We start from the raw sequence: 57671 nt of genomic DNA, 5'->3' as shown, positions 1-57671 counted from the left end.
CCGTATTTGGAACTGCGCCTGCGCGCTACGGGGGAGCGGGGGACGCCGCCGCCAGAGGCCGTGGACGAGCTGGTGGCTGGGCTGGCGGCCGCTGGTTTTGCGCCGGAGTTGCCCGGCCGGGCGGAGGCTTTGGCCCTGCGCATCGACTATCCGCAGCTGGCCATCAGCCGTGTGGACGCCGAGGTATTGCGCGGCCGGCTGCTGACTCTGTTCAGTGAAAATGAAGCGACGCGGCTGCGGGTGAATGACCGGGCGCTGCCCGTTTTGCTGGCCAGTGCAGACTCCCTTTCGGCCCAACGTTTGCTGGCGGCGACGGTGACGAACCGGGACGGCAACGAGATTCCGCTGGCCTACCTGCTGGAGCGCGAGCGGCGCAGCGATTACCGCGTGCTGACGGCCGACCGCGCTGGCGAATACCTGGCGCTGCCCTTCGCTGGCGCGCCCGGCGCGGAGGCGGTGGAGTTGATTTCTTCCGTGGCCGCCCGCTACCCGGCCTTGAACAGCCAACTGGCGGGCCGCTATCTGGAAGACCAGACCCGGCTTGGCGAATTGGCGGGTATTTTATTGGTCAGTTTATTGTTGCTTTACTTGATTTTGGCTGCACAATTTGAGGGCTTGCGCTTGCCGTTGGTGGTGCTGTTGATTGTGCCGGTGAGCCTGGTGGGTGCGCTGTTGGCGCTGTGGCTAACGGGCGGCAGTTTGAACCTGTTGAGCCTGATTGGGATGGTGGTTTCCGGCGGCATTGTGGTGAATGATGCCATAATTAAAGTGGATATGATCGAGAGAAGTCGGCGGGAGGGGCTGCCCCTGAATGCGGCGCTCCGGCGGGCGAACCAGCGTCGCCTGCGGGCCATTGTGATGACTTCTTTGACTACTATTCTCGCCCTGGCTCCGGTGTTGTTTACCAGCGGGCTGGGGGCGGAATTGCAACAACCGCTGGCCATTACGGTGATCGGGGGGTTGACGGTGGGGACTTTGGCGAGTTTGTATGTGGTGCCGTTTTTGTACCGGGTTTTGGGTGGGCCTGGTAGGCAGCGGTTTTTGAATCGCTAGGAAAACTTCGTTTTGGGGGGCTGCTGCGCAGCTTTTTTTGAACCACTAAGGGCACTGAGTACACTAAGTACACACTAAGTTTTTGACCCAGTGAGAATATCAATGGTGAAAGATTCTTAGTCCCTCTTCGTGTTCTTAGTGGTTTAAAAAAGAAAAGCGAAGCGCCACAAATTCTATTCACTGATTTAAAGCATTTTCAGCAAATAAAATGTTTCCCCTTTGAGATCATCCCGGTTTTGCCGCTGCTCAAAAAAAGATTTCACTACTGTTTCATCAATTGGGGTACCCGCTGCTTCGAGTGATTTGAAGAACTCAAGTTCCCAGGGCGAAGTCTTACTGAGCCAGTAGCCGTTCCAATAGCTGTAGGGTGCAATGCACGTAGCGTCCTCAATTTTGAGAAGACGGGAGTTTAACTGTACGCCCTTGGACTGATCGATGATCGAGAAAAAGCGGCTGAAGTTGTCGACATAGCTGGTAAAAAGCCGGTCTTTTTCAGGGATGGCTTGCGTGATCCATGGCATATTTTCGTCCATGACAAATTGCAGCTTTCCGGGAATTCTGCTGTCTTCCATCACACTTTGTGTAGAACCTCCTCTTTTAAGGGTAACTACTGAAAAGGGTTGAACCTGTGTCTCCTGAACTAAGAAAATGGTATCGTACAGGTCACTATGGTGCAAGATCTGATCTTTGTATTCGCTAAAATTGTCAAATCCTCCAATAGGCACTACTCCTTCTTGCCACAAGGGCATCGGAACAAGCGGTGTGAGGTTTTCTCCATCCGTTGTGCGTAGGTACTTGTACCTTTTCTCGTCCTTGATGAGGTGCGTATTATTGAAGTCGAAAATGTCATACACCATTACGCTAGGCGTGAGGTGCGCCCGATCCATAAAATCAATTTCGGAACTTTCCCGATGGTGGAAAGAGCCATCAGATGAAAAGTAATAAAAAGACCTCTCGGTATAATCACTTATTTCTATCAGTTTGGTAAATTTATTGTAATCAAATAGGCCAATCGTAGAAAATATATTGAAATCTTGAGCGTTTGCAATGAGCTGCCAATATATCTCTCCTTCGCTTGACAGGGCAGTGACAACACCCTTCCTTCTAGCACAAACTATCAGGGTATCTCCGATTAAAACAAACTTATCAATGGTGCCACCTAATTTTAACGAAGTCGCTGGATCAATGGTGATGCTGGTAAGCTCGAAGTAGTCATTCACATCGGCAACCGGTAGGGTTTGGGAGTTGTCTATTTCGTAAACCGAAAGATCTCTGGAATTGAGGGCGACTTCGTCTTGGGGCTCAGCAGTGCAGCTGAAGAGTAGCGCAAGGAAGAGCGGTAGTAAGGTGCAGGATTTCATGGTAAACTGTTTTGGTGTAGGATCAGCAATTCTCAGTTTAGTCATTTCGAGTCTACCACCTAGCTACAACCAAAAGAAAACCCTCCTCTACTGGTTGTAAAAGCTGTCCTGGCAAAATAAAATTTTGCTCTTTGCCAAAATTTAGCTTGAAAGGTCATCCCTCTCCCTTGGACGCGTTTTCTGGGGTAGGGGCCCCAGAAATAAGCCGAGGGAGAGGGATCAAGGGCTAAACTGAGAATTGCTGGTGTAGGATTGAATTACCAAAAATACGACTTTTGTTTACACTTTATTCCTATCACTGTCTCAATAGACTCCTGCGCCGGAAGGTCAACGCAATAAACCCTTATGCTGTTTCTCTATCGCCCGGAGAAAAATTTTCACAAACCGCTATTCTATCCACTCAAAACGACAGCACGGTAAAACTGAGACTGTCTTCCGAAGAAGCCATATTTGGCATCCATAAGCTATCGTTGAACAACATCATCCCGCTACCCGCAGTCCGTCGTGGAGCTTTGATGATGTCAGCATGGCCCGTTGTGAGGTCCGTTCGGCGTAAAAACAGTTGACTTCCAGGTTGGTCCGTATTAGGGATGAAGACTGCCTGTACAAAGTACTTTTCATTCTCGGAAACTACCCCGTGTTCATAGTGCACTACATTTCTTGAATGATCTAAGATTTCCATCGCACCCAAGGGAGGCGTATCGGCAAGATCATTAGCGCAGGGTAAATGTTCTACCCTTTCTGAAGCAAAATCATAAAGGTACAAATCTGGAAAGCCCGCAAAATAATATATTATCTTATCGTCTGAATAGGCGAATCTCGCTGAACTTGCAAACCCGTATAGTTCTTTTTGTAAGAATGTTGGATAGCGGATGGGTAGCACACCGAAGCTTTTTTCGGCAACATTTAGATAGCTTATTAAAGCAATATCTGGGCCTAGGGCATCAAGTTCAGTCAATGGATCGCTAGCATAATAATTTAAAGGCAGGTAAAGTAAGCCATTCCTATACCAAGTATTGACCCCCATTTCCTGCCTGACGTTAGGGTGGTAGAGCGAAAAATCAAGTCCGTCCACTTTGTTCCCGAATTCTGTAGAGACATTCAAGCGAAAAATTTCCTTATTTTTTTCATTTATTATCACTACGTGATTGCGCGCAACTAAAAAAATTGTATCCGCATTCACGTAGTGCAGCGCACGAATTTCGTCAATGCCTCTGGGGCCTTCAAAGGTGAGTTTAATCAGCTGCTCAAATACCACGGTACCGTTTTGCAAGCGAAAGAAATCCAAACTATGGTTTGGCTCATTGTACCCGACAAATGCCTCTTCACCGGGCACCGTAGACGTAGGTTGCGCGGTTTTGTACCACCCCTGCAACGGCGATTCGATCTGGCCTTTAATTGTGGTGGCAGCTTCCAGCGCCGAAGGGGCCTCCCTGCTATTACAGCCCAGCAGAACCAGTAGGCACAGTAGGGAGATTAGAAATTTTTCCATGGCAAGAATTTGGATTTTTTAGGCAGTCGGTTGTTGGGCGGTTGCCGGGCGTGGCGTAATATAAGAGGTTCGCTCGAGATACGTTGATTGTGGTTTTGATTTATTGGCCTAGGCAAACCACGTTCAAATAGGTGAACCGAGACAAGTCTTCCTGATCATTGGCGGTGTAGGTAAGTAAACCTTTGGGCGTTGGCGTCGCTCCGTAGTACTGGAAGTCCCATTGGAGATTTTCCTGGGCAAGAATACGAAAGTTAGTATCCAATACCGTAAGGTAAAGGTGGCCTCGCGAGCCCTCTTTTCCCGCCAATTCTAAGTGATAGGGAGCGTAGTGAAACCGGTAGTACTGCCCGAGGTAAGGATTGAACAAGACGCTCATCATCTCAGGGTTCTCCGATAAATAACGTTTCATAGCTTCCTCGTCGTAAAAGTCTCCAAGATAGGTTTCCATGCCCTTTTCGTAGCCATCCCCAACGAGATTGATCTCTCCAATCCGCCCCGTAGCTTCTTGGTAGTGGTACAAACGCATGGCACTCCCAAACGCAAAAGTGAGTCCATCTTGATCTCTACAGGCCAGCAAACTGCTAACCGGAAAATGAGCGGCGTGGAACGCTTCGGGAAATTGAATCCCTGTCTCTTCGATTGTTTTTGCCTGAGGGTCCAGCAATACCATTTTAGTACCCGTGTAGAAAGCAGGCATCTCCCGTGAGGCGTCAATGCGCCGGACGGCCACGGCCCAACGCCCTCCGGTTATGGGCATTATGGGGGAAGTGTTCATGGGGCTATTGTAGAGGTAATGTTGTTTAAAGTCCAAGCCTGTAAAGTCCGCGTTGCTACCATTGATCTTCATTCGATCCAGCACTTTGCCCTCGCTGTTCACAAAGAGGAAATCCGTATTGGTTAAAATGGCAATGGAGTCGCGGGAAATGGCGTAAAAACTGGAGATGTCCCCTACGGCCTCCGGTCCTTCCTGGGCAAGATTGATGGAGGGCTGCCGCTCCCCATTCTCCAGATTCAGCACATCGATCCTGCTGAATTTCGGGCTGTACGCGAACAGCAGCGCTTGGACATTTACCTCCAGGTATTGGGTGTGCCGATACCTGGCGTCAAAACCTACGTTTGGCACCTCAATGAAAACAGACTTATCAATTTCACAAGCTCCGCTGGCTACTTCCGCCGAACCGTTAGGACCACAAGCGAAGAAAAGCACCGCAGGCAATAAGAAGTAAAATTTCATCATCGCTTCAGGAGTTAACAGGATAAAAGAAAAGCATCACTTTCCCAAAAATAAGGCAATTGCTTGATGTTGCAGCCTCTCATCGACCCTGGAGATAAAATTTGGCTTTCGGCATTGCGATGTTTGGCTGAATCAGGATTCAGTAGATTTGAAAATGGAAAAGATTTGCCAATCCCATGTACCCGCATGAAGATGCGTTTGAGGGCTGCTGCGCAGCTTTTTTTGAACCACTAAGCGCACTAAGGCCACTAAGACACATTAAGTTTTGTCGCCGCACCTGGTTGAGCCGCTATGCGGCGAAGTGAGGTCAAGACGTTTTACGTCGCAGGGAACACCAGTCCACCCACGGTAAATTTTCGTAAAGAGGGGAGCAGTCGCCGCATAGCGGCTCTACCACTCGTCTGTGCCCCTCTTCGTGTCCTTAGTGGTTCAAAAACAAAGCGAAGCGCCAAAAATTCTTAGCCCCTCTTCGTGATCTTAGTGGTTCAAAAACAAAAGCGAAGCGCCATTCAGCAAATTAATTCACCGTATAACCCATCACCTGCCGTTGTTTTTCTTCCAACTGCACACCCGCCTGGGCGCGTAGCTTTTCGCTTAAGTTGGCCAAGGGTGCAAGGATATCGAGCTTAATGGACACTTTGCATGCAGCATCGGGCGCAGCCGTGAAAAGTTCTTCGCGGTACTTTTCGAGTAGTTCCTGGAGTTCTTCCAGAGATATCTCGTAGGCCGCGGCCTGTTCATTATGGACGCTCCATTTCGTGCCTTCCTCGTCACCCGGGATGTGTTCCGTAACGGGCAGTGCGCCGCAAGTCATGTGATAATAGGTTTGACTGACTTCGGCACTTTCCAGTTTTCCGCCCACGGCATCGCTGATGGCTTGGATCGCGATGGGGCGGGCTTCTTCTGTTGTCATATCGGGGAAGCGAAATTCGAAGTCGATCACCTTGTCTTTATCGTCAGCAACGGTGATGGGGCCAGCGCTGATGGTGCTGAGGACGTGGCTGGCCGTATAGCCGTTGTAGGTCCAGCGGTGGGGGCCGAAGGAAGTTCCTTTGTCAGCCGTCGGCGCGTCAATTACTACGACCAGGGGCACGCCGTCTTGGGAAACGGAGTCGGAAACTGGTTCGGGGGTGGCCATTTCCGGAGTAGAAGAACAGCCGCAAAGCGCGAGGGCGAGTAGGAGAAAAAAGATAGAATGGTTCATCATGAGGGTGTTGCGTTTGGGTTGTAGGGATAATAACGTGCAAATTGGTGAAATGTCTGCTGCGGAGATTTTTTAACGCCCCAGCACACTAGGCACCCTTATTTTTTATGGGCTGCTGCGCAGCTTTTTTTTGAACCACTAAGCGCACTAAGTTCACTAAGCCACACTAAGTGTTGGAGCCGCACCTGGTTGAGCCGCTATGCGGCGAAGTGAGGTCAATACGTTTTACCTCGCCGAGAGCACCCTTCCAATCACGGTGAATTTTCGCAAAAAGGGAAGCAGTCGCCGCACAGCGGCTCTACCACTCGTCTTAGCCCCTCTTCGTGTTCTTAGTGGTTCAAAAACCGAGCGAAGCGCCCAAAAATGGCAAAAAATTCGAAGCGCCAAAAATGAGTGGTTCACCAAGTACACTAAGCCCACTGAGATTTATTCCACCAACTCCATCTCTATTATAGGCTGGCCTTCCCAAGCTGTAGCCGCAATGATCTTTTTAGCCTTATCCGCTACCCCAAAAGTGTAGACTGGGGCATCAATAAAGAACCTACGTAGAAGTTCTCCATCCCAGCTGTACAAATGTATTTCTGGCCGGATTCCCTCGGGATCTTGGTTGAAAGAAAGGTCGTGTACATCAAAGTAAAGCACGTAGATACCTTCGGAAACAGCCTGTGGCTGTTGAAAATACACTTTTTGCTCATCCATGGATGCTGGGGCTTGGTAAGGCCCCACTTTTATTTCTTTGATTAGATCTCCAGCAAAATTGTAGAACCTTATCAAGTTGACCGATCCGTAAAAAACGGCTATCCGACCAGCTTGAGCATTACTTACTGCTTGGTAGATGTAGTGCATAGACTTTTCCATGGGGTCCTCGAAAAGCGTTCCGTCTTCCGGATACACGCCAAATTTTTCCAACACTTGAGAATGGTTGCTGGAAAAAAGCAGATGCTGGTATTCGTCTAACTCAGGCGTATAATTCATGGTCATGTATAGCGTGTCGTTTAGTGGGACAACGCGATTGACGTCTTGGTTGATATTTGAAAAATCAACAGCACTTAGCCGATCGAAGGTTTTATCTTGCTGGTTGATGTTTACTTTACGGTAGTAGGGGTAATCTAAGTAGTAAAACCGCCCATTCCAACTTTCCATGGAGTAGTGGTCGATAAACGAATGCATATCAGGCTCCTCGCCGTCCTTTGGGTAGGTAAATAAGTATTCATAATGAGGAAGCCCAAAGACTTTGAATCGCCCTTGATTACTACGATCAAAAATAACCAACTGCTCGTTTACGGTAGCTATTCTGCCGACATTATACACCTCGTGTGGCAAATTTAGTTGAACGAAAGCCAAAGTGTCCTCAATTGGTAAATCAAGCGATAGAGTGCCTGGCTTATCGGAATCCGCGCAGGTACTTAATAAAAGGAAGCAGAGACAACTGCCGATGACGGTTTGAAAATGCATTTGGTCGTTTAACTGGATTAGTGGATGAAAATTCAACAATTGTGTGAATCGGTTTGAACATATTAAGCGCCTGACTAAACCAAGTAACCATACAACTCGACACACTTATTATCATAAATAGTAACTTACTAAATGATTAACCGCCTAGATAGACAAAATTTGTTTACACCCAAAAATTCAACAATTTTTAAAAGCATTTTTTAGTCCTTGTTTACATTTTTGGATACCGCTAAGTGGATATTTAATTATAAAAAATCAAGCCATCCTTTTAATTCGATGAATATCTATGGTCTGTAAAAATAACGAATATTCCATTACTGCTTATATTGGTAGACACTTTTTAGGCATTTTAGGGTTAAGGCACCGCAGTAAAATCAATTACTGACTCTTTAAAACTAAAAAATTTTACATTGATTTTAATATTAAGTAAAATTCTATTTACTTAATAAATTAAAATTCGGTTTTTTTTGTAATGCCTTAAATTCGCTAATAGGGAAGCGGGGGCGTCAATAAATCCTATTTAACTATTTAATGGCGCAATTCAGATTGTCGGACCAGATTACAAGACCGTTACAAGAATCCTGATAAAATGGCGGAAAACACTACGGTCTGGGTCGAATTACAAAAATGCATCTACGACAATCTGAATTGCGCCCAATATTTAACGTAATTTAACAACGGCTTTCGTCTGACGCAGTTCCTGTAAATTGACGAGTGCATTTACCCCTTCCCTCACAAATAAGTCTGCTAACGCAATTGCCCATTCCACAATTGGAATATGAGGCATAACACGTAGCCTTATCCCCTTCAACACCACCGCCACCAACAACACCACCACCACCGCCACCAACAGCAGCCACTGGCGTTCCTCCAAAAAACAAAGCCAAAGACAGTACGCAAAAGCTTTTGAAAATAAAACGCTTCATAGTAAAACGAATTCAACCATCCTTAACCCACTCCGGCACCGGGCCACCAGCAAAAAGACCTGATGATGTCTGTTGTCACGGGCTAAATTAAGTGCTCAAAAAATACAAGTTCCCGAAAGTTCCCGAAAGTTCCCGAAAGTTCCCGAAAGTTCCCGAAAGTTCCCGAAAGTTCCCGAAAGTTCCCGAAAGTTCCCGAAAGTTCGATCCTCCAGGTGATACCCGCAAACTTTCATTCCTCTTTTTGCGATTCATCCCGTCTTTTATTTATCCAAAGTTCGGGCATCGGGACCTCTTCGTAATCCGCTGGCCTCACCCCGGGCGGGTAGGCAATCCACTCGTACACCCACTTCTGGTAGGGCGGGTAGATCGGGCCAGGAGGTAACACAATTCCGTAACCTAGCAATAGTGGTTTTAAACGTTTGAGGTCAATAGACAGCTCTTCAGCCAGTTGCGACCTCGTTTTCGTACTTTGGGTTCTAGACATGTGTTTGGGTTTAAGTTATTGCCACGGCTCCCGTCCTACTACCCACTAGCCCATTCCGCACCGGAGGGAAGGGCAGCAGTAGCGCTACGGGGAAACAAGGCTAGACGGTACAAACTGTTTCCAGCACCAGAAGCCGTAAAATTACTACCTAAATTTCACACCATTTGGTTCAAAAAACCAGTAGTTGTAAGCATGGTTTTTAGAGCAAAATCTTGTCAAAAAAATAAAGGTGCTTCGTTAACAGCAACTTATTCGTTTCACTTTATGAGCCCTTGGGGCTGCTGCGCAGCTTTTTTTGAACCACTAAGGGCACTGAGTCCACTAAGACACACTAAGTTTTTGACCCCGTGAGAATATCAATGGTGTAAGATCCTTAGCCCCTCTTCGTGTTCTTAGTGGTTAAAAAACAGAGCGAAGCTCTAAAATGGTGGTTCAAAAACAGAGCCCAGCGCCAAAAAAAACATTTACCTTGCTATCCCCATGCGCGCCTACCCCACCGTCCTTTTCCTCTCCGCTCTCGCCCTGATCGGCTACCTGCTCCTGCCGCAGCTCAGCATCCGCTGGCAGCCCAGCAACGGCACGGCCACACTCCGCATCAGCTACGCCTGGGCCGGCGCCAACCCCGAGGCCCTCGAACAGCAGGTAACCGCCCCACTCGAAGCCGCCTTCGCCCTGGTGACCGACGTAGAAAAGATCGCCTCCGTCAGCCGGCAAGGGCAGGGCAGCATCACGCTCGACGTCCGCCGGGATGCGGACGGCGACTTCGTCCGCTTCAACGTCGCCTCCCAAATCCGGCGCCTCTACCCCCAGTTGCCCCCGGGGCTGAGTTACCCCGTCATCGACTACGCCCCCGCCGATAACGAAGACCAGACGGAAAGCCCCGTACTCACCTACGCCCTGAGCGGACCGGCCGAAGCCACCGAACTCTACCGCTACGCCAGCGAAGACCTCGCCCCTCGCCTCAGCCTCGTCCCCGGACTCAACCGCCTGGCCGTCAGCGGCGGCAACCGCCTACACTGGCGCATCGCCCTGCGGCCCCAGGCCATGGCCGCCGCCGGCCTTTCGGCCGACGCACTCCAGGCCTTCCTACAAACTTACTTCGCCCGGCAGGGACTCGGTTTCCTTCACGAAGGCACCGAGCAACTCTACGCCTTCCTCGCCGAAAGCCAAAGTGCCGATTCGCTGACTGCGGCCGACTGGCGGGCCATCCCCATCCCCTCGCCGCGGGGCCGACAACTGCGGCTGGGCGACCTCGCCTCCGTGGCCGAGCTGCCCCTGCCCGCCACCTCCCACTACCGCATCAACGGCCAAAACAGCGTCCGGCTCCTCGCTTTTGCCAACAACAATGCCAATCGCCTCGCTCTTTCCAACGATCTTCGCACCTGCGTCCGCGCCCTCTCCAACACCCTGCGGCCCGGGTACACGCTGCGGCTGGAAGACGACGCGACGGGCTATTTACGCGCCGAACTGGCCAAAACCCGGCAGCGTACCGTGCTGAGCCTCGGCATTTTGCTGCTTTTCGTCTTGCTCGCCTACCGCAGCTGGCGGCGTTTGGGCGTCGTTTTATACAGCCTGGCGGTCAATCTCGGCCTCGCCTTCGGGCTCTATTGGCTGCTGGGCGTGGAGCTCAACCTCTACGCCTTCGCGGGCATCGCCGTCTCTTTCGGCATCATGATCGATAACGTCATCATCGCCATCGATGGCCTGCGCCGACCCGGTGGCGGACCCGTCGCACCCGCCATCATCGGCGCTACGCTCACCACGCTGGCCAGCCTTTCGGTCATCTGGTTCCTCAGCGAAGAGCTCCGCATCCAGCTTTTCGAGCTCGCCCGCGTCATGGCCATCAACCTCAGCACGTCGGTTTTGGTGGCGCTGACGCTGGTGCCGGGGCTGGAACGGAAGAGCAGTGGAAGTCAGGCCGCCGCACTGCCCGCGCCTCCGGATGCCGCCGCACCCGCGCGCTACGAACGCCTGCTCGGTTTCCTCCTCCGCTTCCGCAAAACCGTCCTTTTCCTCACCATCCTCGCCTTCGGGATCCCCATCTGGTGGCTCCCCCGCCAGGTCGAGGGCTGGACGCTGTACAACGACACGATTGGCTCCGATTTTTACCAGGACCAACTCCGCCCGCCCCTCAACAAAATCCTGGGCGGCAGCTTCCGCCTTTTCTCCTACTACGTCTACGAAGGCAGCGGCTACCGGCCGCCCGAAGAGACCCACCTCTACGTCAACGCCGCCCTGCCCGACGGCGCCACTCTGGAACAACTCAACGACGTGATGCTGCGCGTGGAAGCCTACCTGGGCCGCTTCAGCGACCGCATCGAGCAGTTCACCACCCAGGTCTACAGCGGCCAGAACGCCCGCCTGGAAATCAGCTTCCCCGACAATGGCCGCGACGGCTTCCCCTACACCCTCAAGAACCGCCTCACCGCCTACGCCGTCAACTTCGGCGGCGTGAAGTGGAACATCTACGGCGTCGGGCAGTCGTTCAGCAACGACAGCTACAACAGCCCCTCTTTTTCGGCCATCACCCTGCGCGGCTACAACCAGGCTGGCCTCGATGCCCAGGCCGCGAAGCTGGCCGAAATGCTGCTGGCCCACCCCCGCATCCAGGAAGTCAATACCGACGCCAACCTCAACTGGTGGGAAAAAGACCGCTACCAATACCTCCTCAGCGTCCAGCAGCCCGCCCTGGCCCGGCAGCGCCTGGCGATCAATGACCTGCGGAGCGCCCTGGCCTGGTTCGACCAAAACCAGCAGCCCGATTTCTACCTCCGCAGCGGCGTGCCCGTAGCCCTGGTCGCCGAAAACACCCAGGGCTACGACCGCTGGCGGCTGGAAAACTGGAGCGTCCCCCAAGACAGCGGGCAACTCCACTTCCCCACCCTGGCGAAGCTCGAAAAACGCATTGCCCCCCAGGCGCTGCACAAGGAAGACCAGCAGTACCTCCGCCTGGTCACCTACGAATACCTGGGCAGCGCCCGCTTCGGCGTCATACACCGCGACGCCTGCCTGGATACGCTGCGGGCCGCCATGCCCCTGGGCTTCACCGCCGAGGTCTCCCAGTACACTTACCACAGCGAGGCCAGGCAGCTGAGCGGACTCATGGGCCTGGCCATCGTCCTTATCTTCCTGATCTGCGCCATCCTTTTTGAGTCGCTGCGGCAGGCCTTCAACATCGTCTTGCTCATCCCCATTTCCTGCATCGGCATTTTCCTGACGTTCTACCTCTTCAACGTGCGGCTCGACCAGGGCGGCTACACCAGTTTCCTGCTGGTGACGGGTTTGGCCGTCAATGGCCTCATCCTAATCGTCAACGAATTCAACCACCTCCGCAAGCAATACCCCGCCTGGCCGGAAACGCGGCTTTACGCGCTGGCCGTCAGGCACAAAGCCACGCCGATTGTCCTGACGGTCCTGTCCACCTCCGCTGGCCTTTTCCCCTTTCTGCTGGGGGGGCGCAACGAAGTCTTCTGGCACGCGCTGGCGGCGGGAACGATCGGCGGGCTGTTCTTTTCCCTGCTGGTGATGGCGGTGATCAGTCCGGCGTTTTTCCTCCGCCGGAGTAGACCAGCCTTAAATCCGGACCTCGAGTCTGGCGCGACCTAAGCTTGCGGCACAAACCGGACCAGAGGCCAAGATCCAGTTTAGCCGAACTCCTTAAATTGCCATAAAAATCCGTTGCCGATGCTCCAGCTAAGACCGGCTTCCCTCGACGATCTTCCCTTGCTTGAATACTGGGATACCCAGCCCCACGTCGTTGACTCCGACCCCTCCGACGACTGGAACTGGGCCGAAGAACTCGCCCGCGAGCCCCCGTGGCGCGAACAGCTGGTGGCCGAGCTTGCGGGGGAGCCCATCGGCTTCTTGCAAATCATTGACCCTTACCACGAGGAGACGCACTACTGGGGAGATGTGGCCCCTAATCTGCGCGCCATCGACATCTGGATCGGCGAAGCCAACCACCTCGGCCAAGGCCACGGCACGCGGATGATGCAACTGGCCATCGAGCGCTGTTTCCGCCATCCCGAAGTTACCGGTATCCTGATTGATCCGCTGAAGACGAACACCCGGGCCCACCGCTTTTACGAACGACTGGGTTTCACTTTTATGGAAGAACGCAGTTTTGAAAACGATGTCTGTTACGTCTATCTCCTCCCACGGCTGGCGGCGCCAAAAGAGTAGTCTTCATTCCTACTGCCGCATCTCCCGGCCTCCGCAAAGCCACCACCTACTCCACCACCTCCAGCAGAAAAGTCCCAGCGTACGTCCCTACCCGGTCCAGCCTGGCCTGGGGAGCACTCAGGTCATGGCGGAAACGCACCCGCTGCCGTACGAAGTCCGGCACCGTCTCCGGGCGCGATGCCGCCGAGCGGAGTAAAATCCGCGTACCCGGCCGGCTATTGGTCAGGATCAATTGCCACTCCTGGGCCAACGCAGCCGGCGCATTCGCCGCCAGCCAATCCTGGTGGTCCAGCAGCACGAACTGGGAATATTTTGCCGGGTTGCGCACCAGAAATTCCGCTACCGTCGTCGTGTGCGGATGAATATCCCTGCACCGCTCCGCCAGTACAGCAAAATGCTTTTCTGCGAGGTACGCCGGGTGGCAGCGCGCACTGTATTGCCCCTTCAGATAAAGGTGATAAAAGTAATTTTCATGGATAGGTAATTCCGTAAAAATATGCCGGAATGCATTTTTCACGTAATGCCTCAATCCACCCGCTTCCTGCTCAATAAAATAGCGCTGCGAAGCGGGCACCCCCACCAAACTCAAACTGATTTTTTGCCGCCAGGGGCCACCCACCAGCCGATCCAGTAATTTATCCTCCAGCGCGTAATATTTATTGCGCTGCGTCTCCAAATCCGGAGCTTGCAGCAAATCATCGAGGCCCCGGCGTAAGGTGCCGTCCAGCGCAAGCAAACGACTTGCGCACCAGGCAAATAAACCACTGCTGCCGTGGAAATACAGGCCCTGCCGGACGCCCGAGGGCTTGAAATACCGCGCCTGCCCATCCCAGTATTCCCGGCTGTTTTCGCTCAGGCGCGGCCGCAGGTGCTGGGTGTAGATGGACGAGAATTGCGGATGACACCCCCGGCCGAATAAGCCAAAGAAGTCTTCGTGTTCCAGGGACTCCAGTCCCGCCAGCTTTAATTCCAGCAAGGCATTTTGCCGGGGATTGACGTCCACGCAGTGAATAGCCCGCGGCCCGTCGAGCAAATAGTCCAGGGCATTATCCCCCGCGCTGGTAATCATCACCACCTCGCTCTCCGCATTGATATCCAGCATCGCCCGGTCGCAGCGCGGATCTTCCCAGCAGGTGTTGTAAACGAGCTTATTGCCGTGGATGCGCTCAAAAAGCCAGTCTTTCAGCACCTCCGTTCTGCCCCGGGGCGGATAAGCGGTGGGCGGAAAAGTTTGGTCGGAAACCTTAGCGTGCGTTGCGATGGTCATACGGGAGAGTGAAAATTTTGGTGGCCTTTTCGTGGGCCGTTACGTGGCGGATGCTGCTGGAAAAATGGAATTCTGCGCGGGCCTGCTCAGCGTCCAGCTGGAGCAATAAGTAGCCGTGGTCTTGAATATTGGTGTAGTGCAGGTGCGCGTTATCGCGGTACAGCCGGTAGGAAGCCACCGCCAGGGTATCCCACCCACCAATGAGTTCGTCGTAGTTGGCGCTGCTGACGCTGGGCGTACCCAGCTCGTGGGCCAGGCGCTTACCCTCTCCGTCGTTGATGTCCAGGTACCAGCTGCAGTGGGTGTCGCCCGTCAGGAAGATGGTGTTGGGGTTGTTGTAGCGGCCGATGCTGTCCAGCAACCGCTGCCGCTCGTAGGCGTAGCCGTCCCAGGCATCGAGGTTGAGCGCGTACTCGGGAAGGATTTTACTGAGGTCCAGGTGGGCAAACAAGACCTGGTTGCCAATCAATTGCCAGGCGGCCTGGCTGGCTCCCAGTCCATCACAGAGCCATTCCAACTGGGTTTCGCCCAGCATGTGCCGGGCCGTATCGCCCACTTCGGCCGGATCGAAGCTTTCGGCCGGCGCATCCCTCCCCGCCAGTCGCTCGTCGAGCATGTGCAAGGTCACCAACTGCCCGAAATCGAAGCGCCGGTAAATTGCCCCGCTGGCCTGCTCCCGGATGGGCATCCAGTCGTAATAAATCTGCTTGGCCGTCGTCATCCGCGTCAGGTAATCGCCCTGGGTGGCGGCGTCGTGGTTCTCCGCGCCGGTGGTGTGGCTGTTGTTGGCCACCTCGTGGTCGTCCCACACGCAGATGAACGGATGCACCCGGTGCGCGGCCCGCAGCTGGGGGTCACGCCGGTACTGGGCGTAGCGCTCGTGGTAATCCCGGGCCGTCACAATCTCGTGCCGCGGCTCATGAAAACGCCCCAGCGTGGTATCGCCGTACACCCCACTGCCGTACTCGTAGATGTAGTCGCCCAAATGGACTACGGCCGCCAGGTCGTCCAGCGTCGCAATGCGCTCAAAGGCATTCATGTAGCCCCATTCCAGGGCATTGCAACTGACCACGGCTAATCGAACGACTTCCTCTGCATCCTGCGCCAGCGCCGTACGGGTCCGCCCTGTTTCCGACCACTGGTCGCGGTGCCGAAAGCGGTAAAAATAAGTGGTGCCCGCCGCCAGGTTCGCAGCGTCTGTTTTCACCCGGTAGTGGTTGGCCCAGCTCGTCGTCACCTCACCGCTCCCGGCCAGGGAGGCGAAGGCAGGGTCCTGGCTGATTTCCCAGTGCACCGTACTGTCCTGCCGCGCGGCCAGCGTATCCAGCATCGTCCACAAAATAACGGCATCCTCCAGGGGGTCACCGCTTGCTACGCCGTACGGGAAGGGACTGGGGGAAGCGTGCGCAGCAAAACCCAGCTGGAGATTAACCGCAATGCCCGCCTCCAGCATCCGTTGGGGAGGGGAGTCCGGCGGGAAAGGACAACCCCCAAAAAAAAGAAAAAGACCCGGGAAAAGCAGCCAACGTATCATGTCTTTCCAATATGGCGGCAAAGTTCTCCTGGTTGCTTTAAGTGTGGGACAACATGGGTTTAAGTTTAGGGTCAAACAAACCTGCATTGTTAAATTTCCGTTGCTTTTAGAGCTGGTTTGCCGCCATTTGCCGCTCGCGGGCCAAGCCCGGCAACTTTAAAGGACCATGCCCGGATTGTCCCAACTTCAACAAACTTTTCGGGCCACTTCGCCACCCCAAAAACTGCTAATTTTGTCCCACCTTAACCACCACCGTGAATAACACGCCTCCCCGCCCGGTTCGTCCGGGCAACTTCCGCGCCGAAGACCATTGGTACCCCAAGGCCCTCAATGCCACCATTCACCCGATGGTGAGTTTCTTCCTTAATCTGGACCGCCAGCGCATCATCAATCGGTACTGCCACCTCAACCCCCAGGTGGATCGTGCCGGGCTGGAAGAACTCCTCAGCTACGAGTGCAAGTACTTCCTCTGGGGCGGAGCGGACCTGATTAATGCCACCACCGCCCACGGCCGCCGCCGCATGGTCATCATCGAAAACAACTCCTGCCCCTCCGGCCAAAAATCGATGCCTCTGCTCGATGACCACGCCGAGGAAGGCAGCTACCGCCTGCTCATCGAACGCACCTTCCTGCCGCTGGTCAAACAACGCGGCAAAACCGACCCCGAAGACGGTCGCCTGGCCGTGATCTACGACAAAAACCCGATGGAAGTGACGGGCTACGCTGCCACCATTGCCGACGTATTTCAGGAGGAGGTGCTGCTCATCACCGATTACCGGGGAGCCGAAGACCGCTACCTCAAGGTGGAAGACCAGTGGCTCTACGCCTACCACAACGGAGAGTGGGTCAGGCTGCGTGCCGCCTTCCGCTACCTGACGCAGCGCCCCTGGTCGCGCCTGCCCATCAGTTGCAAAACGCGCATCCTCAATCCCATTGTGGCTTGCCTGGCTGGCGGACGCAACAAGATGGTAGCGGCCAAAGCCTACGATCAGTTTAACGACGAACTGCGGCAGTACGGCCTCAAAATCCATACGCCGGAAACGATCTGGGACGTCAGCCGCGAGCAAATCCCCCTCTGGGTAGCCCATTTCGGTGGCCAGGCCGTCGTCAAAATCCCCTACAGCAACGCTGGCCAGGGCGTCTTTACCATCACCAACCCCACTGAACTGGCCAACTTCATGGCGGCCGAAATCGACTACGAAAAGTTCATCGTCCAGAGCCTCATCGGCAACTACAACTGGAGCTCCGCCGCCGTCGATGGGAAGTTCTACCACGTCGGCACCATCCCCGATAAAAAATCCCGCACCTTCGTTACCGATATCCGCATGATGGTCAGCAGCACGAAAAAAGGCATCCGGCCGTTATGCTGCTACGCGCGCCGCGCCGAAGCGCCGCTGGCCGATCAACTCGAAAGTGGCACCGATAGCTGGGCCATGCTCGGCACCAACCTCTCCGAAAAAATCAGCGAAAACAAATGGGACAGCGATACCAACCGCCTGATGCTCATGGACCGGCGCGATTTCAACAAGCTGGGCCTGGGCATGGACGATCTCATCGAGGCCTATATCCAGACCGTTCTCTCCACCATTGCCATCGATCAAATGGCCAAAAGCCTCTTCACCAGCAAAGGCAAATTCAGCATGCGCCTGTTTGCCTCCCTCAATGACGACCCGACGCTCCTCGGGGAAATCCTTCCATGAACCCAGCGCTCCGCTTCCTCATCCTAACGGACCACCGCGACCACACTGACCAAAACTCGCTTTACGCCCTCGCTCCCCGCCTGGCCGCCGACCCGCGCTGCGCCGTTCTGCACATCGCCAGTCGGGGCCTGCCCGCCAACGCCGCCTTTTTTGATGCGCGGGCGCTGACGCAGGTGCAGTGCGCGGTGGTCGGGCAAGGTTTTGCCTACCAACCGGCCGGAGAGGTTTTTACCCACAACACCTTCCCCGCCGCCCTGGCTGATTACGACGTGGTATGGATGCGCCTGCCCCACCCCGCCAGCGAAGCCTTCCTGCTCCGCGTCGAGGCCGCCGCCCAAGCCAATGCCCAACTCATCATCAACCGACCCTCCGGACTGCTGGAGACCGGCAACAAGGCCTACCTCCGCCATTTTGCCGAATTTTGCCCGCCCCTGGCCCTCGTCCAGAGCCCGGCCGAAGTCTACGCCTTTGCCGAACGCTTTGCGGCCGTGCTCAAGCCCCTCTACGCCCACGGCGGCAATGGCATCGTGAAAATCCTCAACGGCTCGGCCGAGGAAGACGGCCAAACCTTCCCGCTGGCCACCTGGCTGGCCCGCCGCACCGCCCAACTCCGCAACGAAGGCTACCTGGCTATGAAATTTCTCGACCGCGTGACGGAAGGGGACAAGCGCATCCTGGTAGTCAACGGAAAAGTCCTCGGGGCCTCCCTGCGCCTGCCGCCGCCCGATGGCTGGTTGTGCAACGTAGCCCAGGGCGGACGCTCCGTGCCCGCCGAAATCGACGCGGTGGAACAAAAGATGATTGACGTCATCGCCCCCCTCTTGCTGGCCAAAGGCGTCGTTTTCTTCGGCATGGACACCCTGGTGGGCGACGACGGGCAGCGCGTCCTCTCCGAATTGAACACACTCAGTATTGGGGGGTTTCCCCAGGCGGAGGCCCAGTCTGGCCGGCCCATCCTCCAGCAAGCCATCGACGAACTTTTCAATTACTGTTATGCAAACCGCTGAAGACACCATACCCATCATCACTGACCTGGCCCAGGCCGACGTAGCCCCGGGCACCTGCCGCCACTACTGGCTGCGCCTGGTCAGCGACGCCCTGGGGGAGCCCGTACGCATCCCCGTCATCATCGCCAAAGGCCGCTACCCCGGCCCAACGCTGGGCCTGACGGCGGCCATTCACGGCGACGAGCTCAACGGCATCCGCGTCATCCAGCGCCTCTTTGCGGACCTCGACGTGGAAGAACTCCATGGCACCATCATCGGCTTGCTGGTGGTCAACGTCCCCGGTTTTTTCCGCCAGCAACGTTTTTATCTGGACGGGACGGACCTCAACCACATCATGCCCGGCAACCCCAGGGGTAACGCCAGCCAGGTCTTCGCCAGCCGCTTGATCCAGCGCGCCATCCGCCACTTCAGCTTTTTGCTCGACCTCCACACCGCCAGCCGCGGGCGGACGAACAGCTACTACGTCCGGGCCGACATGGCCCAGGAGACCACCCGCCAGCTGGCGATGCTGCAAAACCCCCAGATCATCGTCCATAATCCCCCCAGCGATGGTACCCTGCGCGGGGCTGCCGCCGAGCTGGGCATCCCGGCCATCACCCTCGAGGTGGGCAACCCCGGCGTTTACCAACGCAAACTCATCCGCAGCGGCCTCGAAGGCGTCCACAACGTACTTTCCCATCTCAAGATGACTGCCGACGACATCATCACCAGCGAAAACCCGCCGGTCCTCTGCCGCAAAAGCTACTGGCTCTATACCCACACCGGTGGCCTGCTGACGCTGGAGGTGGAGTTGCTGGAGCGGGTAAGCAAAGGACAGTCCGTTGCCACCCTCCGCGACGTCTTTGGCAACGTCAAAGAACGCTACGAAGCCCCCGAAGACGGCATCGTCATCGGCAAAAGCACCATGCCCGTCAACTACTCCGGTGGCCGGATCCTGCACCTGGGGATCGCCTAGCGGACCAGCTGACGCGGGCGCGGGTTAGCCCCCCCGGCGGCAGAACATCGGCGCGGACTGCGCGTTATTTCCACGGTGGGCTGGTCCGCTCTCGCCTTGCTCCCAATGGCGTACCTTGCACCTGGCTTCGCCCCAAAATCAACTCATTATCCGCTATGCGCACGCTTCTCCTGGCCTTTGCTGTTCTTCTTTTCGGCGTGGCCTGCCACCCCAAACCCGCCACCTACGAACGGGGTGACCAAACCCCCACTACAGCTATGCAAAACATTCCAATCCCTTCGGGCTGGGACATCGTCCGCTGCGAATCTGAAGGCCGCGTAGTGCCCGCCGCCAATGACCGGGGTTTTGTGGCCATCCGCGAAAACCAGATTGGCGGCAATACGGGTTGCAATGCCTTTGGCGGCGACTGGAGCGCCAAAGACGGCCGCATGGAAGTGCCCGGCGTGATGGCCACCAAAATGTACTGCGAGGACGCCGCCGATCAGGAGCGCGTGGTGCTGGGCCTGCTCAACGGCACGGTGGCTTGTAGCCTTCAAGACGACGGCTCGCTTATCCTGATGGACGGAACGACGAAAGTTCACTTGCGCCGGAACGACGAGCGCCTGAAGTAGTTGCCTGGGCCCTGGCTTACTCCCGGCCGGCAGCTTATTTTTTGCGCCGGGGGGTACGAATGCCCCCACTTTCGCCGAGACGGTGTAACTTCCGCCTGCATTCTCCACCGGGCCTTCTGCCCACAGACTTCAAGCCCATGCCCAGTACGGACCAGCCCCTGTCCTACCCCTCCGCCGGCCACGAAGATTGGTTATCCCGGGTCAATGACCGTACCGACGGCCTGACCATCGAAGCCCGCGACCGCCAAGCCTTCGCCGCATTCCGGGGTCTGCCCGAACCCGTAGCGGAGCCGGCCGCCGCTGACCAACGCCGCTGGCAGGCGGGCGCTTACGTGGATTCTGGCTCCAACGAAGCCATCAATGCCTACGCGAAGGAAGAACTGGCCGGAGGTGCCGAAGCCCTGCTTTTCCGCCTTTACCGTCAACCCCGGCTGGCGGATCTGGATACCATCCTTCAGGATATTCCCGCCAACGGCGTCAGTCTCCACTGTTCCCTCCGCTACCCCGGCCAAGACCCGGCGGAGTTGTTTCGTGACCTGGTCCACTACCTCCGCAAGGAACAGTACGACCTGGCCGCCATCGAAGGTTCGGTGGATTTTGACCCCCTGCTGGATTGGTCGGAGCCCCCTTTTCCGCCCCTCATCCGCTTGCTGTATTTCGTCGCCCGCTGGATGCCCGGTTTCCGGGTCCTGCAGGTCAACGCTGCTGGCTTCAATAATGGCATCGGGCAGGCGGACGCAGAGCTGGCGCTGGCCATTGCCAAAGGCACAGAGTATTTGCGCCAACTGGAGGCGCGGCGCTACCCGGCAGCTCTGGCCGTCCGGCATTTGAAATTTGCCTTCACGGTGGGTACTTCGCTTTACGGAGACATCGCCAAACTACGGGCCTTCCGCACCCTCTGGGCCGAAGCCCTTGCCGGAATGGGGATTGAAAGCGCCGGAACCACCCTGGTATCCGCCCACTCGGACATGGACACGATGACGGGCGACCGGGAAGCGAACCAGCGCAACCTCACCTTTCAGGCCCTGGCCGCCATTCACGGGGGAGCCGACCTGGTCTTTTTGGCGCCGGCCGAGGGGATGGACCGCCCGCCCAGCCCGGAAGGCCGGCAAATTGCTCTGAGCATCCTGCAAAAGCTGCGGCCCGCAGATGCGGCCATGCTGCCTTTGGACGAAGCCTACCTGAGCACCCTTACCGAAGCCCTCACCACCGCCACCCGGGGGAAATTGGCTAACATTGCCGCCCAGGGAGGCTTCGCTCACGCCACCGAAATTTAAGTACTCGCCGGGGTTTGATCCTGGCACCTCTCCAATACCACCCGCATGCCCACCGTCCACCACCGGCACTGGGGAACCACGCCCGCTGGCCCCGCCAATTTGTACACCCTCACCAACCGCCGCGGCAACCAGGTAGCCATTTCTGATTATGGCGCAACCGTTACGTCAATCCAGATCGGTGGTGCCGAAATGGTCATCGGTTTTGACGCGCTGGCGGATTACCTCGGGGAACAGCCTTACTACGGTGCGCTGGTGGGGCGCTACGGCAACCGCATCGCCAACGGGCAATTCCAACTGGGGGGCAAGACCTATACGCTGGCCACCAACGATAAAGGCAACCAACTCCACGGCGGTCCCCGGGGCTTTGATAAGTGCATCTGGAGCGCCAACGCCCGCACGACCAACGCGGCAGCGGTCCTCGAATGTGATTTGGTCAGCCCGGCTGGCGACCAAGGCTTCCCCGGTACGCTTAGCGTACGCTGCACCTACGCCTGGACCGACGAAAACGAGCTGCGCATTGCCTACCGGGCCACCACTACTGAAGACACCATCGTCAACCTGACCAACCACAGCTACTTCAACATCGGTAGCGCTCCCACCGTACTGGAGCAGGTTTTACAACTGGCCGCCGACCACTACGTGCCCGTCAATGACCGCCTCATCCCCACCGGCAGCCTGGCCGATGTGGCGGGCAGCCCTTTCGACTTCCGCAGCCCGAAAGCCGTGGGAAAAGACATCAAGGCAGACCACCCCCAGGTGCAACTGGCCAACGGATACGACCACACCTTCGCAGTGCGGGGCTACGACGGCAGCTTGCGGGAGTTTGCCCTGCTAACCGACCCCGCCACCGGCCGTAGCCTGCGCTGTTTCACCACCGAACCCGGGGTGCAACTATTTACGGCCAACTTTGCACCGGGGCAGTTCCGGCAGCGCGGCGGCGAAGCCCTGCCTACCTACGGAGCGATCTGCCTGGAAACCCAGCACTTCCCCGATTCACCGAACCAAGCCGCTTTCCAGACCCCACTGCTCCGCGTCGGAGAAACTTACGCCACGGAGACGGTATACCGCTTCGAATAACAAACCCGGGGTTAAACTTTTTGCTGACGCTCCAACGGGTTAAATCGGGCTTAGGGCAAATAAATGGGTGCGGCCTGAAAGGCACCGTGGTCGTTCCATTCGAGCTGCAGGTAGGCGGGGGGAAGATCGATTTGCTGAAATTCCGGAGCTACGGGGTCGATGAAAAAGCTGGTGGGGGGGCAGAGGTGGACGTGCAGATTGCGGTAGGCGACCGTCCGACCGGAATGGTAGTGCCCACAGAAAACCCGGCGAGGGTGCCCATCGTAAGTTAATACGCGTAGCAACTGGTCCGTCTCCCGCAAGGGGTAGGCGTGGTCCATAAACCTTACGCCCATGGGAATGGGGGGGTGGTGCATTACGATCTCCGCCGCCGGGAATTGCCGGAGCGCCATCTCCAGCCATTCCACCTGTTCTCCATCAATGAAGCCACGGGAGGTATCCAGAAAAAGGAAGTTTTTGTCCTGAACACGGACCAGACCGCGGATCGGTTCCTGGCCGTGGCCCTCCAGGTAGAAAGCATTGCGCAGCATGGCCCGGTCATCGTGATTGCCGGGAGTGATGTAGTAAGGTTTACCGAGGCCATCCAGCATCTGGCGCATGGCGTGGTAAATCTCTTGCCGGGGCAAGGTGGCGCAAAAATCGCCCGTGAGGAAATAAGCATCCGGATTGTACTCCCGGGCGTGGCGAAGTACGCGCAGCAGGCGGCCATTGACGTCAAGCCGCATCAGTTCCTCTCCGTCGGGGAGGAGGTGGAGGTCAGTGATTTGTACTATTCTCAAGGGCACGATCGGTACTTTAGCGTGGAAATGTACGGAAATGTTCCGGCACTTGCGGCCGACTGCGGGACTGAGCCCTAACCTCTTTCCCTTTCTATCCGTACCAACTCCGGCGTCAGGCTGCCGTTGCCTCAAGGGCAGGACTGGATGAGGCGGGTCTTCCCGTCTTTGAACGGCCCGCCGGACCCGCTACCGTAAGGACGGCTAAGCCGGGTTTTCGCTCACCAATAAGCTTTGGCCCGTCATGGCCGCTGGCTGGGGGATCCCCATCAATGCCAGAAGGGTAGGTGCTACGTCGCCCAGTTTCCCGCCGGCGAGCAGGCGAACGTCGGCAGCTGGCCCCACGTAAACGACGGGGACGGGGTTGGTGGTGTGCGCCGTGTGAACACTGCCGTCCTCATTCCACATGATGTCGGAGTTGCCATGGTCGGCAATCACCAGCGTATGGTAGCCGTGGGCCTGGGCGGCGGCGAGCACGCGCCCCAGGCATTCGTCAACCACTTCAGCGGCCCGGACGGCGGCGGTCCAGACCCCCGTGTGTCCTACCATATCGGTGTTGGCAAAGTTGAGGCAGATGAAGTCGGGCCCATTGGCGGCGATGTCCTGGACAATGGCCTCGGTAATCCCGTAGGCACTCATTTCGGGCTTCTCGTCGTAGGTTTCCACCTCCCGGGGAGAATCGATGAGGATACGCCGTTCGCCGGGAAAGGGTTCCTCCTGGCCCCCGCTGAAGAAAAAGGTAACGTGGGCATATTTTTCCGTTTCGGCGATGCGGACCTGGGTTTTGCCCGCGCGGCTTACGACTTCGCCCATGGTCAGGCTCAGGTCAGTGGGGGCGAAGAGGACCTCCACGTTGGTGAACCGCTCGTCGTACTGGGTCAGGCACAGGTAGCGGAGGTTGGGAATGCAGTACATGCCGAACTCCGGAAAATCCTCCTGGCAGAGGGCGCGGGTAATTTGTCGGGGGCGGTCGGTGCGGAAGTTGAAGCAGATGACGACGTCGCCTTCGGAGATGCGTGCCACCGGGGTGGCGTCAGGGCCGGTGACGATGATGGGTTTGATGAATTCATCCGTTTCTCCGGCCTCGTAGCGCTGCTGGATGGTGGTCATCACATCGGTAGTGGCCTGACCGATGCCGTGAGCCATGGCATTATAGGCTTCGGCGACGCGTTCCCAGCGGGTATCGCGGTCCATGGCGTAAAAGCGCCCGACGACGGAGGCCAGCTTCGTTGGTTGGTGGGCGATGTGTTGCAAGACGGTATCGAGGTAGCCGAGGGCGGAGGTGGGCGCCACGTCGCGGCCGTCGGTGAAGGCGTGGATGTAGACCCGTTCGTTGCCGGCGGCGGTGGCGATGTCCGTCAGCCGCAGCAGGTGATTGATGTGGGAGTGTACGCCGCCGTCGCTGACGAGGCCGATGAGGTGAACGGCCTTATCTGCGTTGCGGGCGTAGGCGAGCGCATTTTGCAGGGCGGGCAGCGTAGCAAATTCTCCCTCGCGGATGGCTTTGTTGATGCGGGCAAAACTTTGGTATACGACGCGGCCCGCCCCGATGTTGAGGTGCCCCACCTCGGAATTGCCCATCTGCCCCTCGGGGAGGCCCACCTCCTCGCCGTAGGTAACCAGGGTGCTGTGGGGGCAGTCCTGGTAGATGCGGTCAAACACAGGGGTATTGGCCTGGGCGATGGCGTCGGCAGCCGGCCGCTGGCCCAGCCCCCAGCCGTCAAGAATTACCAGTAAGGATTTTGCGGGCGTCATGGCGAGTAGCTTGGTTTCGGGGCACAAGGTACAGTCCTCGCTCTTTTATCCCCAGCACTGCACCCGCGTTCAGCGCCCAATTAAAACAAAGGCACGAACGCACTTTAAGGGGTTTTACGAAAGCCAGCCGACAATCAACTTTAACCTTATCTTAGCAATCCACATGGTCATGGGGGCGTTTTAAAGGGGATTTCGGTGTGACATTTACGGCCGGATGCGTCTGATACACAGTGGTTTTCGCGAAAAGTTGGCCCCCAGCGGCCATGCTCACCGCGCCAACCAGCTCCCGCAGCTCCGCTGGCGGTTTTTTCGCTACTAAAAATGATTCCCATGAAATCGCTCCTCTTCGTTTTTCTGAGCTTTTTTGGTCTTTATACCACGGCACCCGCCCAGGCTCCCGTTGCGTTAGACGATATCTGCCGGGCCATCGGCGCAAGCAACGTGGATCAGATTGCGGCAGCCATGGACGCCGAAGTAGAACTGAGCCTGCTCGACCAGGAAAACGTCTACACCCGCGAGCAAGCCAAGGCCGCGCTGACCGCCTTTTTCAAAGATTTTACCTCCGTAAGTTTCGGGAAAGTGCACCAGGGCGCTTCGAAATCGGAAGACGCCGAATACTGCATTGGCACGCTGACCACGAACAAGGGAGCCTTCCGCGTCTACGTCTACGGCGCCAAAAAAGGCAATGGCATCCTCCTGCAGGAGTTGCGCATTGACCGAAACTAAATACAATTCCTTCGGGAGTTTATTGCTTGAGCCGCCGCCGTCGAGAAGATTCGACGGCGGCGGTGTCGTTTATACCCCCCCTGAATCCTTCCCTTGCCCCCCTGCGTCGGAGAACTGCGCGGTAGCCAAACCGCTCGGACGACCCGCAGGCTGCTCCACCAGCGGGGGACTTTAGCTACCGCTTACGAAAAGTGGCCCACCACTCCCTAGACGCTTTCCGTGCCGGGCGGGTTTTAACATTTGCTGGTCCTACTTTTACGCCACCAAAAGACGACCGTTTTATTAGACGGAAAATGAAATCCGGCCTTGTTGTTCTCTCCTATTGTTGATTTGGCCTTTTGACACATCCCCGCTGAACGTATTGGCATTACTAATTCTTCCCCTTAGTTGTAAGTCGGGCCACTAGTCGCCTGCGCCACCCCTTTTTGCTAATTCGAGCCGCTTGCCCGGCGCTGGTTCCTTCCTGCGGGAGGGCTGGGTTTGCACACCTTTCTGCAAAGGGTAAGCGGCTGTATTTTTCACCAGGCAGCTTTATTTGGTTGCCCAACATAACACGCCTTATAATTATGCATTTAAGGAACTTATTTCTCGTTGCCACCGTGGTAATGAGCACATTATCACTTACTGCGCAGATCCGGTCTGCACACACCGCACTGCCGCCCGGGGAACTGTTTCGGGCGCTGACCAATAAGTCTGCTCCGGCGGAATTGCTGGCGGAATTGAATGATTTTGCCCTTTTCACCGCCGATGCGGAGACCTACGCCAGCTTCCGCGACGCCGCCCCGCAGTCCTGGACGCTGGACTTACCCGGCAGCCAGTTGTATCCCGCTGGCCTGACCCTTCGCCTGGAACGCAACGACTTTCTGCGCCACGATTTCCGCTTACGCAGCGCTTCCACCGGTGTCGAAATTCCCCGGGCTAACCTCGGTGCCCACTACCGCGGCGAAGTGCTTGGCCAGCCCGGCAGCCAGGTGAGCCTGAGCCTGCTCGACGATGAGCTGCGGGCAACCCTCAACCTGCCCGGCGGCGAAAGGCTGGCCCTCGGCAAAGTGCAGGGGCAGCAAAAATCAGCCCCCGTGGCCACCTACGTCCTGTTCCCCGACCGGCAATTGCTCCAACGCCAGGAACTCGACTGCGCCACCGCCGATACCGGCCTGCCCTACACCGGCAAAGAACTCGCGCCCCCGGGGGCAGAAAAATCCGCTGGCGGCTGCGTCGACATCTTCTTTGAAGTTGATTACGATATTTTCTTCGATAAGGGCAGCGTAATGGCTACTGCCCAGCACGTTGCTGCCAACTTCAATGAGGTCAGCATCCTCTACGGCCAGATCGGCGTCAACTTACGCATCAGCGAAATGCTGGTCTGGGACCGCATCAGCCCCTACGCCGGTTCTACCAGCAGCGCGATGCTTACGCAGTTTCAGTCCATTCGCACCTCCTTCAACGGAGATTTGGCACAGTTGCTCAGCTACCAGGCCAGCGGCGGTATTGCGGTGCTCAACGGACTTTGTCATCCGCTCAACGCGGCAAAGCTCAGTTTTTCCAGCATCCGTTCCAATTTTGCGGCCGTGCCCGTCTACAGCTGGTCAACGATGGTCATTGCCCACGAACTCGGCCACCTGATGGGCAGCCAGCACACCCACGCCTGTGCGTGGAACGGCAATGGGACGGCCATCGACGGTTGCCCTGGCTTTACCGAAGGCACCTGTGGTACCCCCTCCTACCCCGCCAACGGAGGAACGATCATGTCTTACTGCCACCTCAGCCCGGCCGGCATCAATTTCCTCAACGGCTTCGGCCCCCAGCCCTCGGCCGTGATCGCTAACCGCGTCGCCGCCGCCCAGGGCTGCGTCCAAGCCACCTGCAACACCCCGCCCCCACCCCCACCCCCCGGCGGTGGAACGGGTGGCGACGATGACGAAGAGGAAGAAGACCCGCCTTACATCAAAACCTGCCCGGCCCAGACCGTTTTCGTAAACCTTACCCTCGACGATTTCGGTATGGAAACGACCTGGAGGATCCGCAGCGAAGCGGGGCAGGTAGTTGCCAGCGGTGGCCCCTACCCCAAGAAGCAGAAGGGCCGCGTCGTCCGGGACACCGTCTGCGTCCCCAACGGCTGCTACCTTTTTGAAATTAAGGACAGCGACTTCGACGGCATCTGCTGCGATTACGGCAACGGACGTTTTGAACTCATCGATTCTTCCGGGACGATCCTGGGCCGCGGCAGTGATTTCGATACCCTGCAGATTGTTGACTTCTGCCTGCCGGACCTGCCGCCCGCAGGCGAAGACTGCCTGGAGATCGACTTTATCCAACAGCCCGTTACCTCCTACGGCACCAATCAGGACGCCGGCACCCAGAGCATCCTCGATCAGGGACGCACCTTGTTCATCCAGCGCAATGCCTGGAAAAGGGTAAACCTCTCCTATACCATCACCCCCAGCACCGTCCTCTCCTTCTGGTTCCGCTCTACGAAGGAAGCCGAAGTCAACGGCATCGGCTTTGACGACAACGACGTAATTTCCTCGAACCTCACCTTCCGCCTGTACGGCACCCAGAATTGGGGCATTGGCAATTACGACAACTATCCGGGCAACGGACAGTGGAAGTACTACGAAATCCCCGTCGGCCAATTCTACATCGGCGAAGCTGTCTATCTTTTCTTTACCGCCGACCACGACGTAGGCACGCGCGACGGCAACAGTTACTTCCGGGACGTACAAATTTCCGAAGGTCCACCGTGCCGTACGGCCAGCCTGCCCGAAAACCTGGCGGAACCCGACGCCCAAGAAAGCTTGCAATTGTTGCCCAATCCGGCCAGCAGCCGCGTCCAGGTGCTGCTGCCGGCGGGCAAAGAAGTCCGCAGCTACCAGGTCATCGACCTCACCGGCCGCACGGTCTTAAGCGGTGAAACGGGCACGGACCGCTTGGAGTTCTCCGTAGCCAGCCTGCCTCCCGGGACCTACGTTTTCCGGTACGACGACGGCACGGGCGGCGACAGTCAGCGCTTTACCGTCGTCCGTTAGTGGCTAAAATGGCCTCGGCCAGGCGGACAATGGCCGTAGGATCTTGATCCCGGATACACCGGAAATGGCCCTTAGGGCATTGCTGATACCCGATTTTTGAGCAGGGGCGGCAGGAGAGACCCAACACCTCCTGCCGCCTCGCTTTTTCGGTAGCTTCCTCGCCCGGCAGGTAGGGGTACATACCCAATGCCGGGACAGTATTGCCCCACACACTGACGATGGGCCTGCGGAAAGCTGCGGCGATGTGCATCAGTCCGGTATCGTGGGTTACTACCACCTGGGCCTGGCGGATCAGGTCGGCCGAACCCCGCAGGGAAAAGCGACCGCAGGCGTTGGTGACGTGGCCCATGCCAGCGGCAATTCTTTCGCCCGCAGCGCGTTCAGCGGGGCCGCCCAACAGAATAACGGGGTGGTTGAACTGCTGGCAGAAGGCGGCCATTTGTTCTTCCGTCAGGCACTTCGTTGCGTGGGCGGCACCGATGACGAAAGCCAGATATTGAGGGGGTAAACCTTCGGCAGCCAGATCGACTGCATCGGCGGGCAAGAGGTGAAAGTCGAGGCCCCGCCCGTCGTTTTTCACCCCCAGAGGAGCCGCCGCAGCCAGGTAGCGATCCACGATGTGGACGCCTGGCATCCGGTCAACCCCGAACCGGGTGAGCAGGAATTTGGGGCCATTGAGTTTATTGAAAGTATGCAGACCCGGGCGCGGCCGCAGGTGCAAAGCGGGGGATAAAAAGAGCCGGGCCTTGAGAAGCAGGGTCCGCAGGTTGCCGTGCAAGTCGATGATGTGATCAAAAGCCTCGGCCCGGAGGGCGGGCAGCACCTCGGCCAGGTCTTGCTGGATGGTCCACACCCGGGCGAGGTAAGGATTGGCCGCCAGCACCCCGGCAAAGGAAGCCTTCGTCAGAAAGTGTACCTCCGCCCCCGTTTGCTCCCGGATGCAACGGATCACGGGAGTGGTAAGCACAATGTCTCCAATGGAAGAAAACCGGACGATCAATACCTTCGCTGCCATGCCGTGAAGGTAGGGCTTCCCGGAGATTGGGAAGGGGCTGCGGCGTGGACGGGATCGACTTAGGCGTCGTCCTTTTTGTTCAGTTGCTGGTAGATGGCCTTGATGGCGGGAATGGCCATGCTGCCGGCGAAGGACAGGATGGGCCTGAAATTGAAGCCGTCATTTGACGGTTCTTCGGCGGGAGTTTTGCTTCGCAGTATTTTATGCTCCGCAGGGGCCAAGCGGTGCGGGTCCGGGGCGGCAGCAGCGGGGTAGTCTTCGGGATAGACTGTACGCTGGATGGCCAGGGGGCTGGCCGCTTTTGCTTCGCTACTGTAGGTGTGTTTGTTGCGGAAAAGAAGTTTTTTAGCCACGTAGGCCGTCACTACCACGGCTCCTGCTGGCAGAATGATCCGTTTCAGGAGATAGTCTCCCGTTTGGCGCTGCGTGGTACCGAGGCTATCCACCAACTCGGCCTGGGACAGGCGCGTGGCGGCTTTTAATTCGGCCTTCCTTTCGCGCAGCTGGCGAAGGGTGGAAACTTGGCGGGTATCATTCATGGTCAGGGTCTTTGTCTTCAGCAAAGAAAATGTCGATGACTTTAGCAATAATGGGGTTGACGATCAGGAACCTCCGCAGGGCCAGCACCAACAGGAAAGTGCCTACTAAGAGTAGGCTCACCCAGCCGAACCCCCGCGCGGCACTGTCCATATCCCCCGCCAGGTAAAAGGCCAGGGCGATAAGTCCAAAGAGGACGGCGGCGAACCCCAGCAAGGTGAGGACGAGTGCTGCCACGATCCCGGCTGCCGTCAGCGCCGAACGCTCGGCGACGGTTAATTTATAGGCTTCGATTTTGCGGTCTACCAATACGCTAAAGTATCCGTACGATTCCCCGAGTTGTTCCAGTAATTGATTTTTGGTTTGCATAGCTTGGGTTGACGATCTCAGTTTGGTAGTGTGCCGGCGGAGTCCTCGCCGCCTGAAACGCGGAAGCAGCCGCGGGTGCATGGTGGTGCTCCGGCGGCCGCTTCACGCTTGGGCCAAGTCTGGCTTGGCCCGGACGTTGTGCTAATGGGCTACTGGCCTATTTCGCGCTGTTGAGTTTGGTATCCAGGCTGTTTTTGGCCTTGTTGACGCCACGCTGGAAGCTGGATTCTGCTTCGTCAGCGGCTTCAGCCGCAGAAGAGCGGAAAGCCTGTGCTTTGTCCGTCACCGTGCTTTTTACGGAATTGGCCGTCTCGGCAGCCCACTCCTTGCCTTGCTCGATTTTGCCAACTGCTTGCTGGTAAACATCGCGGCCTTTTTCTTTCGCCTCTTTTGCCAGTTCGGTAGCGCGTGAAGAGAGTTCCTGGCCATATTCCTTTACCTGGTTGCCGTACTCATCGAATTGTACCTGGGCACGGCGGCGGGCCGCACGGCCTTCGTTTGAGTTGAGGTAGTAGCCGATGGCGATGCCAGCCAGAAGGCCGAAGCCGAGTGCCCAGCCTTTTCCTGAATCATTCCGGTTATCCATTGTTGTTAGGTTTTTGAGTTAAAATAAATAGATGGTTGTTAAGAGCCCTTTGCTGTCAGACTGTGCTAATATAAGCGCGCGACTCCTTTAGTTTGTTCGCTGCGTAGGTATTTGGAGGACAAAAAGGAAAAGTTTTTCTGCGGCGGGTCGATCAGTTTCTCATTGCCGCTGCCGGCGTGGGTTACGGCAAGTTATCCGAGACCTCCTGAAGATCGCGGATGAGCGTCTCCAGATCGTTCAATTCTCCGTTGCGCAGGGCGGCGATGCCCTTTTGGAGCAGCAGCTGGTTGTTGCGGCGGCGCTCCCACTCCTTTTCCTTCTGGGCCAGAACGCCCTGGTGCTTTTCCATAACGGCGGCCAGCAGTTCCGGGAGGTTCTTAATGTTTTCTTTCAGCAGGTAACCGGAAGCACCGTTTAAAATGGTATCGGCCACCTTCTCTTCGTCGTTCAAGATGCCGGTGATGAAAATGAACGGCGTTGCATCGAGGTGTTCACGCACGTAGAGCAGGGCCTCCAGTCCGTTCATATCGGGCAGGTTATAATCCGAGAGGACCAGATCTGGCTGAAAATCCACCAGTTTTGCTTCAAATTCCACCCGGTTGGTGGCTGAAGCAAAAAGGACGGAAGGATTGTACTTTCTTACTTGCCGCTTGTTGAGCGCCATGTCTTCGGGCATATCCTCCAGGATGAAAACTTTGAATGCTTCGTCTTTCATGGGTTACTTATTCGGGGGAGACTATTGATAAGAAGGAAGGGCGGGGCTTATTGGAAGAGACTTAGTATTTGCTTGCGGTGGACCCGAGTGGCGGAAGGCTGATCCTGCATTAGTTGCGCGTACCCGGGGAGCGGAAAAGCGGTTTATTTTGTGGCGACGGCCCTCAGATCAAGTTTTGGATGAGTTCGACAATTTTTCCGGCGCTGACCGGCTTGGTGAGGCGTTCCACCAACTCACCATCCACTATGAGGAGAAGCCCCGGAGGGCTGGTAAGGTTGAACAGGCGGGCCAGGCGGGGTGAAGTTTCGTACGCAGCTTCGCGGAAGTGCACGCCAGGGAATCGCTCCGTCAGGCCCACGATGATGGACCGCAGGATGATTCCGTTACCGTCCCAGGGGGAAGACATCAGTAGGACGGTGAGCCCTTCGCTGGCCAGGAGCGGCCCGATGTTTTGATCATCAATTGTCTCTAACATACCTCGGTTTCGTGTAGATGGCATCTCTTTAAAGGTTATTTACGCGCTTGCAGGGTCTTTCATTGCTCCTCCTAAGCCGTCTCCCTGCACCTGCGGCCGCGCCCGAATGGTGAACGTACTGCGGAGGCGGAGCCCTACCGCCACTGGCTACCTGCCCGCTGCTTTCCGCAATAGAAAGCATTGTGGTGGGGCATGTTTACACCACCCGTTACTTTTTTCTGGCCCACCCGATCTGCCACGCTGCCGGACCCGTGCAAAAGTATTGTATTTCGTACGGGTACGACATATCAGGAAAGAACCTGGCCCCAACCGAAAGCATAAATAACTGAAAACGAATTGATTACATCTTTGGCACGATCCTTGAAATAACCTAAGCAGCCAAACAACGGCGTGCTCAAAAAAAAATAAACGACCAGCCAAGATGACCATGACCAATCAGCAATTCTTAAGTGAAATGGACCGCCTGGAAAACCTGCTGTTTTCTTTTGCACTCCGCCTGACCCGCAACTACGAAGACGCCCAGGACCTGATGCAGGAGACCAAACTGCGCGCTTACAAGCACCGGGATAAGTTTGCCACGGGAACCAACTTTAAGAGTTGGACCTCCACCATCATGCGCAACACCTACATCAACCGCTACCGGAAAATGAAAAACCGCCGCCACGTTAACGAGCCCGTGGAGGACATGCTCTACGCCGCCGAAAACCGCGGTTCCATCACCAACGGCGGCGAGGCCAAGATGAACATGGAAGAGCTGCAGAGCAAACTGCGGCAGATCAACGAAATCTACAGTGTTCCTTTTCTGATGTTTTACCGCGGTTACGAGTACAGCGAAATTTCCGGGTATCTGAACATTCCCATCGGGACGGTCAAAAGCAGAATTTTCCTCGCCCGCAAGAAACTGAAGGCCCTGATCGGCGAACGCCCGATGGCGGTGTAAAAACGGCAGGAAGGGGAAGTCGCCCTTGGTTCAGGCAGCATCTGATCTGCAGCAATGTACTGCGCGGTGCAAAGACTGGTAAGGTTTAACTATAGACAAGCGGGGCAGCAGTCCCGCGTCCTGAGATTGGCCCACCCTGGCGTGGGCCTTTTTCGTTTGGCAGCAGAAGGCGCGTAGTGGGTGCTGAAAGCAGGCAATTGCCCGAAGAAAAAAAAGCGCCATGACCGGAGACCTGATTAAAAAATCCTTCCTATCCTCATCGGTCATGGCGCAAAACATAACACTATGAACAACACTGTTTGTAAAAGCCGGCGTCGTATAGGGGACCGGCGGAGATTGTCCTTAAGGGCAGCATGATGCCGTCGCATCTCCCTTTGATAAGACAAAGATAGGGGGGGAATTTGGGAAATCCTGGTTCAGTTTCCCTGGGTTTGTAAGCATGAAAATGAGGGCGTTTTTTGCCACATTTTTCATCAATCATCTGATTATCAGCTTTTTATCCCTTCAAGATTTGAACAAAAAAAGCCGTACTTTTGCCCTATGAAATCACTAATTGAACTCGTAAAAGCTTGTCAACCCCGCAGTGTGATCCGTCTTTTGGAGGGGAACAGCACCGTTGCGGCGGAGGATTCGAAGATTCGCAAGCTCTACGACCTGATTCTGGAAGAACAGAAAACGGAGGAAGAGATCGTACAGGTGCTCTACGGGAAGGGCCGCCTGCCTACTTTGGGCAAATATAAGACTTTGAAGACCCGCCTGCGCCACATTCTGGTCCAGTGTTTTCTGATGGAGCAGCCCAAGGAGCCCAGCTACCTGACCTACGACCAGGCCTACCATTTTGGCTACCAACAGTTGGCAGCGGGAAGAATGCTGGCGGGTAAGGGTGCCCACAATGCGGCCCGGAAAGTGTTGTTGCTCACGCTTCAGTACGTAAAGGACTACGAGATCATTCACCTCAACCACGGCCTGACCGAGATGCTGGCGGGCCTGCACCTGGGCACCGCTTACAGCGAAGACCTATTTCAACGCTATCTTCAGCTCGCCGCGTACTACAGCGAAGCCGCTTACGACCTGGACCTGCTGAACAACCGCTACCGCCAGGTCCGGAACAGCATTTACTCTCAACGGTCTTCGCCGATGGATATCGGCATCATGGCCGCCAAATTCGTGGCCGAGTGTGCGCACCTGCCGGCGAAGTACCCCAACATCTCTCTCTTGCAGGGCATCTTCGCCATTCTGGAGATCACCTCTTTCATGCAACAAGGCCTTTACGAAAAGGCCATCGAAGCATCCTTGCGCGGTACGGCGGCCCTCGAACGCTGTAAGGGGGCGAGCCACTCTACCTTGAGCATGCTGGCCCTCTCGCGGGTGGAATGCACGATAAAGCTGGGAGACTACCAGCGGGGGCTGGAGCAAATTGAACTCGCTCGCAAGACCATTTCCAAAAACTCGATCAACGAACTCAAGCTTACGGAATACGCCATCCAGCTGGGCTTGCGCACCGGCAACTACGACCTGGCCTACCTCGAACTGGCCCAGCTCAACCGGCCAAAGTTGAAAAGTCTGATTTTGGAACGCCACATCGAGTACTGGCAAATCCTGGAAGCCTACGTTAATGTCCTGTTCTTGGCGGGAAAGATAACACCACAGGAAGATTGGCCCGAGTTGCCCAAGTTTAAGATGCGGAAGTTCGTCAATAACGTCCCTGCATACTCAAAAAACAAGAAGGGAATGAACACCCAGGTGCTCATCACCCACATTCTCTTCCTGCTGGTCCAGAAAGAGTACGATGAGGTGACCGAGCGCATAGAAGCGTTGGCAAACTACTGTAAGCGCTACCTGCGCGAGGACGAAAACCTCCGGAATAACTGCTTTTTCAAATTGCTATCCATCGCATCGCAGAGCAGCTTCTTCCGGCAACTGGCCGACCAGAAAGGTAGAAAAACCCTGGAACGGATGCAGAATGCCAAAGAATACGCCAGCAACAAGGACGCCGAAATCGTGCCCTACGAACACCTGTGGGAGATCATTCTGAACCAACTCACCGGCCCGGGAGTGCACCAGCAAAACTAACCCTTAGGGGAAGTTGCACAGCAGCAGGTCATCAACCACAATGTGCAGCGGGAGACTGCTATTGTCGGTCCAGTCTTCCCACCTGCCCCAGACCGCAGCCATGGGGTCAATGACAATGGCAGAGAACGCGTCGAAAAGATCCTGCATGCTAGGTGTAATTTGTGATGAGAGATGACGGTAAGGACAGGAAGGAGCCTTTGGCTTGGGGTATTCAGGCGTCAAAGCTGACGGATTGTGGGCGGCGAAGCCCGGCTAAACCGTCTTGCCACACTGCCATTGGCAGCCGGGGTGGCATTTCAAAATCGGGCAAAAGGAAGCAATAGGCGTTGCATAATAACCCAAATATTTGATACAACTGTATCTTTTTTCTTAAAAGTGAGACCGCTTGTTCTGTCACTGCGGCCGTTGCTCAGAGCATCAGGTCGTCGACCACGATTGATTGCGCACCGCCGAGGGTGGCGTACCAGTCGGCCACACTGCCGTAGGCCGCTACGATGGCGTCAATGAGATCGGGGGAAAGTGCGTCAATAAGAGCTTGCATAGGAGTTTGAATTTTTCAAGGAGATGAGGAAGGAGGAAGGAAGCCTTGGGCTCAGAGCATCAGGTCGTCGACCACGATGGATTGCGCACCGCCGAGGGTGGCGTACCAGTCGGCCACACTGCCGTAGGCCGCTACGATGGCGTCAATGAGATCGGGGGAAAGTGCGTCGATGAGAACTTGCATAGTAGTTTGAATTTTCAAGGAGATGAGGAAGGAGGAAGGAAGCCTTGGGCTCAGAGCATCAGGTCGTCGACCACGATGCATTGCGTACCGCCGAGGGTGGCGTACCAGTCGGCCACACTGCCGTAGGCGGCTACGATGGCGTCAATGAGATCGGGGGAAAGTGCGTCGATGAGAACTTGCATAGTAGTTTGAATTTTCAAGGAGATGAGGAAGGAAGCCTTGGGCTCAGAGCATCAGGTCGTCGACCACGATGCATTGCGTACCGCCGAGGGTGGCGTACCAGTCGGCCACACTGCCGTAGGCCGCTACGATGGCGTCAATGAGATCGGGGGAAAGTGCGTCGATAAGAATTTGCATAGTAGTTTGAATTTGTAGTGAGAAAGCGGTGAAGAGGTGCTCCTTGTGAGGAGGGTACGGGGGGCTGCTTTAGCGTTTAAAGCATGAGGTCATCGACCATGGCGAATGAATTTTTACTGGGTTAGACTGCTGCCAAATGGGTGTTTTTCGAATGCCGAACCTGGCAGGCGAAGGGGTTCGGGCCGGACTGGTGGAGAACCACTGTCCGCTGGCCTGGCTCAGGCTCAGAGCATCAGGTCATCGACCACGATGGATTGGGGGCTGCCGATGCTGGCGTACCAGTCGGCCACACTGCCGTAGGTGGCTACAATGGCGTCAATTAATTCCGGGCTTAAGAGGTCAATAATTGCTTGCATTAATGATCAATTTTTGGAGGGTGATGGCAGCCACCCGGTTGGTGGCTACCGATGAAGGAGAAGAGGGGAGAAAAGGGCTGCTTAGAGCATGAGATCGTCAACCATGACTTGAATAAATTTTGGCGGTGGGCTGCTCCGCCACCACCTACTCCTAGGTGGCCACAGAGCAATGAATGATGGGTAAGTAATTGATTGTCAGGCTAGTAACCTGGCGTCGGTTTCTTTTCATGAGGCGCTGTTGAGTCGCTTGTCAATTTCGATACTGCAAAGTTCAGGGGCCCCCACCGCTCACAACGGATCACTTTACACGCCATCCTAAGCATGAAAAATGCTTATTTTCAAATAAAAATTTACCATAAACGACAGAGGGCCAGCGACTTACGTCGCCGGCCCTAGCCCAATTAGTTAGCATGAAAACCCCGAAATCGGGGTCTTTTTTACCTGTTTATTCTTCCATTTCCTGGCTTAAACTGCGTCCCGGAGGTCCCAAACGCTCGAAAGTACTCTCCCGATGCTCGGCAAAACGGCCCCTTCCTTCTGCTTCATCGGCCGCTTCGTAGGCCTTGATGATGGATTTTACGAGGCGGTGGCGGACGACGTCATCGGCCGTCAGGTGGATCGTGCCGATGCCTTTGATGGGCGAAAGCAGCTTAATGGCCCGCCGCAGTCCCGAGACCTGGTTGTGGGGCAGGTCCACCTGGCTCAGGTCTCCCGTCACGATGCACTTGGCCGAAGGGCCCAGGCGGGTCAAAAACATTTTGATCTGGCTGGTGGTCGTGTTCTGTGCCTCGTCCATGATGACGAAGCAGTTGTCCAGCGTCCGGCCCCGCATGTAAGCCAGGGGGGCAATCTCGATGATTCGTTCCTCCCGAAACTTGGCCTGGCGGTCGGCCGGGATCATGTCGTCCAGGGCGTCGTAAAGCGGGCGCAGGTAGGGGTCGATCTTGTCCTGCAAATCGCCGGGCAGGAAGCCAAGACTTTCGCCGGCCTCCACGGCAGGCCGCGTGAGGATGATCTTTTTAACGGCCTTATTTTTCAGCGCACGCACGGCCAGGGCTACGGCGGTGTAGGTCTTGCCCGTACCGGCGGGGCCGAGCGCAAAGACGATGTCGTTGGTGGCCGCCAGTTCAACGAGTTTGGCCTGGTTGGCCGTGCGGGCCTTGATAGGCTTGCCGTTGAGACCATATAATATGGTCTTGTTGGAATCTCCGGTGCCGAGTTTGGTAACGAAGGGGTTCTCGCCCGCAATGATGTCGTCAATGGTTTGGCTGTTCAATTCCCGGTTGTCTTCCAGCAGGCGCATCATCAATTCCAGGTGGTGTTTGAGGCGCTGGGCCTCCTGTTTATCTCCCGAAATTCTTACGCTGGTGCCGCGTTGGGTGATTGCTGCGTTGGGGTAAGCGTCCCGCAACTGCTTGAGTTTGGCGTTGTGCTCGCCCAGCAGAGCGACGGGGTCAACGCCGTTTATGGATAGTACGATTTCGCTCAAACGAAGGTTTTTTCATCGCCGCCGGTACTGACGACTGATGCTTAATCCCAAAACTACACATTCATAGCGAAAGTTGCGTGTCCGTACGCGCTTTGCTTTTAATCCTTTTCCCCGCACCTGCGGCCGCGCCCAAAAAGCGCTTTTTTCACCCCAATTACAGCGCAATGCCGGGAGAGTCGTAGTTTTGGTTTTTGGCGCCGCGTCCCTACCCCGCCGCAGCCCCTTTCGCGCAATAAATTCCCGCCCGTGGCTACGCCCCCCCCATCTTTACTTACCCTGACTACCGACTTCGGCCGCGAGGATTTTCACCTGCCCCGCCTCAAAGGCTACCTCCTTTCCGCCGCGCCCACCCTGCGCATCGAAGACATCAGCCACGAGGTGCCTCCTTACGACATTGTGCGCGCCGCCTTCATTTTCAACCGCGTTTGGCGGCACTATCCTGCGGGGACGATCCACCTGCTCAGCGTCAACGATTTTTACCAGCCCCGCGGTCGCTTCATCGCCGTCCGCCACGAGCGGCATTACTTCATCGGCCCTGACAATGGTCTGTTCAGCCTCGTTTTCGGGCGCATGCCCGCCGAGACTTACGTGCTCGATGGCTACAAAAAAACCGATGCCCTTTCGGCCATTTACGCCCGCGCCGTTGCCCACATCGCGCGCGATAAGCCCTTCCTGGAAATTGGTCTGCCCGCCACCCGCATCACCGAAAGGTTGGCCTTCCAGCCCGTCATCGGACCCAATTACGTGCGCGGCACCGTGGTTTTCGTCGACCGCTTCGACAACGTCACCACCAACATCTCCCGTGATCGCTTCGAGGAGGTCGGGCAGGGCCGCGGCTTCCACCTCCTCATCAAGCGCATGGCCCCCATTGACGGACTGAGCTTCCGCTACCACGATGTCCCCGAGGGCGAACCCCTCTGCCGCTTCAACAGCGATGGTTTGCTCGAAATCGCCATCAACCTGGGCCGCGCCGCCACCCTCCTCGGCATCCAGATGGACGACATGGTGCAGGTCGAGTTTTATTGATTTTCTTGGGCGCGGACGCAGGTGCCGGGGCAAGGACAGAGAAGCAATGTCGGGCCTATGGCTTCTGCAAAATCAGTAATCCTCCGGCTTTTGTCTACATCAAACTGACGTAGTGCGGCAGCATCTCCAGCCAAAGCGGCCAGTCGTGCTCGATGTCCCCCCTGACGTCCAGCCAGTGGGGAATGTTTTTACGGCGCAGGATGGCGCTGAACTTCAGGTTTCCGTCCAGGCAAATGTCCCAGTTGCTGGTGCCCAGAACGATTTTCATGTTCCACAGGTCGGGGTGGTTGGCATCGGGCATGAAATCGACGGGGTTGTTAAAGTAGGCGTTGTTGTCGTAGTACCCGTGGAGGAAAGACTTGATGTCGAAGGCACCGCTCAAACAGAAAAGGTGACTGACCATATCGGGATGACGGAAGGCAAAGTTGCTGGCGCTGAACCCCCCGAAGCTGATGCCGCAGGTGGCGATGCGGCCCGTGCCCGTATTGTGCCGGATTTGGGGAACGAACTCTTCGGCCAGAAAGCGATCGTACTGAATGTGGCGTTCGAGGCGGTGCTTGGGGTGAATCTTGGCGTACCAGCTCGCATTGTTGATGCTATCAGGACAAAAAACCTGCACGAAGCCGCGCTCCACAAACCACCGGATGCTCTCGATCATGCCCCGGTCTTTGGCTTCAAAATAACTGCCCAGGGTGGTAGGAAAGATGACCAGCGGGTATCCGTGGGTGCCGAAGGTGAGGATTTTCACATTGTGCCCCAGGTGGTGGCTGTAGAATTCGGTGTACGTTTCTTTCATATTCAGCGTGGTCTGTTTTACGGATACGTTAGTTAATTCATCCTTTCAGTGGGGAAGGTAAGCAAAGCACGTGAATCTGGAACTAACGGGGATAGTTCAATGAACTATGAACTACCGAACTACTGAACTACTGAACTACCGAACTACTAAACTATGAACTACTAAACTATGAACTACTGAACTATGAACTACTAAACTCCCCCCAGCCCCTATCTTTACCGGGCCATGTTACCCATCCCCTACCTCCGCCAGCTGCTGGGCAGTCTTCTCTCGCGCCGCCGCCAACTCATCAAACGCTCCTATCTGCTGCCATCCAAGGCCCTGGAGCGGGAGGTAATGATTGATGTTTACCGGCCGACGGTGCCACCCTGGCGCCTCCTTTCGCTGGCCGTTTTCAACGATGGCCAGGATTTGCCCAAGATGCAACTGACCGGCCAACTCCGCGAACAGTACACCGATGGGGCCTTGGTTCCGCTCATCGTCGTTGGCGTTCACGCCGGAGATCGTCTGCGGGAGTACGGCACGGTAGACCAGAAGGATTACCAAGGACGCGGAGACCGGGCGCCAGCCTACGAACGTTTCCTGCTCGACGAGCTCATCCCCTGGCTGGAAGGCCGCTTCAACATCTACCACGACCCCTTCCGCCGGGCCATTGCTGGTTTTAGTCTGGGCGGACTCAGTGCTTTCGACCTTGCGTGGCGCAACCCCAAGGAGTTTGGCGTCGCCGCCGTCTTCAGCGGAGCCCTCTGGTGGCGGCACAGTGCTTTCGACCCCGCCGACCCGGATGCCAACCGCATCGTCCACGACTACGTCCGCAAAGCTAAAAAAGCGCCGCCCGTTCGCTACTGGTTCATGGCTGGCACCGACGACGAAAAGGATGACCGCAACCACAACGGCATCATCGACGCCATCGACGATACCCTCCAACTCATGGGCCTGCTGGCCGCCAAAGGCAAACGGGAAGGAGAAGACTTCACCTACGTCGAAGTCCCCGGCGGCCGTCACGACCCGGAAACCTGGGGGCGGGTCATCATCGACTTCTTACGTTGGGTCGGGTAATGACAAGTTTTACCCCCCTATCCGCATCCAGCCCCTGATTCGCGCGTTTACCCTATTCGCAATGACGCACAATTCTTGCTAAAAACTCCTCACCAATGCCACGTTTACTGCTTTTCCTACTGGCTTTTGTCGCCACCCTTTCGCTGTCCGCCCAGGATTTTGCGGACCTCGACGCCAGTCCGCTGGACGCCGTCTACTACCCCAACCGCGCCGCCTTCCGGGCCTTCGCCAAAACGGATGCCGACGCTGCTGCACTCCAGCCAAAAATCCGCGTCCTCTACAGCCGTCCTTACATGAAAGGCCGCAAAGTATGGGGTGGCGAACTGGCCCCCTTCGGCGAACCTTACCGCCTGGGTGCCAACGAAACTTCCGAGATCCAGTTCTTCGCCCCCGTTAAAATCGGCGACCAGGTCGTTCCCGCCGGGCGGTACACCTTCGGGGCCATCCCCCAGGCCGAAAGCTGGCAGGTTTTCTTCAGCCTCGATCTGGACGGCTGGGGAGTCTACGCATACAAGCCCGAACGCAACGTAGCCAGTATCACCGTACCCACTACGGCCACGGAAGAGACCGTCGAGAATTTCTCCATCACCCTCTACGAAGCCAGCCCCGGCGTCGTCCACCTGAAAATGGGCTGGGATAAGACCGTTGTGGAAGTTCCCATTACCCTGCTGTAATTTCCGCCGTCGATCTTTTACGGCACCAAAAAAGCCCCTTCCTCCAGCTGTGGAGGAAGGGGCTTTTTGATGACGGCAGGCGGCAAAAGACGCTGCAGATTACCCGAAAATTTAAGTTTGACAGACCACTAGTGGCGCAGTACCACCTTTTCAACTTCCCGGGAACCGTCCGCTCCTTCCACGACCAACAGGTACATGCCCTGGGGCACATTAGCCGTTTCCATCCGGTTGTTGCCCGCCGTAAGGGTCTGCGTCAGCAGCACCCGGCCATCGAGGCTGGTCAGCTTCGCCGTACAGCCATCTTCATTGACCTTTACCGTAAAGGCGGCGTAAGCGGGGTTGGGGAATACGGAGAAGCTGAGGGCTGCGGCCTCGTCCAGTTCCGCCGCCTCCACCGTGAGGTTGACGTCAGCGGCCTCAATACTACGGGTAGTTCCGTTGGTGCACCCCCGGATTACGATGTTATCGAGGTGGATGTAATCGGAATCGTTGCTGGCATCGCAGCGGAAGCGGATGCGGACAGCACTGCCGAAGGTCCCCGTCAGGGTGACACTCTCCTCGTAGCGGGTGTTGTTGGCAAAGTCGCTGCCGCTGGCCCAGGTCTCCACCGTCTGGTAGCCACTGCCATTATCCACCTGCAGCCAGAAATCTTCGCCCGTCTCCATGCTGAAGGCGAAGTAGCTGAAGTCAATCGTCAACTCTTCGTAGCCCGCCAGGTTCAGCGCATCGGTGGTCAGTACGGAGGTAGAGGTATTGTCGCGCAGGTAAATAGAAATGGCACCGGTGATGGGCCGGAGGGTGCTGCGGACGCAATCGGTTCCTCCGTCGTTCCAAATGCCGTAGTTGGATTCAAAACCTTCGGAATTGACCGTCACGTCCGTACAGCCACCGCCACCGCCGCAGGGTGCGCAGGAACCACCGCAGTCGACACCCGTTTCCGTGCCGTTCTGGATGCCGTCGTTACAGGTAGGCGCAGGCGGGGTGCTGCCGAGGCAGAAGTTGCTGACGCTCGAACTGGTGAAAGACCCACCCGAAGCCAAAACCGCCCCGGTACTGCCGTTGGTAAGCGTGAAAGAGCCATTACCGTACTGGCAGCAGATGCCGTCTCCGTAGCTGTCGAGAATGGTGAAGGTGTAGCAACCGTTGGGAAGACAGAAGCTCTGGGTGTAGGTGGTATTGTTGGCCAGTGAACCACCGGTGGCCACCGTCCCGGAAGGCCCGGTCAGGGTCCAGCTGGTCTCGCTGCCGTAGTTATCGGTTACTAAAGTCAGCGTGACTTGCGTATCGGTACAACTGCCGCCGCCGCCACCGGGAGTGCCGCATCCGTTGCTGTTGGCCAGTCCGCTGCGGGATCCGGAGAGCGCCGCTTGCATCCGGGCCTTCTGGCCACTCGTGAAGAGGTTCATGCAGCTATCGTCGGTGTAATCCATGTAATTTTGAATCATGTCCGTGGTGCTGCAGCTGACGTGGCCCGTAGGACACTGGTAATTAGGAGCATCGCTGGTGGGCGTATCACTCACAAAGTCATCCACACTGCAGCCGCCGTCGCCCCAGATGTGGCGCAGGTTGAGGTAGTGCCCTACTTCGTGGGTGGCGGTGCGCCCCAGGTTGAAGGGTGCAGTGGCCGTTCCCGTTGTCCCGAAGTAGCGGTAATCCACCACCACCCCATCGGTGCTGGCCGGGCCACCGGGGAACTGGGCGTATCCCAGGATCCCCCCACCAATGTTACACACCCAAATGTTCAGGTAGGCATTGGCAGGCCAGGCGTTGGAGCCACCGGAGGACGCTGACTTCACCAGGTCGTTGGTACCAAAGCTGGTGCGGGTGGTGGATTTGCGGATGATGCCGTCGGTGGCATTTCCACTGGGGTCTACGGTAGCCAGGCAGAACTCAATTTCAGTGTCCGCAGCCTGGGGCCAGGTACCGTTGGCATCGGCATTGAGACGGCGGAAGTCGGCATTAAGCACCTGAATCTGGCTGTTGATCTGGGCCAGGGAGATGTTCTCTGCACTCGTCCGGTACACCACGTGGACAACCACGGGAATGGTCGTAAGGGCCTTAAGCCCTTCCTGGGGAACGAAGTTGCGGGTAAATTTTTCCAACTCCTCCAGGCGCTCGAGGCGGCTGGGGTCAGCCCGGATTTGTTGGTCCAGAACGTCCATGGACCCACAGTTGCGCTGGGCGGAAAGGGTGAAGGCGCTGCCGCAAAGCACGAGCAGCAGCAATAAGCGGGTAAAAAAAGAATGCATCGGAAATTGGTTAAGGTGCTTCTCTTCCCTGAACACAGCACCCACAAATGACCTTCCCCGCCAGCCCGAAAAGCGCACTGGCATTGCAACCATTGGCGGGCAATGGAACCGGAAAATCAGCAAAATGAGAAGCCGTTGATTAGGTTTACCCGCGTGCAGCGGGGAGAGAAAGCGTGTGTGAAAAAGGTTATTACGCGGTAAATCTAGCGAAATTTCGCAAATTCTCGCATACTCCACAAAAAAATATGCAGTTCGCATTTTTCCACAAAGAAGATTGGGCCAGCCAGGCATTAGACCGACCTTCCTTTCACCAGTCTTCGGTTTAATCCCTCAGGTAGATCGTGCCCGCCGGACCTACGATGCTGGCCACCAATTCTTCCCCTGGGCCATCCACAATTTCCAGCGGGTCCTGGGCATCAGCCAGGGTAGTAATCAGCGTCCGGTATGGCCCCACAACGCGGAGCATTTGCAGGCGGCAGCCCACCTCGGGCAAGCGGGCGGCGGGCGAAGGATTGCCGCACCAGTCGAGCAAAAAGGGCAAACTGCGCACGGCGGGCGCGCTTCCCGGGTCCGTAAGCTGCCAGCGGAGTTCTCCCCCATCCGCCAGGGCCCGCGAGCCCGCCTGCACCTGCCCCGCCCCCGGCAAGGCTGCTTCCAGCTGCGCGGCCAGCGGCCCGATCCGCTCATTGACCGTCAGCGCCCAGCGGCTAAGGCGGCCCGGCGCAGCGGCGGGCAACGCATCCACCCCCATCCAGCGCGGGGCGACGACGGCCGGGTTGGCTGGATCAATGGCCAGCAATTCCAGATAAGTGCCGGGGCCCAAAGACAGGAGCATATTGTGCGTCCCGCGGTCCAGGTGCCGCCCGCCCGGCGAAAAATCCACGCCCAGCGCCCGGCCCATCCGCTCGGCCGCAGCGGGCAAATCGTGTACCAAATAAACCAGGTGGTCAATCATCCAGGCTGTTTTTTGTTGCACCGTATTCCGTGCCGGGCGCGGCCGCAGGTGCTGAGTAAGGATAAGGAGCAAGGTAGGGTCTTTCCGGCAATGGACTTCCTGCGGAACATTCTGCGCTTCCTTATGTCTTGGTGTTGAATCAATCAGTCAATGGACGTGAATACGCTAATCATCGGTCGGAAACGCTGCAGGGGGATACCCGGCGGGCTACTCGTGCTGTTCTTGTTGGCCAGTTGCGTAGGGGAGACGGCCGAACGCAAGGCCGCCCGGGGCGAACACTTCGTGAGTATCCCCGATCGGCTCTACTTCAAAAACACCCGCATCCGTCACTACCAGGCGGAAGAACGGGGAGAAGACCTGGTGGTGTACCGCCACGATAAATTGTTGGCATCCCCCGCCCAGCTGTTGCCCGTGCTGGAGGATTACTGGCTGGAAGACCGGGCATTGCTTCGCCTGGAAGTCCGGCCAGCAGCAGGAGACACGGCCAGCGGCACCTTCCTGCTGGAAGCCGCAACCGACAAGGGCTGGGAGCGCCTGCCCCTGGCATCGCCCTTGGGAACATCGGCCGTCAACCGCCTGCGCACCGCCCTGGCCGCGAACCGGGATATCCGCATCCTTTGGGCTGGCGATACGCTGGTGGCCTTCCCCAACGACGCCGCCCGCAGCAGCGCCAAGGAGGTGGTGGACGATTACCTCCGCCTGGTGGGCTACACCGGGGAGTAGGCGGCGTCCTGCGCTCCCCATCCCCCGCCCCGCACCTGCGGCCGCGCCCCAGCCCCCACTAGCCCGCCACGCGCCGCCACCCCAGGCGAATAAAAAACAGCAGCACCAAAAAAATGAGGAGGAGGTACTGGATGGGCAAGTAAGTAAAGGTCACAATGTGCACCCGATCGAGGAACCACATGATGACCATCGCCGCCGCAATCATCGTCACCAAGCCCCCGAGGCGACCAAAACCCGGCAGCGACTCGATGCGCACCTGCTTTTTGATGATGAAAAAGGTGAGCAACATGCTGGCCACCGGCAAGACCTGCAACATGAGGTTGGCATCCAGGATGCTGCCCCGTTCAAAAAGCCATTTGTAGACGGAATAGGCCACCGCCAGAATTGCGGGTACGGCCACCAGGTAGACCAAAATGCTGTAGAGGTAGTTCCACGGTGGAAGGTGCCCCTCTTCGCGCTCCATCCACCCCGCCAACAAGGCAGCAAAGGGAATGAGGCCGAAATAAAACAGGACATTGGCTGGATGATCGAGCGCGTACTGGAAAAGATCGTTGAGTGTCATAGGGCGAAGATAGGCAGGGGGGAGTTTTTTTAGTTCATAGTCTAGTAGTTCAGTAGTTCAGTAGTTTAGTAGTTCAGTAGTCTGGTCTACCCGGGCAACTATGAACTATGAACTATGAACTAAAAAGACTCCCCCCTAAGGCCCTACCTTTGTGCCCAATCCAAGCATTTCCCTCAACAGCATGGCCACCAAGAAAAGCTCCAACAACGCCCGGGTCACCCCCTTCATCATCATGTCTTTGATCACGCTCATCTTTCTCTTCTGGGCGATGCGGCAGTGCAGCGCCAGCGACCGCGAGTACGCGATGAAGGCCGAAGAAGCTACCCGCCGGAGCTACCTGGACAGCTTGCAGGAATTGGATAACCAGCGCCTCCTCCGCGCCCGCCTCGATAGCATCGAACAGGCCGCCAAAGCCGAAGCCCTGCTGCGCGGACTCACCCAGCCACTGCCCGGCGATAGCGTGGTGCGCCTGCCCGCCGCCCAGACCGTCGTGCAGCGCGTCGTGCCGCTCTACTCCACCATCGACGGCCTGAACGTCCGCTCGGGCCCCAGTCTGAAAAACGGCATCATCGCTCGTATTCCCCTCTACACCGAAGTCATCTACCTCGGAGAAGTGACGGACTCGCTCTACGAAATCAACCTCGGAGAAGTGACGCCTAAAGCACCGTGGGTCCGGGTGGAACTCGCTGACGGCAAAAAGGGCTGGGTATATGGCGCAGGTGTTTCCTACTACAAGTTCCGCCTCAACGGTGTGATCAACTAAAGCTAACTATGGATTTGCAAACGCCGCTTACGGCGGCCAGCCTGGCCGAGCGCCTTGGCGCACCGTGGCGCGGAGACGGCACGCTGCTCATCACGGGCATCAACGAGATTCACCACGTCCGGGCAGGCGACCTCAGCTTCGTCGATCACCCCCGCTACTACGGCCCGGCGCTGGCCTCGGCCGCTTCCGTCATCCTGATCGATCAGGACCGGGAATGCCCGCCGGGCAAAGCCCTCATCATCGTCCCCCAGCCATTTACCGTTTACAACCAGCTGGTGTGGGATGAACGGCCCGCCCGAGACTGGCAGCAGGCCATCGACCCCAGCGCCCGCGTGGGCCAGGGAAGCACCATCGCCCCCGGTGCAAGGATAGGGCCCGGGGCCCGCATTGGCCAAGACTGCTACATTGGCCCTAACGCCACCATTGGCGAAGGCGTTACGCTCGGCAATCGGGTAGTGATTGGCGCCGGAGCGGTAATCGGGGAAGAAGCTTTCTATTTCAAACGAACCCCCGAGGGCCTCGTCCCCTGGCGCAGCGGGGGCACCGTGGTGCTGGAAGACGACGTCGCCATCGGGGCCAATTGTAATATCGCCCGGGGCGTCTCCTCGGCCACCACCATCGGCAAAGGGACCAAGATCGACGCGTTGGTTCAGATTGGCCACGATTGCCGCATCGGCCAGCACTGCATCCTGGCCGCCCAGGTCGGCGTGGCCGGCAACACCACCATTGGCGACTGGTGCGTCCTCCAGGGTCAGGTGGGCGTAGCCCAGAACCTGCGCATCGGCGACCGATCCATTCTGCTGGCCCAGAGCGGCGTTGGCAAAAACCTGGAAGGCAGCCAGGAATACTTCGGCAGTCCCGCCCAGGAAGCCTGGTCCGCCTTCCGCGAACTGGCCCTCCTGCGCGCCCTCCGCAAGGGAAAGTAAGGCGACCTCAGGCGGCCAACCCTGGCCCCCTGGATAATTTTATCCTTTTCCGCATACAACTATTCCGCCGCCGAATGTTTTTACTTAGCGCAGCCTCCTGAAGCCATGCTCCAATCGATCTGGGACGACGTCCGCCGTGAATTTAGTTTCGGCAATATGATCAACAAGATCATCATTGTCAATGTCTCGGTGTACCTCGTCGTCAGCCTCATGTGGGTGTTCCTCCGCATTTTCAACGGATGGGAAGACTCCTCCCTTTACGACAGCATCGTACGGCTGCTCGCCGTTTCCCACGACTGGTGGCACATGCTGACCAGGCCCTGGACGCTGCTGACCCACATGTTCCTGCATCTCACCTTTTGGCACCTGCTCTGGAATATGCTCTTCCTGTTCTGGTTTGGCCGCATCTTCGGGGATTTGCTGGGCGACCGGCGGGTGCTTCCCCTCTACATTTTGGGTGGTTTGGCTGGCTTCCTGGCTTACTTTTTTGCCTACAACCTCACCAGCCTTGGCGCACAGCCCAGCATTGCCTACGGCGCCAGCGGCGCGGTGCTCTGTATCCTGGTGGCTACTGGCATTTTCGCCCCCGACTACAACATCCGTTTGTTTATCCTGGGCAACGTTCGCCTCAAGTACATCGTGTTCTTTTCCGTGATGGTCCAGGTCCTTGCCCTCGGCTCGCTGGACAACATCGGCGGAACTTTTGACCACCTGGGGGGAGTAGCGATGGGGGCCATCTTCGCCTTTTACCTGCGGCAGGGTACGGACCTGACCCAGCCCGTAGCCCGGTTTCTCCGCTGGGTGGAAAACACCTGGACGGGTCTCCTACAGCCCAGCAAAGAGCACAAAACGGCTGGCCCACGGGCAGCTTACCGCAGTGGGCAATCAGTGAAAGAACCCGCCGGAAAAACCCGCCCCTCCTTCATGCGCAAAGCGGGCAGCGAGAGCAGCAAAACAGCTACGCCCGCCAGCGACGGCCTCACCCACCAGGAACAGGTGGATGCCATCCTGGAAAAAATCAAGGACCGGGGCTACGAAAGCCTGACGAAAGACGAAAAAGACTTCCTCTTCCGCGCCTCCAACCGAAACTGATCCCATTTTGCTCAGCCGATTCCTCCACCTGCTCGGCGTTACCTTTAGCCTGTCTGCGGCTTTTGGCCTGTTGGCGCGCTTCGTTCCACCCGATGTCTGGTGGCCACCGGCCGTAGTTCCGCTGTTCCTCCCCATTCTCCTGGCCCTTACCCTGCTGTACGCCAGCTGGAATGCTTACCGCCGCCGCTGGAAATGGACGGCCCTGCCCGCCCTGGTTTTATTACTGTCTTTACCCATGGCCAAACGCTTGTTTGCCATCTCTACCGGGGGCTCAGCCGCCGGGGCCAGCAGCATCTCCGTCATCACCGCCAACCTGCGGGGCTTCCAGAACGACCTGTGGAAAGACATTTCTTTTACCGCCGCGGAGCCTTTCCTGGGTGGAGCCAAGCCTGATGTCCTCCTCCTGCAAGAAACCCGCACCGAAGGCCACCGCGCCAATTTCGTCGCTGAAATCAAAGCCAGCACCGGCCTGGCCAAACGCCACCAACCCCCGGGAAAAGCCATCGCTACCTACGCCAACGACCCCACTTTTGTTGCCGATAAATTCATCGAAACCGGTGCTTTCAATGGCTACCTCATCACCGATGTAACCACCGAACTGGGCAAAATCCGCGTAATCAATGCCCACCTCCAGTCCAACCGCATCAGCGCCATGGCCGGACAAATAGGGGAAGATGACACCTTGGGCGAAGGACTCAACCGCGCCGAATCCATGCTGCGCAATTACCGCCGCTCGGCCATTCTGCGCGCACAGCAGGCCAACGAAATCCGCCGCGCCATCCACGATAGCCCCTACCCCGTCATCGTAGGCGGAGATTTCAACGACGTGCCCAGCTCCTACACCTACCAACGCATCCGCAGCCCCCGCCTGCGCGACGCCTGGGCCGACCGCGGCTTCGGGCCCGGCACCACCTTTACCGGACCACTACCTGGCCTACGCATCGATTTCCTGTTGGTGGATACCAGCCTGAGTGTACGGTCCATTGAGCGCATTGAAACCGGCTTCTCGGATCATCGGGCGCTGCGGGCAGTCATCTCCCGGTAATGGTTTTCTAAACTGCTGAGGATTTGGGAGCTGCGCTCCCCTTTTTTGAACCACTAAGTACACGAAGAGGGACCAAGCAGTTGGGTTAGCTGCGCTCTTCTTTTTTGAACCACTTAGTTCCCTGAGGGCACTAAGTATAGAGCGTGACACCACGCTTTTCTTAGTGCCTCTTCGTAGACTTAGTGCTCTTAGTGGTTCAAAAGGAGACTGCGCAGCAGTCTAGTAGTTCAAAAAAGGACCTGCGCAGCAGTCCACCGCCTAAACGTGCAAAGCCCGGTCTCCCGTAGCCGCCAAGGCCGCCTCTTTAAAGGCCTCCGTGTAAGTCGGGTGGGCATGACTCATGCGGGCGGCGTCTTCGGCGCTGGCACGGAATTCCATCAGGGCCACGGCCTCGGCAATCATATCGGCCGTGCGGGGCCCCACCATGTGAACGCCGAGGATTTCGTCGGTTTCGGCGTGGCTGAGTACTTTGACCATGCCTTCCAGATCCATGCTCGCGCGGGCGCGCCCCAGGGCTTTGAACGGGAATTTGCCGGCCTTGTAGGCTACGCCAGCGGCTTTCAGTTCCTCCTCGGTTTGCCCCACGGCCGCCACTTCGGGCCAGGTGTAGACGACGTTGGGAATGAGGTTGTAGTCAATGTGTGGCTGCTGCCCGGCGATGGTTTCCGCCACGAATACCCCTTCTTCTTCGGCCTTGTGGGCCAGCATTGCGCCGCGCACCACGTCGCCAATGGCAAAGATGTGCGAGGCCGAGGTCCGCAGGTGATCATCCACGATGACGCGGCCGCGGTCGTCGAGCTCAACGCCGGCCTTATCCAGGCCCAAATTGTCGGTGTAGGGGCGGCGACCGATGGCAATCAGGCAGTAGTCGGCTTCGATTTCGAAGGGTTCGCCACCGTCGTTCTTTTCCAGCGTCACCTTGGCCTTGGTTTTGAGGCCTTTCACGTCCGTTACCTTGTGCTTGAGGTGGAAGTTGATGCCCGTTTTCTTGAGCGCGCGCATGAGTTCCTTCGAGCAGTCGCCATCCATCGTCGGCAAAATGCGGTCCTGGAACTCCACCACGTCAACCTGGGTGCCCAGACGGGCAAAGACGCTGCCCAGTTCCAGGCCGATAACTCCGCCGCCCACGATGACCATGCGGCCGGGAACCTTATCGATGTTGAGCGCTTCGGTGCTGGTGATGACGCGGTTTTTATCGTAGTTCATCATCGCCGGCGTAATGGGCTTCGAGCCCGTGGCGACGATGAAATTTTTGGCCGTCAGCGTCTGGTCCTCCCCTTCGTTCATCGCTACTTTCACCTCGTTCGGTCCCGTGAGCGTACCGTGGCCGTAGAAGACGTCGACCTTATTTTTCTTCATCAGAAACTGAACGCCACCTACCGTCTGGGCCACCACCTCGTTTTTCCGCTTGATCATCTGCGGCATGTCAACGCCAAGGTTGCTGATCTTGATCCCGTGTTCGGCAAATTTTTCGTGGGCGGCGTGGTAGTGCTCGGAGCTATCGAGCAGGGCCTTGGAAGGGATACAGCCCACGTTCAGGCAGGTACCGCCCAGGGCATTGTAGCGTTCGATGATGGCCGTTTTGAGGCCCAGCTGGGCGGCGCGGATGGCGGCCACGTAGCCGCCGGGGCCACTACCGATGATGATGAGATCGTACTGCATAGTTGCTTAGGTTGCGATTGTTTTTATTGCGCGGCCGCAGGTGCCGGGAGGGGACAGGGAGCAAAGAACGACTCCGGAGCCAGCGAAGCTACCCGGCTGCCGGCCACTGCTCCCGAGAGGAAACGCGGAAAATCGGATGGGGTTTCCCCGCCCCTGTTTAATCCTTATTGGGGGGTGGTCCACCGCCTTTTTTCCGCCGGGGCGTGCGGCGTTTGCGGTCTTTATTGCCGCCTTCGGGCGGGGGAGTCTGGCCGGAAGCCGGACCCGGAGCAGCAGCGCTTCTTCCTTCGCCATCGGGGTTGCGGGGGCGCTTACTGCCCCGGCTGCGGCGGGATTTGCCACTGCGCTCTTCGGCGTTTGCGGGTTTATCGCCCGCCGGCGGAGTGCTTCGGTTCTCCGCACCTCCCCCGCTGCCGCCGCCCGCCGGGGGGGTGCCCCGCCGGCTGTTGCGGCCCTGCCGGGAGCTGGTTTTTTCGCCCCCCTTGCCGGAGGCCGACTTTTTCTTCTTGCGCCGTTTTTCGACGGCGGGCAGTTCGATGGCCCCCGTTACGTCTTCGTAGCCAAACACCTCGTCTTTGGGCTCCTCGATGAGCTGGTTAGACTGCAAATCGGCGGGTTGCTCGCCGGCCCGGTTCATTTCCAGGATCTCGTGGACCTTGGCCACCGGGATGGGGAACAGCAGGCCGCGGTTTTCCTTGTAGGTGTAGTACATCACCCCTTTGAAGATGTCCGTCTTAATCAGGAGGGCCAGGCCAGCTTCGGTCTTCAGCTTATCCGCCTTGCGGGGAAAGGCCTCGAGGGCCTCCATGTACGTATCCAACTCGTAGTTGAGGCAGCACTTGAGGCGGCCGCACTGCCCGGAGAGTTTGGCCTGGTTGATGGCAATGTTCTGGTAGCGGGCTGCGGAGGTGTTGACCGCCGAGAAGTCGCTCAGCCAGGTGGAGCAACACAGTTCCCGCCCGCAACTGCCGATGCCGCCCAAACGCGCCGTTTCCTGGCGCGGACCAATCTGCCGCATTTCGATCTTGATCCGAAACTGGTGGGAGTACTGCCGGACGAGCTCCCGGAAGTCAATCCGGTCGTCGCAGGTGTAATAAATGGTGGCCTTCTTGCCGTCGCCCTGGTACTCGATGTCCGAGACCTTCATCTTCATGTGGTTGGCGGCGGCAATGGCCCGGGCTTTTACCAGGGTTTCCTGTTCGAGGCTGCGCACTTCCGCTAGCTTTTCGAGGTCGCGGGCGTTGGCGCGGCGCAGGGCGGATTCGGTAACTTTGGCTTCTTTGACGTCCTTCTTCTTCATTTGCAGGCGGACGAGGTCTCCGCTCAGTGTGATGCGCCCCACGTTGTAGCCACTGTCGGTTTCTACGGCGACGTAATCGCCGGTGTAAACTTCCAGTTCCGCAGGTGCGTGGTAGAAGCCCTGGGAGGCTCCGTCTTTGAAGGATACTTCGACGATGTTGGTGGCGTAGGGGTCGTCGATGCCCAGGTCAGTGAGCCAGTCGTAGGTGCTCCGCATGTTGCAGGAGCTGGTATTGCAGGCACCTTTGCTGCCGCAACCCCGGGGGGTTCCGTCTTCGTTGGTGCCACTTCCGCAGGATTTACATCCCATTTGATAATCGGCTTTTATGTTGTCGGCAGGGTCCAGTCCACTTAGGCGGCGGATTTGGGCCGGCGAATGATTTGGTGAATGCGGATGCCGGCGTCGAGGAACAGGATTTTGGGATTGGCGTTCCGTTCGACGTATTCCGAGCATTCGCTGAGGAGGGTGGTAATATCAGCCAGCTGTTCGTGATCGATCAGCGGGAGCATCTTCCGGGCGCTTTCCAGCTCGTCGGCGGGCAGGCGAACACGCTCGGCGGCACCGTCGCTGACGCTGAGCACGAGGAATTCCCGCCAGAAGTGGAGGGCGTAGCGCAGGAAGTGTTTTTGGTTTTCGCGGCCCAGGGAGGCAAACTCGTCGGTCCACTCCGTCAGGCGGGCGGCACTGCCCAGGAAGCAGGCGCGCATCCAGGCCAGGAAGCGGGGTCCGTGGCTGGCGGCTTCGCTATCGGCCAGGGTCAGGGCCAGGTTAAAGTTGCCATCGGCCAGGCGGGCGGCGGCGGTGGCACGCACGGGGCTCACCCCCCGGGCCACGAGGCCAGCGCTCAGCTCATCCGCCGTCGGCGGAGCCAGTTTCGTAAGCTGGCAGCGGCTGAGGATCGTGTTGAGGATGAGTTCGATACGTTCGGTAACGAGCAAAAAGACGGTCCGCTCGGGCGGCTCCTCAATCATCTTCAGTAAGCGATTGCCTTCGTTGCCGAGGTACTCGGGGAGCCAGATGAGCATCACCTTGTAGCGGCCCTCGAAAATCTTGAGGTGGAGCTTACGCAGGATGTTGGCACAATCCTCGCGGGTAATGTTGCCCTGTTTATTTTCGGCCCCAATGCGTTGCAGCCAGTCGTTGGCCTCTTGGTAAGGTGTTTCTTCCAGGGCTTTGCGCCACTGCGGCAGAAAGGTATCGCTGGTAACCTTGGGGCCGATGGTGGGGAACGCAAAATGAAGATCGGGATGGACGTAGCCGCTGGTTTTGCGGCAGGCCTTGCACTGTCCGCAGGCACTATCCCCCTCCGCGCCCTGCCGGTTTTCGCACAGCATCAGGGTGGCGATGGCCAGCGCTGCGGCCAGTCCTCCCCCGCCCGGGCTCGCCAAAAGCAAATTGGCGTGGGGCAGCCGATCAGCCGCAGCCAACTGCCGCAACTGCAAAAGCCCCGGAGGCTGGTGAAGGAGATGGTCAAAGTGCATCGGCTAGTCGTCAGAAGGGGATAAGACGCAAGTAATCCTTTCGGTACGCAGCCAAAATGAGCGCCGTACGCCAACGAAACCGGTAGATACCGATGAAAGCCCCGGGGCATTGCCCGGCCAGCTTTGACTCCCCTTGCTCTGCGGTTCCTTTCCTGGCACCTGCGGCCGCGCCCGAACGAAAAACCCGGGGATACGACAACAAGGCTGGCCCGGAAACCGGGGCAAAAACTATGGTTCAACCTTCCGCAGAAGGGATCAATTTTTCGGTTGGCCCGCAGGCCGCTACCGGAACCGTTTCCGAACGGGAAAACCTTGGCTCCGCAGACAAAAACAGCGCTACCTGTTTTCATCCCGGTCCAAAGGTACTACTAAAATGCTAAACATGGAACGCCGCCCGGCGGGGTTTGGTCAGGGGAGCTCCCACAGGTCGGTGAGGGAGAAACTGCCTGCGTCAAAAAGGCCCCGGTCGCTCATTTTCAGGGCGGGAATTACGAGGAGGGCCAGGAAGGAGAGCGTCATGAAGGGCGACTGCAAGCCGCAGCGGAGTTTGCGGCGGGCGAAGCCGGTGAGTTCTCCGTAGCGGGCGGCCACGCGGGGGCCCGTATCGTCGCTCATGATGCCCGCTACGGGGAGGGGCAGCACGAGCAGGTGCTCATCACGGCCGGCGGCAATGCCTCCCTGGCTGGCGATGACGGCGTTGGCGACGCGGCACATGGCTGCATCGTCGGTACCCACCACTACGATGTTGTGGCTATCGTGGGCGACCGAGGAGGCGATGGCTCCGCGCTGCAATTTCATGCCCGTGACGAAGCCGATGGCCGGCGGAGCATCGGCGTAGCGGTTGATGACGGCAATCTTGAGCAAGTCGCGTTCGGGTGCCGCAACGGGGCAGCCTTCGGCATCGCAGACGGGCGCGAGGAGTTGCCGGCCGGTTAGCAATTCACCGTCGAAAACCTCAATCACGCGCAGGCGGGCACCCGGGGGAGCGGGCGCGACGGCAAAATCAGCGGGCGTTTTGGGCGAACAGTGGAAGCGGTTGACGGGGGCCGAGCGGTAATCGGGCAGGTTGTGGTGGCCGGCTTCGGCAACGAGCTTACCGCGCAGGTAAGTGGTCATCACCGCCTGGTGTTGGAGGTCGTCAATCTGGATGAAATCGGCGGGGTCGCCTACGCGGAGTTGGCCGACGTGGAGGCCGTAGTGTTCGATGGGGTTGCGGCAGGCGATGCGCAGGACGTTGAACAGGTCGTGGCCATCCCGCAGGGCGCGCTGCACGATGCGGTTGATGTGGCCGGCCATGAGATCATCGGGGTGGCTGTCGTCGGTACAGAACATGAGTTGATCGGGGAATTCATCGATCAACTCGTGGAGGGCGGCGTAATTGCGGGCGGCGGACCCTTCGCGGATGAGAATTTTCATTCCGGCGGCGAGCTTATCACGGGCCTCGGCGGCGGAGACGCACTCGTGGTCGGTGGTGATGCCTGCGGCAGCGTAGGCGGCGGCTTCGGGACCGCGCAGGCCGGGGGCGTGGCCGTCCACGGGTTTGCGGCGGGAGACGGCGGCGGCGATTTTGGCCAGCAGCTCGGGGTCGCCGTGCAGGACGCCGGGATAGTTCATCACTTCGCTCAGGTAGTGGATGTCGGGCCGTTCGAGGAGGCGGGTTACCTCCTCCACGCCCAGGGTGGCACCGGCCGTCTCCCAGGTGGTGGCCGGCACGCAACTCGGCGCGCCGAAGTGGATGTGCAGCGGGGAATGGGCGGCGTTTTCCAGCATGTACTCCACCCCTTCCATGCCCAGCACGTTGGCAATCTCGTGGGGGTCGGAAACGGTGGCCACGGTGCCGTGGACGACGGCGAGCTTGGCAAATTCTACTGGCAGCAACATGGACGACTCGATGTGCACGTGGGCATCCACAAACCCGGGCAGGATGTACCAGCCCCGTTTATCGCGCTCCGGGTCGCGGTCAATGGCGGCAATGGTTCCCGCCGCGTCAATGGTGATGACTGCGCCGTAGATCTCGCGGCGGTCCAGATCGACCAGGCGGCCCTTGACTTGTTGCATGCTTGCGTTTTTTAGGGGAGGTAAGGTAGGGGAAAGCAAGCCAGTCTACCCAACGGAAAATGAGTACCGGGAAAGGCCCGCTTTCAGCAGCGACAGAAAAAATGAATGCTTAACTGCCGGGCCATCTGAGTCTGGTTATTCACCGGACCAAAAGATTTTCCTACGGAGGGGCACGCCAAAACCGCTGCCAACCAGTGGAAAAGCGGGGCATTGCGTAGCTTTGGCACTAAGGATTATTTCCTTCGCTGACTGCTTAGCCCTGGCGGGAGGTCACCCTGTTTACGTTTTTTGCCCGCCCGGTGCATCATTCCCCCTTCGCCATGTCCCCAAAGTACCTTTCCCTGGCCCTGCTCTTAGTCATGGTCATTGCGGCTTGCAAAGCCCGCCCCACTACGGGCGATGCCAAGCCGGCGGGCGATTTTACCGTAGTCCGGTACGAAGCATACCGCCCCGATGATGTGCGCCGCCCCACCGATTTTCAGTTTCCCAAGGAAGCCCGTCCCCGGCCCGAAGACTACCAGCCAGACACCGCCCACCTGGGCTTTTTTCCCGTGCGCTACCT

Annotated in this window: 53 protein-coding genes (2 of these 53 cut by a window edge); 22 read left to right on the top strand and 31 right to left on the bottom strand. The window is 57.5% G+C overall.

The window, feature by feature from the left end:
* On the top strand, positions 1–1053 hold the 3' end of the coding sequence (locus tag H9S92_RS09745) for an efflux RND transporter permease subunit (protein ID WP_320055161.1). It extends 2121 nt beyond the left edge of the window; 1053 of the gene's 3174 nt are visible here — the last part of the coding sequence; the start codon falls outside the window, past its left edge; the stop codon is at positions 1051–1053.
* Between the two features lie 185 nt (positions 1054–1238).
* Here H9S92_RS09745 and H9S92_RS09740 read toward each other — a convergent pair whose 3' ends face one another.
* The 6 genes from H9S92_RS09740 to H9S92_RS09715 form a co-directional block, all read right to left on the bottom strand.
* The gene (locus tag H9S92_RS09740) at positions 1239–2414 is read right to left on the bottom strand and encodes a hypothetical protein (protein WP_187466521.1); all 1176 of its coding nucleotides are present in this window, start codon (positions 2412–2414) and stop codon (positions 1239–1241) included.
* Between the two features lie 400 nt (positions 2415–2814).
* Positions 2815–3906, bottom strand: coding sequence for a DUF4221 family protein (locus H9S92_RS09735; protein WP_187466520.1), 1092 nt, complete (start codon positions 3904–3906; stop codon positions 2815–2817).
* A gap of 100 nt (positions 3907–4006) precedes the next feature.
* The gene (locus H9S92_RS09730; RefSeq protein ID WP_187466519.1) at positions 4007–5143 is read right to left on the bottom strand and encodes a DUF4221 family protein; all 1137 of its coding nucleotides are present in this window, start codon (positions 5141–5143) and stop codon (positions 4007–4009) included.
* Positions 5144–5657: 514 nt separating this feature from the next.
* A complete protein-coding gene (locus H9S92_RS09725; protein WP_187466518.1) occupies positions 5658–6347 on the bottom strand; it encodes a hypothetical protein in 690 nt (229 codons plus the stop codon).
* 423 nt (positions 6348–6770) lie between these two features.
* Positions 6771–7799 (bottom strand): BF3164 family lipoprotein, encoded by a 1029-nt coding sequence (locus H9S92_RS09720; protein ID WP_187466517.1) that lies wholly within the window; start codon positions 7797–7799, stop codon positions 6771–6773.
* Between the two features lie 661 nt (positions 7800–8460).
* Positions 8461–8673, bottom strand: coding sequence for a hypothetical protein (locus H9S92_RS09715; protein WP_187466516.1), 213 nt, complete (start codon positions 8671–8673; stop codon positions 8461–8463).
* 1016 nt (positions 8674–9689) lie between these two features.
* On the opposite strand from H9S92_RS09715, the gene H9S92_RS09710 reads away from it, so the two are divergent.
* Positions 9690–12815, top strand: a complete 3126-nt coding sequence (locus H9S92_RS09710; protein ID WP_187466515.1) for an efflux RND transporter permease subunit — start codon at positions 9690–9692, stop codon at positions 12813–12815.
* A gap of 78 nt (positions 12816–12893) precedes the next feature.
* Positions 12894–13391: a GNAT family N-acetyltransferase gene (locus H9S92_RS09705; RefSeq protein ID WP_187466514.1), complete on the top strand. Its 498-nt coding sequence runs from the start codon at positions 12894–12896 to the stop codon at positions 13389–13391.
* Between the two features lie 46 nt (positions 13392–13437).
* On the opposite strand, the gene H9S92_RS09700 is transcribed toward H9S92_RS09705, so the two are convergent.
* Positions 13438–14658 (bottom strand): BtaA family protein, encoded by a 1221-nt coding sequence (locus H9S92_RS09700; protein WP_187466513.1) that lies wholly within the window; start codon positions 14656–14658, stop codon positions 13438–13440.
* Positions 14636–16192: an alkaline phosphatase D family protein gene (locus H9S92_RS09695; RefSeq protein ID WP_187466512.1), complete on the bottom strand. Its 1557-nt coding sequence runs from the start codon at positions 16190–16192 to the stop codon at positions 14636–14638. Before H9S92_RS09695 ends, H9S92_RS09700 begins: the two co-directional genes overlap by 23 nt.
* A 254-nt stretch (positions 16193–16446) precedes the next feature.
* Here H9S92_RS09695 and H9S92_RS09690 point away from each other — a divergent pair, with 254 nt between their 5' ends.
* The 6 genes from H9S92_RS09690 to H9S92_RS09665 all read left to right on the top strand — a co-directional run bounded on the left by H9S92_RS09690 (position 16447) and on the right by H9S92_RS09665 (position 22819).
* Positions 16447–17892: an ATP-grasp domain-containing protein gene (locus H9S92_RS09690; RefSeq protein ID WP_187466511.1), complete on the top strand. Its 1446-nt coding sequence runs from the start codon at positions 16447–16449 to the stop codon at positions 17890–17892.
* Positions 17889–18899: an ATP-grasp domain-containing protein gene (locus H9S92_RS09685; RefSeq protein ID WP_187466510.1), complete on the top strand. Its 1011-nt coding sequence runs from the start codon at positions 17889–17891 to the stop codon at positions 18897–18899. The genes H9S92_RS09690 and H9S92_RS09685 overlap by 4 nt, the downstream gene beginning before the upstream one ends.
* Complete coding sequence (locus H9S92_RS09680; protein WP_187466509.1) at positions 18886–19854, top strand: succinylglutamate desuccinylase/aspartoacylase family protein; 969 nt, start codon at positions 18886–18888, stop codon at positions 19852–19854. The genes H9S92_RS09685 and H9S92_RS09680 overlap by 14 nt, the downstream gene beginning before the upstream one ends.
* Before the next feature lie 155 nt (positions 19855–20009).
* Complete coding sequence (locus H9S92_RS09675; RefSeq protein ID WP_187466508.1) at positions 20010–20465, top strand: META domain-containing protein; 456 nt, start codon at positions 20010–20012, stop codon at positions 20463–20465.
* A gap of 137 nt (positions 20466–20602) precedes the next feature.
* Complete coding sequence (locus H9S92_RS09670) at positions 20603–21742, top strand: methylmalonyl-CoA mutase family protein (RefSeq protein WP_187466507.1); 1140 nt, start codon at positions 20603–20605, stop codon at positions 21740–21742.
* A 45-nt stretch (positions 21743–21787) separates the two neighbouring features.
* Entirely contained in the window at positions 21788–22819 is a 1032-nt protein-coding gene (locus H9S92_RS09665; RefSeq protein WP_187466506.1) for an aldose epimerase family protein, read from the top strand.
* Between the two features lie 50 nt (positions 22820–22869).
* On the opposite strand, the gene H9S92_RS09660 is transcribed toward H9S92_RS09665, so the two are convergent.
* Together H9S92_RS09660 and gpmI are read right to left on the bottom strand one after the other, a co-directional pair.
* The gene (locus tag H9S92_RS09660) at positions 22870–23598 is read right to left on the bottom strand and encodes a metallophosphoesterase (RefSeq protein WP_222936045.1); all 729 of its coding nucleotides are present in this window, start codon (positions 23596–23598) and stop codon (positions 22870–22872) included.
* A 201-nt stretch (positions 23599–23799) separates the two neighbouring features.
* Positions 23800–25350: a 2,3-bisphosphoglycerate-independent phosphoglycerate mutase gene (gpmI, locus tag H9S92_RS09655; protein ID WP_187466504.1), complete on the bottom strand. Its 1551-nt coding sequence runs from the start codon at positions 25348–25350 to the stop codon at positions 23800–23802.
* 330 nt (positions 25351–25680) lie between these two features.
* Between gpmI and H9S92_RS09650 the strand changes: the two genes are divergently transcribed.
* Positions 25681–26076 carry a DUF4783 domain-containing protein gene (locus tag H9S92_RS09650; RefSeq protein WP_187466503.1) on the top strand — a complete coding sequence of 132 codons (396 nt, stop codon included), beginning with the start codon at positions 25681–25683 and terminating at the stop codon, positions 26074–26076.
* Positions 26077–26681: 605 nt separating this feature from the next.
* Positions 26682–29102 (top strand): M12 family metallo-peptidase, encoded by a 2421-nt coding sequence (locus tag H9S92_RS09645; RefSeq protein ID WP_187466502.1) that lies wholly within the window; start codon positions 26682–26684, stop codon positions 29100–29102.
* Here H9S92_RS09645 and H9S92_RS09640 read toward each other — a convergent pair.
* The 6 genes from H9S92_RS09640 to H9S92_RS09615 form a co-directional block, all read right to left on the bottom strand.
* Entirely contained in the window at positions 29086–30117 is a 1032-nt protein-coding gene (locus tag H9S92_RS09640; RefSeq protein ID WP_187466501.1) for a glycosyltransferase family 9 protein, read from the bottom strand. The two genes, H9S92_RS09645 and H9S92_RS09640, sit on opposite strands and share 17 nt — an antisense overlap.
* Positions 30118–30176: 59 nt before the next feature.
* Positions 30177–30656: a hypothetical protein gene (locus tag H9S92_RS09635; protein WP_187466500.1), complete on the bottom strand. Its 480-nt coding sequence runs from the start codon at positions 30654–30656 to the stop codon at positions 30177–30179.
* Positions 30649–31023: a hypothetical protein gene (locus H9S92_RS09630; RefSeq protein WP_187466499.1), complete on the bottom strand. Its 375-nt coding sequence runs from the start codon at positions 31021–31023 to the stop codon at positions 30649–30651. Before H9S92_RS09630 ends, H9S92_RS09635 begins: the two co-directional genes overlap by 8 nt.
* A gap of 157 nt (positions 31024–31180) precedes the next feature.
* On the bottom strand, positions 31181–31609 hold the full coding sequence (locus tag H9S92_RS09625; RefSeq protein ID WP_187466498.1) for a YtxH domain-containing protein: 429 nt from the start codon (positions 31607–31609) through the stop codon (positions 31181–31183).
* Positions 31610–31790: 181 nt separating this feature from the next.
* Positions 31791–32324 (bottom strand): response regulator, encoded by a 534-nt coding sequence (locus H9S92_RS09620; protein WP_187466497.1) that lies wholly within the window; start codon positions 32322–32324, stop codon positions 31791–31793.
* Between the two features lie 163 nt (positions 32325–32487).
* Positions 32488–32799 (bottom strand): thioredoxin family protein, encoded by a 312-nt coding sequence (locus H9S92_RS09615; protein WP_187466496.1) that lies wholly within the window; start codon positions 32797–32799, stop codon positions 32488–32490.
* A 421-nt stretch (positions 32800–33220) separates the two neighbouring features.
* On the opposite strand from H9S92_RS09615, the gene H9S92_RS09610 reads away from it, so the two are divergent.
* Together H9S92_RS09610 and H9S92_RS09605 are read left to right on the top strand one after the other, a co-directional pair.
* Complete coding sequence (locus H9S92_RS09610) at positions 33221–33739, top strand: RNA polymerase sigma factor (RefSeq protein WP_320055160.1); 519 nt, start codon at positions 33221–33223, stop codon at positions 33737–33739.
* A 585-nt stretch (positions 33740–34324) separates the two neighbouring features.
* On the top strand, positions 34325–35812 hold the full coding sequence (locus H9S92_RS09605; RefSeq protein ID WP_187466495.1) for a hypothetical protein: 1488 nt from the start codon (positions 34325–34327) through the stop codon (positions 35810–35812).
* Between the two features lie 3 nt (positions 35813–35815).
* On the opposite strand, the gene H9S92_RS09600 is transcribed toward H9S92_RS09605, so the two are convergent.
* From H9S92_RS09600 to H9S92_RS09595, 7 genes are all read right to left on the bottom strand, one after another.
* Positions 35816–35959 (bottom strand): hypothetical protein, encoded by a 144-nt coding sequence (locus H9S92_RS09600; RefSeq protein WP_187466494.1) that lies wholly within the window; start codon positions 35957–35959, stop codon positions 35816–35818.
* 262 nt (positions 35960–36221) lie between these two features.
* Positions 36222–36353: a hypothetical protein gene (locus tag H9S92_RS22515; protein ID WP_264757922.1), complete on the bottom strand. Its 132-nt coding sequence runs from the start codon at positions 36351–36353 to the stop codon at positions 36222–36224.
* A 51-nt stretch (positions 36354–36404) separates the two neighbouring features.
* Positions 36405–36536, bottom strand: coding sequence for a hypothetical protein (locus H9S92_RS22510; protein ID WP_264757921.1), 132 nt, complete (start codon positions 36534–36536; stop codon positions 36405–36407).
* 50 nt (positions 36537–36586) lie between these two features.
* Entirely contained in the window at positions 36587–36718 is a 132-nt protein-coding gene (locus H9S92_RS22505) for a hypothetical protein (protein ID WP_264757920.1), read from the bottom strand.
* 43 nt (positions 36719–36761) lie between these two features.
* A complete protein-coding gene (locus H9S92_RS22500) occupies positions 36762–36893 on the bottom strand; it encodes a hypothetical protein (protein ID WP_264757919.1) in 132 nt (43 codons plus the stop codon).
* Positions 36894–37117: 224 nt separating this feature from the next.
* Positions 37118–37249: a hypothetical protein gene (locus tag H9S92_RS22495; RefSeq protein ID WP_264757918.1), complete on the bottom strand. Its 132-nt coding sequence runs from the start codon at positions 37247–37249 to the stop codon at positions 37118–37120.
* Positions 37250–37694: 445 nt separating this feature from the next.
* Positions 37695–38738 carry a PhoH family protein gene (locus tag H9S92_RS09595; RefSeq protein ID WP_187466493.1) on the bottom strand — a complete coding sequence of 348 codons (1044 nt, stop codon included), beginning with the start codon at positions 38736–38738 and terminating at the stop codon, positions 37695–37697.
* Between the two features lie 246 nt (positions 38739–38984).
* On the opposite strand from H9S92_RS09595, the gene H9S92_RS09590 reads away from it, so the two are divergent.
* Entirely contained in the window at positions 38985–39764 is a 780-nt protein-coding gene (locus tag H9S92_RS09590) for an SAM hydrolase/SAM-dependent halogenase family protein (RefSeq protein ID WP_187466492.1), read from the top strand.
* Positions 39765–39858: 94 nt separating this feature from the next.
* Here H9S92_RS09590 and H9S92_RS09585 read toward each other — a convergent pair whose 3' ends face one another.
* Complete coding sequence (locus H9S92_RS09585) at positions 39859–40560, bottom strand: alpha/beta hydrolase-fold protein (protein ID WP_187466491.1); 702 nt, start codon at positions 40558–40560, stop codon at positions 39859–39861.
* Between the two features lie 225 nt (positions 40561–40785).
* On the opposite strand from H9S92_RS09585, the gene H9S92_RS09580 reads away from it, so the two are divergent.
* Together H9S92_RS09580 and H9S92_RS09575 are read left to right on the top strand one after the other, a co-directional pair.
* The gene (locus tag H9S92_RS09580) at positions 40786–41619 is read left to right on the top strand and encodes an alpha/beta hydrolase (RefSeq protein ID WP_187466490.1); all 834 of its coding nucleotides are present in this window, start codon (positions 40786–40788) and stop codon (positions 41617–41619) included.
* 95 nt (positions 41620–41714) lie between these two features.
* A complete protein-coding gene (locus H9S92_RS09575; protein WP_187466489.1) occupies positions 41715–42293 on the top strand; it encodes a DUF2911 domain-containing protein in 579 nt (192 codons plus the stop codon).
* 128 nt (positions 42294–42421) lie between these two features.
* Here the strand turns inward: H9S92_RS09575 and H9S92_RS09570 are convergent, their stop codons facing one another.
* Together H9S92_RS09570 and H9S92_RS09565 are read right to left on the bottom strand one after the other, a co-directional pair.
* A complete protein-coding gene (locus H9S92_RS09570; protein WP_246463772.1) occupies positions 42422–44542 on the bottom strand; it encodes a M43 family zinc metalloprotease in 2121 nt (706 codons plus the stop codon).
* A gap of 322 nt (positions 44543–44864) precedes the next feature.
* A complete protein-coding gene (locus H9S92_RS09565) occupies positions 44865–45497 on the bottom strand; it encodes a VOC family protein (RefSeq protein ID WP_187466488.1) in 633 nt (210 codons plus the stop codon).
* 156 nt (positions 45498–45653) lie between these two features.
* On the opposite strand from H9S92_RS09565, the gene H9S92_RS09560 reads away from it, so the two are divergent.
* A complete protein-coding gene (locus tag H9S92_RS09560) occupies positions 45654–46220 on the top strand; it encodes a hypothetical protein (protein WP_187466487.1) in 567 nt (188 codons plus the stop codon).
* Between the two features lie 58 nt (positions 46221–46278).
* Here the strand turns inward: H9S92_RS09560 and H9S92_RS09555 are convergent, their stop codons facing one another.
* Positions 46279–46782 carry a hypothetical protein gene (locus tag H9S92_RS09555; protein WP_187466486.1) on the bottom strand — a complete coding sequence of 168 codons (504 nt, stop codon included), beginning with the start codon at positions 46780–46782 and terminating at the stop codon, positions 46279–46281.
* A 151-nt stretch (positions 46783–46933) separates the two neighbouring features.
* Here H9S92_RS09555 and H9S92_RS09550 point away from each other — a divergent pair, with 151 nt between their 5' ends.
* The 4 genes from H9S92_RS09550 (at position 46934) to H9S92_RS09535 (ending at position 50608) form a co-directional block, all read left to right on the top strand.
* Positions 46934–47545 carry an SH3 domain-containing protein gene (locus H9S92_RS09550; protein WP_187466485.1) on the top strand — a complete coding sequence of 204 codons (612 nt, stop codon included), beginning with the start codon at positions 46934–46936 and terminating at the stop codon, positions 47543–47545.
* A gap of 8 nt (positions 47546–47553) precedes the next feature.
* Positions 47554–48471 carry a UDP-3-O-(3-hydroxymyristoyl)glucosamine N-acyltransferase gene (locus H9S92_RS09545; RefSeq protein WP_187466484.1) on the top strand — a complete coding sequence of 306 codons (918 nt, stop codon included), beginning with the start codon at positions 47554–47556 and terminating at the stop codon, positions 48469–48471.
* A 105-nt stretch (positions 48472–48576) separates the two neighbouring features.
* The gene (locus H9S92_RS09540; protein WP_187466483.1) at positions 48577–49563 is read left to right on the top strand and encodes a rhomboid family protein; all 987 of its coding nucleotides are present in this window, start codon (positions 48577–48579) and stop codon (positions 49561–49563) included.
* 7 nt (positions 49564–49570) lie between these two features.
* A complete protein-coding gene (locus H9S92_RS09535; protein WP_187466482.1) occupies positions 49571–50608 on the top strand; it encodes an endonuclease/exonuclease/phosphatase family protein in 1038 nt (345 codons plus the stop codon).
* Between the two features lie 258 nt (positions 50609–50866).
* On the opposite strand, the gene lpdA is transcribed toward H9S92_RS09535, so the two are convergent.
* From lpdA to ade, 4 genes are all read right to left on the bottom strand, one after another.
* A complete protein-coding gene (lpdA, locus tag H9S92_RS09530; protein WP_187466481.1) occupies positions 50867–52270 on the bottom strand; it encodes a dihydrolipoyl dehydrogenase in 1404 nt (467 codons plus the stop codon).
* Positions 52271–52427: 157 nt separating this feature from the next.
* Positions 52428–53879, bottom strand: a complete 1452-nt coding sequence (locus H9S92_RS09525) for a PSP1 domain-containing protein (protein ID WP_187466480.1) — start codon at positions 53877–53879, stop codon at positions 52428–52430.
* A 41-nt stretch (positions 53880–53920) separates the two neighbouring features.
* Entirely contained in the window at positions 53921–55051 is a 1131-nt protein-coding gene (locus H9S92_RS09520) for a DNA polymerase III subunit (RefSeq protein WP_187466479.1), read from the bottom strand.
* 408 nt (positions 55052–55459) lie between these two features.
* Positions 55460–57109: an adenine deaminase gene (gene ade, locus H9S92_RS09515; protein ID WP_187466478.1), complete on the bottom strand. Its 1650-nt coding sequence runs from the start codon at positions 57107–57109 to the stop codon at positions 55460–55462.
* Positions 57110–57429: 320 nt separating this feature from the next.
* Between ade and H9S92_RS09510 the strand changes: the two genes are divergently transcribed.
* On the top strand, positions 57430–57671 hold the beginning of the coding sequence (locus H9S92_RS09510; RefSeq protein ID WP_187466477.1) for a zinc metalloprotease. 1042 nt of this gene lie beyond the right edge of the window; the window shows 242 of its 1284 coding nt (coding positions 1–242); its start codon is at positions 57430–57432; the stop codon falls past the right edge of the window.

Source organism: Neolewinella lacunae (assembly GCF_014349155.1).
Classification (GTDB): domain Bacteria; phylum Bacteroidota; class Bacteroidia; order Chitinophagales; family Saprospiraceae; genus Neolewinella; species Neolewinella lacunae.
The sequence above is the reverse complement of the archived record's forward strand: the minus strand, read 5'-3'. Positions and strand labels throughout refer to the sequence as shown.

Excerpts from the sequence above, each read along its gene's own strand:
- H9S92_RS09735 (WP_187466520.1), bottom strand. The coding sequence starts at position 3,906 with ATGGAAAAATTTCTAATCTCCCTACTGTGCCTACTGGTTCTGCTGGGC.
- H9S92_RS09670 (WP_187466507.1), top strand. The coding sequence starts at position 20,603 with ATGCCCAGTACGGACCAGCCCCTGTCCTACCCCTCCGCCGGCCACGAA.
- H9S92_RS09575 (WP_187466489.1), top strand. The coding sequence starts at position 41,715 with ATGCCACGTTTACTGCTTTTCCTACTGGCTTTTGTCGCCACCCTTTCG.
- H9S92_RS09680 (WP_187466509.1), top strand. The coding sequence starts at position 18,886 with ATGCAAACCGCTGAAGACACCATACCCATCATCACTGACCTGGCCCAG.
- lpdA (WP_187466481.1), bottom strand. The coding sequence starts at position 52,270 with ATGCAGTACGATCTCATCATCATCGGTAGTGGCCCCGGCGGCTACGTG.
- H9S92_RS09585 (WP_187466491.1), bottom strand. The coding sequence starts at position 40,560 with ATGAAAGAAACGTACACCGAATTCTACAGCCACCACCTGGGGCACAAT.
- H9S92_RS09645 (WP_187466502.1), top strand. The coding sequence starts at position 26,682 with ATGAGCACATTATCACTTACTGCGCAGATCCGGTCTGCACACACCGCA.
- H9S92_RS22510 (WP_264757921.1), bottom strand. The coding sequence starts at position 36,536 with ATGCAAGTTCTCATCGACGCACTTTCCCCCGATCTCATTGACGCCATC.
- H9S92_RS22515 (WP_264757922.1), bottom strand. The coding sequence starts at position 36,353 with ATGCAAGCTCTTATTGACGCACTTTCCCCCGATCTCATTGACGCCATC.
- H9S92_RS09610 (WP_320055160.1), top strand. The coding sequence starts at position 33,221 with ATGACCATGACCAATCAGCAATTCTTAAGTGAAATGGACCGCCTGGAA.
- H9S92_RS09545 (WP_187466484.1), top strand. The coding sequence starts at position 47,554 with ATGGATTTGCAAACGCCGCTTACGGCGGCCAGCCTGGCCGAGCGCCTT.
- H9S92_RS09710 (WP_187466515.1), top strand. The coding sequence starts at position 9,690 with ATGCGCGCCTACCCCACCGTCCTTTTCCTCTCCGCTCTCGCCCTGATC.
- H9S92_RS09740 (WP_187466521.1), bottom strand. The coding sequence starts at position 2,414 with ATGAAATCCTGCACCTTACTACCGCTCTTCCTTGCGCTACTCTTCAGC.
- H9S92_RS09725 (WP_187466518.1), bottom strand. The coding sequence starts at position 6,347 with ATGATGAACCATTCTATCTTTTTTCTCCTACTCGCCCTCGCGCTTTGC.
- H9S92_RS09705 (WP_187466514.1), top strand. The coding sequence starts at position 12,894 with ATGCTCCAGCTAAGACCGGCTTCCCTCGACGATCTTCCCTTGCTTGAA.
- H9S92_RS22505 (WP_264757920.1), bottom strand. The coding sequence starts at position 36,718 with ATGCAAGTTCTCATCGACGCACTTTCCCCCGATCTCATTGACGCCATC.
- H9S92_RS22495 (WP_264757918.1), bottom strand. The coding sequence starts at position 37,249 with ATGCAAGCAATTATTGACCTCTTAAGCCCGGAATTAATTGACGCCATT.
- H9S92_RS09525 (WP_187466480.1), bottom strand. The coding sequence starts at position 53,879 with ATGGGATGTAAATCCTGCGGAAGTGGCACCAACGAAGACGGAACCCCC.
- H9S92_RS09650 (WP_187466503.1), top strand. The coding sequence starts at position 25,681 with ATGAAATCGCTCCTCTTCGTTTTTCTGAGCTTTTTTGGTCTTTATACC.
- H9S92_RS09665 (WP_187466506.1), top strand. The coding sequence starts at position 21,788 with ATGCCCACCGTCCACCACCGGCACTGGGGAACCACGCCCGCTGGCCCC.
- H9S92_RS09640 (WP_187466501.1), bottom strand. The coding sequence starts at position 30,117 with ATGGCAGCGAAGGTATTGATCGTCCGGTTTTCTTCCATTGGAGACATT.
- H9S92_RS09570 (WP_246463772.1), bottom strand. The coding sequence starts at position 44,542 with ATGCATTCTTTTTTTACCCGCTTATTGCTGCTGCTCGTGCTTTGCGGC.
- H9S92_RS09700 (WP_187466513.1), bottom strand. The coding sequence starts at position 14,658 with ATGACCATCGCAACGCACGCTAAGGTTTCCGACCAAACTTTTCCGCCC.
- H9S92_RS09730 (WP_187466519.1), bottom strand. The coding sequence starts at position 5,143 with ATGATGAAATTTTACTTCTTATTGCCTGCGGTGCTTTTCTTCGCTTGT.
- H9S92_RS09540 (WP_187466483.1), top strand. The coding sequence starts at position 48,577 with ATGCTCCAATCGATCTGGGACGACGTCCGCCGTGAATTTAGTTTCGGC.
- H9S92_RS09520 (WP_187466479.1), bottom strand. The coding sequence starts at position 55,051 with ATGCACTTTGACCATCTCCTTCACCAGCCTCCGGGGCTTTTGCAGTTG.
- H9S92_RS22500 (WP_264757919.1), bottom strand. The coding sequence starts at position 36,893 with ATGCAAATTCTTATCGACGCACTTTCCCCCGATCTCATTGACGCCATC.
- H9S92_RS09685 (WP_187466510.1), top strand. The coding sequence starts at position 17,889 with ATGAACCCAGCGCTCCGCTTCCTCATCCTAACGGACCACCGCGACCAC.
- H9S92_RS09695 (WP_187466512.1), bottom strand. The coding sequence starts at position 16,192 with ATGATACGTTGGCTGCTTTTCCCGGGTCTTTTTCTTTTTTTTGGGGGT.
- H9S92_RS09630 (WP_187466499.1), bottom strand. The coding sequence starts at position 31,023 with ATGCAAACCAAAAATCAATTACTGGAACAACTCGGGGAATCGTACGGA.
- H9S92_RS09625 (WP_187466498.1), bottom strand. The coding sequence starts at position 31,609 with ATGGATAACCGGAATGATTCAGGAAAAGGCTGGGCACTCGGCTTCGGC.
- H9S92_RS09620 (WP_187466497.1), bottom strand. The coding sequence starts at position 32,324 with ATGAAAGACGAAGCATTCAAAGTTTTCATCCTGGAGGATATGCCCGAA.
- H9S92_RS09565 (WP_187466488.1), bottom strand. The coding sequence starts at position 45,497 with ATGATTGACCACCTGGTTTATTTGGTACACGATTTGCCCGCTGCGGCC.
- gpmI (WP_187466504.1), bottom strand. The coding sequence starts at position 25,350 with ATGACGCCCGCAAAATCCTTACTGGTAATTCTTGACGGCTGGGGGCTG.
- ade (WP_187466478.1), bottom strand. The coding sequence starts at position 57,109 with ATGCAACAAGTCAAGGGCCGCCTGGTCGATCTGGACCGCCGCGAGATC.
- H9S92_RS09635 (WP_187466500.1), bottom strand. The coding sequence starts at position 30,656 with ATGAATGATACCCGCCAAGTTTCCACCCTTCGCCAGCTGCGCGAAAGG.
- H9S92_RS09600 (WP_187466494.1), bottom strand. The coding sequence starts at position 35,959 with ATGCAGGATCTTTTCGACGCGTTCTCTGCCATTGTCATTGACCCCATG.
- H9S92_RS09720 (WP_187466517.1), bottom strand. The coding sequence starts at position 7,799 with ATGCATTTTCAAACCGTCATCGGCAGTTGTCTCTGCTTCCTTTTATTA.
- H9S92_RS09615 (WP_187466496.1), bottom strand. The coding sequence starts at position 32,799 with ATGTTAGAGACAATTGATGATCAAAACATCGGGCCGCTCCTGGCCAGC.
- H9S92_RS09675 (WP_187466508.1), top strand. The coding sequence starts at position 20,010 with ATGCGCACGCTTCTCCTGGCCTTTGCTGTTCTTCTTTTCGGCGTGGCC.
- H9S92_RS09580 (WP_187466490.1), top strand. The coding sequence starts at position 40,786 with ATGTTACCCATCCCCTACCTCCGCCAGCTGCTGGGCAGTCTTCTCTCG.
- H9S92_RS09555 (WP_187466486.1), bottom strand. The coding sequence starts at position 46,782 with ATGACACTCAACGATCTTTTCCAGTACGCGCTCGATCATCCAGCCAAT.